A 53,234-nucleotide genomic window follows, 5' to 3' on the forward strand; every position below is an offset into this window, starting at 1 on the left:
CACGATCTTGGTCAGCACACCGGAGGTGGGCGACGGGATCTCGGTGTCGACCTTGTCGGTGGATACTTCGAGCAGCGGCTCGTCGACCTCGACCGTGTCTCCTTCCTGCTTCAGCCACCTGGTCACGGTGCCCTCGGTAACGCTCTCACCAAGCGCTGGCATCTGGACGGAGAAGGCCATGTCCGTTGACTCCTCTAACTGCTCGACGGGTCTACAACAGTTCGTCTCTCGGCCGGCGCCCACCGCGGGTCGCGGCAGATGACCGAACGCCACCGATCATTCTGTGTGGCACCGGAGATCCGTGTGGTTCATGTTCCGAGTCTCCATCCTTGCACTCGCCGTCGCGGCGCGTACCACAGGGCAGGCCGTGTCCGGCGTGCTACCCCGTCGGCGCGGGCCGCGTTCGCCGCGAGCGGACGCGGGTTCCGCCGCGCCGGCCCGCCTGCTGGCAGTATCGAAGGACCGGGTCGGTCGAATGTCCGGTTTTGGAACGAGGAGGTGGGGCGGAGATGGGTTTGCTGGATCGTTTCCGCCGGGGCGGGCCGGGCGGATCCGGCGCCGCGGAATTCCGGTATCTGGACGACTGGGTCCGGACGCACGTCGGGGTCGAAGCCTACGTGGAACCGAAAACCACCGTGACAGATGTCACGGTGGTACTTGTTGCCACGGATGGTGAATGGACCCGCCGGGTAGTGGGGGAACAGGGCGCCCGGCGGCTGTCGAGCCGGCTGGGCATCCCCGTCTACGACGTCCGGCGCACGGGCTACCCGCAGCGCATGCGCGACTACGACGCCCGCCGCCGCATCGAGCGGAAGCGGGCGCTGGAGCGCGAGCTGGGCGGCGACGTCAATCCGTGAGCGCCTTCAGGATGTCGTCGGCCTCCGCGCGGTTGCGGTAGTCGCCGTCGACGTGCGCGTACCGGATGTGCCCGTCCGTGCCGATCAGGTAGGTGGCCGGAATGGGCAGTGTGGCGTCCGTGGCCGCCAGGTCGGCCCCCGCCGTCCGGTAGATGTCGCGGACCTCTTCGGGCACCGTGAAGACCAGGCCGTAGGACCGGGCCACGCGCACGTCCGGATCGGACAGCACGTCGAATTCCAGGCCGTGCCGCTCGGCCGTGGACAGCGAGTCGTCGGGAGCGTCCGGCGAGACCGCCACCAGCCGCGCGCCCTGCGCCCGGAACTCCGGCAGCGCCTGTTGCAGGGTGTGCAGCTGCACGTTGCAGTACGGGCACCAGCCGCCGCGGTAGAACGACAGCACGACCGGTCCCTCGCGCAGGGCGTCGGCGAGTGTGAAGGTTCCGCCCCTGTGGTCCGACAGGGTGAAGCCGGGTGCGGAGGCGTCCACGCCGAGTGCGGCGTCACCCAGCGATCCGAGACTTTCGGCATGAGCCTGCGCTCGCTGGACCACGTCGGCGGGGAGCACATCGGCGAACTGTTCGGTCATGCGAATCAGGTTGTGCGCGTAGCTTTCTCTCATACCTCAGAGCGTATTTCCGCACCGCCGCCGTACCCATGATCGCCAGTCGCGAGCGCATAGCAGAACGTCTCACCCGGTCGCTCCGGGACTCCGTCGCCGGTTTCGGTGTACTAGTGGGTGCATGGATGTGCTGACCGATGTCCTGGCGGCGACGGGCGTCGGTGGCGTGGTGATGGCGCAGCTGACCGCGGCGGGGCGGTGGGGCGTGCGCCTGGATCCCGTGCCGATGGCGGCATTTCACGCCGTCGTGGCGGGCGAGTGCTGGCTGGTGCGGCCCGGCGCCGAGCCGCTGGCCCTGGCCACGGGTGATTTCGTGCTGCTGCCTACCGGCGGCGGCCACGGCCTGGCGAGCGAGCCGGACGCGCCGCTGACGCCCTATGCGAGCATCGCGCCACCGCCGGGTCGCCGGGCGATCACGCTCGACGGTCCGGGGCCGAGTACGCGCACGGTGTGTGGCGCCTACATCTACAGCAACTACGACTCGCACCCGCTGTTCACGCTGCTCCCGCCGGTGGTGCATCTGACCGCGCGGCAGTCCGCGCACCGCCCCGAACTCGCCGCCACGCTCACGCTGCTGGCCGCCGAGGTGGAGGCCGAGCGTCCCGGGACGCAGACGGTGGTGGACCGCCTGGTCGACGTCCTGTTCATCCACGCGCTCCGGGCCTGGACCGAATCACGCACCGAGGCAGCGGCATCCTGGCTGATGGCCTTGCGCGATCCGGAGATCGCCCGCGCCATGGCCCTGCTGCACGAGGACCCGTCGTATCCGTGGACGGTCGCCGAACTGGCCGACCGGGTGCGCGTCTCCCGCGCCACCCTGGCCCGCCGCTTCACCGCCCTGGTCGGCGACCCGCCCCTCACCTACCTGGCCCGCTGGCGCATGGAACTGGCCGCCCGCCGCCTGCGCGACACCGCCGATCCCGTCTCGGCCGTAGGCCACAGCGTCGGCTACGCCTCGGAATTCGCCTTCTCCCGAGCCTTCAAACGCACCCACGGCCAGCCCCCCGCCACCTACCGCACCACCCACCAGCAGGCCCCCGCCTGAGAGCAGGCCGTTCACGCACCCGCTACACACTCGCGCACCCCCTCCAGTGTGTTGGAGAGGGTGCGCGAGTACGGAAGGCGTGCGGGGTTATTCGGCGGCGATGTCGTCCAGGACGGCGAGGAGGGTGCGGACGGGGACGCCGGTGCCGCCCTTGCCGATGTAGCCGAAGGGGCCGCCGGTGTTGTAGGCAGGGCCGGCGACGTCCAGGTGGGCCCACTGCACGCCCTCGGGGACGAACTCCTTCAGGTACAGGCCCGCGGCGAGCATGCCGCCGTTGCGGTGCGGGGTGACGTTGGCGAGGTCGGCGACCTTGGAGTTGAGGTCGGCGCGCAGTTCGGCGGGAAGCGGCATGGCCCAGCCGTTCTCGCCGACCTCCTGCGAGAGCCGGGCGACGCGATCGCGGAACTCCTCGGTGCCCATGATGCCCGGCGTGCGGGTGCCCAGCGCGACGAGTTGCGCACCGGTCAGGGTGGCGACGTCGATGAGGTAGTCGGGCTCGTCCTCGCCGGCCCGCACCATCGCGTCCGCCAGCACGAGCCGGCCCTCGGCGTCGGTGTTGATCACCTCGACGGTGGTGCCGCCGTACTGGGTGAGCACGTCACCGGGCCGCTGCGCGGTATCGGAGGGCATGTTTTCGGCCATCGGGACGGTCGCGGTGACCGACACCGGCAGGCTGAGGCGGGCCGCGAGCAGCACGGTGGCGATGACCGCGGCGGCGCCGGCCATATCCGAGGTCATGTTCTCCATATTGGCGGCGGGCTTGATCGAGATGCCGCCGGTGTCGAAGGTGATGCCCTTGCCGATGAGCGCGACCTTCTTGTCACCGCCGCGATGGCTGATCCGGATCAGCCGCGGGGGCCGCGAGGAGCCCTTGCCGACGCCCAGAATGCCGCCGAACCCCTTGTCCGCCAGCGCCTTCTCGTCCAGCACCTCGACCTCCAGCCCGGCGGCCTCGGCCAGTTGCTGTGCGCGCGAGGCGAATTCGGCGGGATAGAGGTGGCTGGGCGGAGTGTTGACGAAGTCGCGGGCGGTGGCGACGGCCTCGGCGGTCGCCTGCGCGCGGAACAGCGCCTCCTCGCCGAATTCCGGCTCGGGGACCAGGAACTCGACGCGCCGCAGCGGCCCCTCCTCGGGCTTCGGAGCGGACTTGTCGGACTTGAACGGGGTGAAGGTGTAGGCGCCGAGATAGAAGCCCTCGGCCGCCGCGCCGAGATCCAGTCCGGACAGCGTCGTGACGGCGGTGCCGACCCCGGCGAGCGCGCGCCCGGCGGCACCGGCCGACTTGCGGATCTGCTCGGCGTCGACCTTCTCGGCCGCGCCCAGGCCCACCGCCAGCACGCTGGTGACGCCCAGCTCCACCGGCGCCGGGATGCGGGTCAGCTCCTCGGCCTTGCCCTTGGCTCCGACCGCCCGCAACTGCTCGAGCAGCGCCGCGCGCGTGACCGCGCCCAGCACGTCGTCGAACGCGTCGTCCGGGGCGATCACCGGGCCGTCGTCGGATGTCGTGAGTCCGATGACGAGGACATCGGTATCGGACCCGATGGTTGCGGTGCGTGCCAGTTCCGGTCCGAGCGAACGATCTGCAACAGCTGTCATGCCGACCAGGCTACTGTCCGCGGGCGGGCCGGTCTGTCGGCGGGAAGTGCCGGGCGGCGATGCCGTCGAGGAGCAGGCCCAGGGCGTTCTCCAGGAGGTCGTCGAAATCCGGTTCCAGGCCGGTGGTTTCGGGGCCGAAGTAGCGGGCGAGGGTGGGATGGGAGCCGGAGGTGGCCAGGTCCAGCGCGGTCGCCCGGAAGGATTCGATGCCGTCGGGGCCGGCGCCGACGGGGGAGCGCTCCGAACCCGGCAGCAGCGCCAGGCCCTGGACCAGGCCCGACACCGACAGGTAGACCGCCATCAGCTCGTCCCGGGTGGCGCCGGGACGGTCCAGGGCGGCGAAGGAGCGTTCCAGGCTGTCGAGCAGGGCCGGGCCGACCGGCGGACGGGTCTGCGCGAGGACCGGCAGCATCCAGGGATGACGGCGGTAGAGCCGCCACTCCGCCCGCGCCTCGTAGCCGAGCCTGGCCCGCCAGTCGCCGATATCCGAAGGCGGCGAAGGGGTTTCGCCGAGAACGAGTTCGGCCATCTCACCCAGCAGCGCCGCGCGGTCGGGGAAGTACCGGTACAGCGCGGCGGTCGCCACGGACAGCTCGGTCGCGAGCCGCCGCATCGACAGCGCCTGCAACCCCTCGCGGTCGGCCAGTTCCACGGCGGCCCGCACGATCCCCACGGCGGTCAGCCGCGCCGGGCGGGCGTGCCGGGGCGGCAGCCGGGCGGTGTCGCGGCGGGCGCGATGGGCGCGGGCCTGGCACGCGCGCGAGCAGTACCGGCGGCGTCGCCCGCGGCGGGGCTGGGCGATCGGCGCGCCGCACACCACGCACGACGTGCCGGATTTCATCACAACACCCAGTGTGACGAAATACTCGTAAAGCGGCGAGTACGCCCATAGCTTGGCTTGCACACACGGTGTTCACGGAGGAGGTCGCGAATGGGTACGCAGGTGCGGGTGTGGCGCGCGGAGGCGGCGGACGCCGAGGCCGTGGCGCGGGTGTTCGCCGAGGCGAGCGCCGACGAGGCGGTATCGGCGTGGGTCATGGACGGGCATCCCGAGGTCGCCGAGCGGTTCGCCGCCGACTACGCCCCCGAGCTGATCGGCCGGAGCCTGCGCGACGACGAGGTCTGGCTCGCCGGCGCCGGCGACGACATCTGGGCGGTCTCCCTGTGGCAGACCGTGACGAGCCTGGATCGTGTCCGCCGGGAGGCGGCGGAGGCCCGCGACCTGCTCGACGAGTTCCCGATCCCGCCCTTCCGGCGCATGACGGCGGTTACCGCGGCGATCGCCGAGCGCCACCCCGGGGAATTCCCGCACCGCTACCTCCAGGCCATCGTCACCCTCCCGCGCCACCGCGGCGCGGGCGCGGGCGCGGCCCTGGTCACCGAACGCACGAAAGCCGCTGCCGCCGAGGGCTTCCCGGCCTACCTAGAGGCCAGCACCGAACGCTCCTCCCGCCTCTACGCCCGCTGCGGCTTCCACCGCCTCGGCGACCCGATCCCCCTTCCCGACAACGGCCCTACCTTGCTGCCCATGTGGTTCCGTGGGTGACTAGTCCGGGGCGATGGTGCCGTCGTGCTCCAGGGTGGTGGCGCGGCGGGTGATGAGTCCGGGTAACGGTGCCGTCGTGCTCCAGGGTGAGACCCGCGGGCGGCAATCCGGGACGTGCCACAGGTCTCGCGGGTGACCCGTGGCCGGGGTCCTTCCGACCGATAAGCTCCCACGGGTGACCGACTCGAAGCTGCTGCAGGGACCGATCCACGACGTGCATGCCGAGCTGGGTGCGAGCTTCGCGCCGTTCGGCGGGTGGGAGATGCCTGTGTCGTATGCGGGGACGGTGGCCGAGCACACGGCGGTGCGCACGGCCGTCGGCCTGTTCGACGTCAGCCACCTCGGCAAGGCGACGGTGCGCGGGCCGGGCGCGGCGGAGTTCGTGAACTCGGCGCTGACCAACGATCTGGGCCGCATCCGGCCGGGCAAGGCGCAGTACACGCTGTGCTGCACCGAGGACGGCGGCGTGACCGACGACCTGATCGCCTACTACGTGAGCGACGAGGAGCTGTTCCTCGTGCCCAACGCCGCCAACACCGCGGCCGTCGTCGCCGCGCTGCGAGCGTCCGCCCCGGACGGCATCGACGTCACCGACGAGCACCGCGAGTACGCCGTCTTCGCCGTCCAGGGCCCCAAGTCGGCGGAGGTGCTCACGGCGCTGGGCTTGCCGACCGATATGGAGTACATGGCCTACACGGACGCCGACTGGGAGGGCCATCAGGTCCGGGTCTGCCGCACCGGCTACACCGGCGAGCACGGCTACGAACTGCTGCCGCGCTGGGCCGACGCCGCACCGCTGTTCCGCGCGCTGTTGGACCGGGTCCGCGCCAGCGGGGGCGACGTGGCCGGTCTGGGCGCCCGCGACACGCTGCGCACCGAGATGGGCTACCCGCTGCACGGCCACGAGCTGTCCCCGGAGATCTCGCCGGTGCAGGCGCGCTGCGGCTGGGCCGTCGGCTGGAAGAAGCCGGAGTTCTGGGGCAAGGCCGCGCTGGAACAGGAGAAGGCAGCCGGTGCGCGCCGAATCCTGTTGGGTCTCAAGGCACTCGATCGCGGTGTGCTGCGTCAGGGGCAGACCGTCCTGCGCGGTGAGGACACCGTGGGCGAAACCACCTCGGGCACCTTCTCGCCCACCCTCAAGATCGGCATCGCCCTCGCCCTGCTCGACACCGCCGCGGGTCTCGAACCGGGCGACGAGGTCGAGGTCGACGTCCGCGGCCGCCGCCTGCGCGCCGAGGTCGTCCGCCCCCCTTTCGTCACCCCGCACACGTCCTGACGACGCGGGCGACCTGCCCACCATCCACCGCGCTCGTTCCGCCGCGACTGAGCACTCTGCACAGCACACGGAGCCGGTGGTATCCGAGTTGCCGGACCACGCATCGCAAGCGCGGCGGCGAGTTCTAGGATCGGATTCATGACCGTTGCCGCGCAGTTCACCCGTGTTCCACATCCGTCGCCCACGCCGGCGGCGCGGCGGCAGGAGATGCTGGTGGATCCGGGTTTCGGGCGATTCTTCACCGACCATATGGTGTCGATCGACCATATCGACGGCGAGTGGGTCAATCCGCGGGTCGAGCCCTACGGCCCGCTGACGATGGACCCCTCGACCATGGTGTTCCACTACGGTCAGGCCATCTTCGAGGGCCTGAAGGCGTACCGGCACGGCGACGGCAGCATCGCCACCTTCCGCATCGACGCCAACGCCGCGCGGTTCCAGCGCTCGGCGCGCCGGATGGCCATGGCCGAACTGCCGGAGGAGCTGTTCATCGAGTCGATCCGGCAGCTGCTGGAGGTCGACGGCGACTGGGTGCCCGCGGCCGGCGGCGAGGATTCCCTGTACCTGCGCCCGTTCATGTTCGCCACCGAGGCCGGTCTCGGCGTCAAACCGGCGGAGGCCTACAAGTACCTGCTGCTGGGCTCGCCCGCGGGCGCGTACTTCCCGCGCGGCCTGAAGCCGGTGCGGGTCTGGCTGTCCACCGAATTCGTCCGCGCCGCGCCGGGCGGCACCGGCGAGGCGAAGGTCGCCGGCAACTACGCCGCCTCGCTGCTGGCCCAGAAGCAGGCCGCCGACGAGGGCTGCGACCAGGTCGTGTGGCTCGACGCCTGCGAGCACCGCTACGTCGAGGAGATGGGCACCAACAACCTGTTCTTCGTCTACGGCAACGGGTCGCAGGCGCGGCTGGTGACCCCGGAACTGTCCGGTTCGCTACTGCCCGGGATCACCCGCGACTCGCTGCTGACCCTGGCCGCCGACTCCGGATACCAGGTCGAGGAGCGCAAGATCTCGGTCGACGAATGGCGCAAGGGCGTCGAATCCGGCGAGATCACCGAGGTTTTCGGCTGCGGCACGGCGGCGGTCGTCATTCCCGTCGCCTCGGTGCGGTCGGCCGAGGGCGAATTCACCATCGGCGACGGCGAACCCGGTGAGGTCACCATGGCGCTGCGGGACACGCTGACCGGAATTCAGCGCGGCACCTTCGCCGACATTCACGGCTGGATGCGCAAACTCGCGTGACCGCGACTCACCCCGGCATCAGCATGTGCCACTGCTCCAAAGTCTGCGGGCGCATCACATAGTTGGTGTTCCGCACCTCCGACAGCGCGGCGCTGGGGGACTGCGAATACCAGTGCCCCGGATAAACGACCGGATCTCCCGGTAACCCGGCTAGATACCGGAGACTACGGAACATCGAGTCGGAATCGCCCCCCGGAAAATCGGTGCGACCGCAGCCGTCGACGAACAGCGTATCGCCGGCCACCAGCCGGTCCTCGAACAGGAAGCACTGGCTGCCCGGCGTATGTCCGGGAGTGTGCAGCAATTCGATCTCGAGTTCGCCGACCGACAGCTTGTCGCCGTGTTCGTGGCCGGTGAGTTCGCTCTGCGCGATTCCGGTCACATTCGCCAGCCACGGCAGTTCCTCGGCGTTGACGTGCACCGGGACCTGCACCCGCTCCAGCAGTTCGCGCACGCCGCGCAGCGTGAACCCCATCATGGTGCCGCCCACGTGGTCGGGGTGGTGATGGGTGGCGAGGATGCCGGACAGCGTCATCCCGTCGTTCTCGGCGATATCCGCCAGATCGCCGGCCGCGTACGCGGGATCCACGACCACACACTCGCCGCTGTCTCTATCGCCGATCAAATACGCGAAATTACGCATCTGTGTGGCGATCGGATCGCCTACGGCCCAATCCCGGCCGGCCAGCAGCTGACGGAAATACAAACGGTCGGATCCCATACGTCTACCCTATGGCTCGGTGGCGACCGGCGCGCATTCGACCGACTGTGAGTCGTCACCGTACTGCACCGCAGACGGAGCGAAACATACATGGCAAAATCGCCGGTTCGCCTATTGCAGATTGCGAAATGTGCGGCGTATGCGCCGCCGTTGCGGCGCATACGTTTTCGTCCCCGTCAGCGCAGTAGCGGCGCGATTTCGTCGGCCGCCTCCGGGCCGTACGCGCCGCGCAGCCGGTCGAGCGCCTCGTCGCGCTCCAGCGTCCACTCCTGCGGACCGTCGGTCTCCAGCACCAGCACCGCGATCAGCGAACCCAGCTGCGCGGCGCGCTCCAGGCTGAGCCCGGCGGTGTGGCCGGTGAGGAAGCCGGCGCGGAACGCGTCGCCGATACCGGTCGGATCGACCTTCGACCGCTCCGGCACGACCTCGACGGCGACCTCGGTCCCGTCGCGATCCACGATCTGCACGCCCTTCGCGCCGAGCGTGGTAACCCGGATACCGACCTTCTGCCCGATCTCGTCGAGGGTCAGGCCGGTCTTCTGGCGCAGCAGGCCCAGCTCGTACTCGTTGGTGAAAAGGTATGCGGCGCCGTCGATCAGCTCGCGCGCCTGCGCGTCGTTCAGCAGGGCGAGCTGCTGCGACGGATCGGCGGCGAACGGGATGCCCAGCTCCTGGCATTCGCGGGTGTGCCGCAGCATGGCGTCGGGGTCGTTCGCGCCGACCAGCACCAGCTCGATCTCCCGGTCGCGGGCGAGGTCGGCGATCGAGATGTCACGCGCCTCGCTCATCGCACCCGGGTAGAAGGCGGCGATCTGGGCCATATCGTCGTCGGTGGTGCAGACGAAGCGCGCGGTGTGCGCCTTGCTGGACACCAGCACCGCCGAACAGTCGACGCCGTGGCGCTCCAGCCAGTCGCGGTACTCGTCGAAGTCGGGGCCGACCGCACCCAGCAGCAGCGGGTTGCGATTCAGCAGCCCCATGGCATAGGTGATGTTGGCAGCGACACCGCCCCGGCGGATGGCGAGATCGTCGACGAGAAAGCTCACGGAGATGTGCTCGAGCTGATCCGCCAGCAATGCCTCGGAGAATCGTCCGGGGAAGTGCATGAGGTTGTCCGTCGCGATGGATGCGGACACGGCGATGGTCACGGGGGAATCCTTCGGTGTCGTGCGCTGCGCACGCCTCGTCGCTGCTCGACAGACGCGTAGCGGGCCGGCGGGGAGCGACCGGGTCCCGGGCGCACGGATGAATTACCCGTGAACGCGCGAAACCAGTCGTCCGTAACGTACACCGTCGAACGGCGAACCCACCACCCCAGCGCGCCGAAGTGTCTCAGTCGGTGTACTCACGTGCGCCGCAACCGTTCTCGCCGGACCCGGGCAGCAGTCAGCGCGGGATCCCGGTCCCGGGATCCCGCGCTGATCGCGGGGTCAGTTGAAGCTGTCGCCGCAGGCGCAGGAGCCCGTGGCGTTCGGGTTGTCGATGGTGAAACCCTGCTTCTCGATGGTGTCGACGAAGTCGATGGCGGCACCCTGCACGTACGGGGCGCTCATCCGGTCGACGGTCAGCTTGACGCCGCCGAACTCGACGACCAGATCGCCGTCGAGGCTGCGATCGTCGAAGAACAGCTGGTAGCGCAGTCCCGCGCAACCACCGGGCTGGACGGCGATCCGCAAAGCCAGATCGTCGCGGCCCTCCTGATCGAGCAGCGCCTTGGCCTTACCGGCGGCCGCGTCGGTCAGTGTCACACCGTGGGTGGTGGTCTCGTTCTGCACAGTCATGAAGTCTCCTCGGGGACCCGTGTTCAACCCGTGAACAGCGCACGGCTCGGAAGCTGTCAACGCCACTTCGCGCGTGGCTATTCCAATCTTGCCACTTGCGCGCGGTCGCGCCCCACTCCGTATACCCACTCGCACCCGAGAGGTATGCACGCTGTGCTTGTCTGTTCTCTTACGACCGTACTCTCGCGCGCCGCGGAAACGGCCGGTTAGCGGCGGGTGAACGCCGCACTATGGCGCACGACACAACAACTCGGTGAACCGGATTTCCAGGGCGGTGTGCCATCGAATAGCCTGGTCGGCGTGAAGTTCCTCCGCCGCGGCGATGCAAGCAAGACAGACGACCTCGCCGATGACACCTCGGCCGCCCAGGCGGGCGAGTCCGGCGGCGCGTCCGACACCTCGGAGCGGTCGGTCACGGCCACCGCCGGCAAGGGCCGGCCCACTCCCAAGCGACGCGATGCCGAGGGCAGGCGCCGCGGCCCGGTCGCGCCCGCGCCGATGACCTCCAAGGAGGCCCGCGCCCGTCGCAAGGCCACCCGGGGAACGCGCGAGGAACGCAAGGTCGCCTCGTCCGAGCGGCGCGCGGCCGCCGCCGACCGCCGCGCCCGCATGCTGGCCGGCGAGGACAAGTACCTGCTGCCCCGCGATCGCGGTCCGGTGCGCGCCTACGTCCGCGATCTGGTCGACGCGCGCCGCAACCTGGTCGGGCTGTTCATGCCCCTGGCGCTGGTGCTGATCCTGACCATGTTCCTGACGCCCGCCATCCAGGCCTATGTGACGCTGGCCATGCTGGTGATGATGGTGTTCATGGTCGGCGAGGGCTTCCTCATCGGCCGCACCATCAACAAGCGCGTGAGCGAGCGCTACCCCGACGACACCACCTCCTCGTGGTCGCTCGGCTGGTACGCCTTCGTCCGCGCCTCCCAGATCCGCCGCATGCGCGCCCCGAAACCGCGTGTCAACCCCGGCGAGTCGGTCTAGCCGCACCCCTCGCACGTTCTCGCACCCCGTACATCGTCATGTACGGGGTGCGGGCGTATGGAAGGGGTGCGAGAGGGCTCGTGCGCGGTTCAGTGTCCGGTCCGGCGGGCGTGCGGGCGGTGGGGGACCGGGGGCGGCGCGCCCGACTGGTCGAGCGGGCGAGCCGCGCAGAGGTAGGCCAGGCGGCACAGGTCGCCGAGTGTGCGGCGGCGCGGGCGGTCGGGTGCGGTCATCTCGTCCCCCGGTCTCGGGTGGGTCAGCCGTGTTCGCGCATGCCCGTGATCGCACGCAGTTCGAGGTCGATGCGCTGGGCGTCACGGTCGTCGATCGCGGTGGAACCGGTGGGCGGCAGCGTAATTCCGTGATGCAGGAAGACCCGGGCGGCCAGCACGATCAGGAGGGCGAACAGAGCGGTGAGCAGGATGGTGAGCATGGCAGTAATTTTTCTACCATGTACTTACTGCCACCAGTGGCAGTTTGGACATTGTTCGTAAAAATTCTGCCACGTAGACTGTCCGCATGCTGTCCAAGGTCGCCGCGGTCCTGAGCGAGAACGTCGCGATGTTCGAATTCGGCGTCGTCTGCGAGGTTTTCGGGCTGGATCGCCGCGACGACGGGCTGCCCGCCTTCGACTTCCGGGTTTGTGGCGCGGAACCCGGTAAACCGCTCGCGTCCAGTACGCCGGGCATCACCCTCACCCCGCAGTACGGTCTGGACGATCTGCTCGATGCCGATCTGGTGGCCGTCCCGGCATTCCCGGTGGCCGCGGACTACGTCTACGACGCGCGGGTGGTGCGGGCCGTGCGCGCGGCCGTCGAGGCCGGGGCCACGGTGCTCACGGTCTGCTCGGGCGCGTTCCTGGCCGGTGCGGCCGGGCTGCTCGACGGCCGCAAGTGCACAACGCACTGGCGGTATGTGGGGCGGCTCGCCGAGCAGTATCCGTCGGCGACCGTCGACCCGGACGTGCTGTTCGTCGACGAGGGCAATCTGATCACCAGTGCGGGCACCGCCGCCGGAATCGACGCCTGCCTGCATCTGGTGCGGCGCGAGATGGGCAGCGCCGTCGCCAACAAGATCGCCCGGCGGATGGTGGTGCCGCCGCAGCGCGACGGCGGCCAGCGCCAGTTCATCGAGCGGCCCGTTCCGGAGTACACCTCCGACAGCCTCAGCGACACACTGGCGTGGATGAGCGAGCACCTCGACGCCGCCCACACCGTCGAGGACCTGGCGGCGCGCTCGGCCATGTCGACGCGCACCTTCGCCCGCCGCTTCGTCGCCGAGACCGGCACCACCCCGGTGAAATGGCTCACCAACCAGCGCGTCCTGCTCGCGAAACAGCTGCTCGAGGACACCACCCTGGACCTGGAAACCATCGCGGGCCGTTCCGGTTTCGGTTCCGGCGCCCTCCTGCGCCACCACTTCCAGCGACTGGTCGGCATCGCGCCGACGGAGTACCGCCGCCGCTTCGGGACCTGACCGGCGGGTGTGCAGGTCGTCCGGGGACGGACCGTGGTTGGTACCGTTCTGGCGTGGTGAACGATGCTGCGAGCGGGCGTGCGGTGCGCACTCTGATACTCGGCGGAGCCCGGTCGGGAAAGTCGGCGTTTGCCGAGGAGCTGGCCGGACGGGCCGGGGCGGTGCGGTACGTCGCGACCGCCACGCCCGACCCGGACGATGCCGATTTCGCCGAACGCATTGCGGCGCATCGCGTCCGGCGTCCGGGCGTATGGAATGTCGTCGAGGGTGATCCGGTCGCCGTACTCGCGGAACCCGCCCCGGTGACGCTCGTCGACGATCTCGGCACCTGGCTGACCGCCCGCATCGACGCGCGCGCCGCCTGGGAACTGCCCCGCGGCACCGTCCGGCCCGATGCCGACGACCTCGTCGCCGCGGTCACCGGTTACCAGCATCGCCTGATCATCGTGAGCCCGGAGGTCGGCCTCGGCGTCCTCCCCGCCACCCGCTCCGGCCGCCTCTTCCAGGACGAGATCGGCGACCTGAACCAGCGCCTGGCCGCGGTCTGCGACGAGGTGTACCTCGTGGTCGCCGGGCTGCCGACTTGTATCAAGCCCGGCGTCGCGGCCGGGTCCGCAGGGGCGCTCGGAGCTACGGCAGCAACCGGAGACACGTCTGGGGCCGCGACAACGACTTCGGCCACGACGGCGGCCGGGGTTGCGGCCGGGGCCGTGGCAACGACCGGCGCTGCGGCGGTGACCGATGCTTCGGCACGGTCCACGGATACGGCGACACCCTCGCGGGAAAGCCTCACCGCCGCATCGGGTCTCGCGGCGGCCGGTCCTGCATCCACCGCGGAGTCGACTAGTTCCACCGACTCCACGCCGGTGGACGGCGAGTCCGCGGCCGCGACGTGGGCCTCCGCCGTCGAATTCACCGGCGGCATACCGAAATTCGGGGACCTGCGGGCGCCTGATGCCGAGGTTCGAGCGCAGGCGGAGGCGCGGCAGCTGGAGTTGACCAAACCGGCGGGTGCGCTGGGGCGGCTGGAGACGCTGGGGAACTGGGTCGCCGCGTGCCAGGGCGTCTGCCCGCCGCGGCAGTTCGAGCGGGCGCGGGTCGTCGTCTTCGCCGGGGATCACGGCGTCGCGCGGCACGGGGTCTCGGCCTATCCGAGCGAGGTGACCGCGCAGATGGTCGCCAACTTCCTGGCCGGTGGCGCGGCGGTGAACGCGCTGGCGCGGCTGGCGGACGCGAGCGTGCGCGTGGTGGACATCGCCGTCGACGGCGATACCGATCCGGCCGTCTCGGGGCACAAGGTGCGGCGCTCCAGCGGGAGTATCGACCGCGAGGACGCGCTGACCGAGGACGAGGTCGCGGCGGCCCTGCGGGCGGGCAAGGCGATCGCCGACGAGGAGATCGACGGGGGAGCGGACCTGCTGATCGCCGGCGATATGGGCATCGGGAACACCACGCCCGCAACGGTTCTCATCGCCACGCTGACCGACACCGAGCCGGTGCTGGCCGTCGGCCGCGGCACCGGCGTCGACGACGCGGGATGGATGCGCAAGGCCGCCGCCGTCCGCGACGCCATGTGGCGCGCCCGCCCGCACCGCCACGATGCCGTCGCACTGCTACGCGTCGCCGGCGGCGCGGACCTGGCGGCGGCCGCGGGCTACCTCGCCCAGGCCGCGGCCCGCCGCACCCCGGTCCTCCTGGACGGCGTGGTCGTCACCGCCGCCGCCGTCCTCGCCGACATGCTGGCCCCCGGCGCCAAGGCCTGGTGGCTCGCGGGCCACCGCTCCACCGAACCCGCCCACACCGCCGCCCTCACCCGCCTCGACCTCGAACCCCTCGTGGACCTCGACATGCGCCTCGGCGAGGGCTCAGGCGCTCTCACCGCCCTCCCCGTCCTCCGCGCCGCCGTCGCCGCCCTCACCGACATGGCGACCTTCGGCGAGGCCGGGGTAACCACCGCCGCCGAGACGGTGCCCAGCGAAGTCACCTCCTGACTCCCGGGATGCCCTCCGCCTTACGCGAGCCGACAGCTCCGCGCCCGCGCCGAAGCGTGGGCGCGTGAACGGGGTGCGGCTGGCGCTGTCGTGGTTGACGGTGTTGCCGGTGCGGGGGCCGGAGACGGTGGATCGGGCCGTGGCGGCGCGAGCTATCGCCATGGCCCCGCTGGTCGGGGTGCTGCTCGGTGCGGGCGCGGCGGGGCTGATGTGGGTATTCGGCACGGCCGGAACGAGTTTCGCGCTGGCCGGGTTTCTCACGGTAGGTGCGCTGGCGCTGGTGACGCGGGGCATGCATCTGGACGGCCTGGCCGATACCTTCGACGGCCTGGGCAGCTATGGCCCACCCGAGCGGGCCCGCGAGATCATGAAGAGTGGTGGGGCCGGACCGTTCGGCGTCGCGGCGCTCATATTCGCCATCGGCATCCAAGCCCTGGCCTTCGCGGCCCTCGCCGAACAAGGCCGCTGGTTCGCCATCGCCCTGGCCGTCACCGTCGGCCGGATAGCGGTCGTCGCGGCCTGCCGAATCGGCCGCACCGCAGCTCCCGGGGCAGGCTTCGGTGCCTTGGTCGCCGGAACTCAATCACCCGTCACCGTCGCCCTCTGGTCCATCCTGGCCCTGGCCGCAGGCTTCTTCGCGGTACCCGCCTACCTCGGCTTGGGCACGGCTGCCGTCGCCGTCGCCTTGGCCCTCGCTTGGCTCCTCGTCCGCCACTGCCTCCGCCGCTTCGACGGCCTGAACGGCGACACCCTCGGCGCGGCACTGGAACTCGCGGTCGCGATCACCGCTGTCGTGACAACCTGCCAGCCCTAGGTGGGTCACTCCGTCAGCCAGCGACGACCGCTCACGATATCAGGAGGGCCGCCCCGGTGGGCGCCTCAGCCGCGGGCCTCGATGCGGGCGCGGACCTCGGGGCGGCGCAGGGGCGGGACGGTCTTCGGCGGGACCTTGCGGTCGGGGAGGTCGGCCAGGAGGCGGGTGGTGGCGGCCGCGATATCGGCGACCGCGGCCTCTACCGCCGAGCGGTTCGAGGCGGAGACGGCGGACAGGCCGCCGACCTTGCGGACGTACTGCAACGCGGCGGCGTGGATCTCCTCGGGCGTCGCCTCGGGTTCCAGGCCGCGCAGCGCGGTGATATTTCTGCACATGACCCGAGCGTAGCGCCGAGGTCGGACACGGTGGCCCGACCTCGGACAGGCCGCTACAGGCGCACCGGGTACGTCGGCTCTTGGATCTCCGGCTTGATGCGCTCCTCGACGAAGATGCCGTGCCAGATCATGAACACCAGCAGCGTCCACAACCGGCGGCTGTGGTCGGAGGCGCCGGTCCGATGCGCCTCCAGCATCGCCTTGACCGCCGCCTTGTCCAGCAGGTGATCGGTCTGCGAATCGGCGATCTGCTGAGCCGCCCAATCGTGCAGTTCGGGACCGCGCAGCCAGTGCCGCAGCGGCACCGGGAAGCCCAGTTTGGGCCGATGCAGCACATGCGGCGGGACGATCGTCTCCAGCGCCCGGCGCAGCGCGTACTTGGTGGTCTCCTTGGTGATCTTCTGCTCGAAGGGGATCTGCTCGGCGACCCGGAACACCTCGGGATCCAGGAACGGCACCCGCAGCTCGAGCGAATTCGCCATGGTCATCTTGTCGGCCTTGACCAGGATGTCGCCGCGCAGCCACGTGAACAGGTCCAGATGCTGCATCCGCGCCACCGGATCCCAGCCGCGCGAGCGCGCGTAGATCGGCGCGGTGACGTCCTGATGGGTCCACTCCGGCCGGAAATCGCGCAGCACCGACCGCAGCTGGGCGTCGTTGAAGCTGCGCGCGTTGCCGTAGTAACGCTCCTCCAGCGTCAGCGAGCCGCGATGCAGCAGGCTCTTACCCCGCGTCCCCTCCGGAATCCGGTCCGACAGCGTGCCGGCCAGTCGCCGCACACCCTGCGGCAGATACTCGAAAGGCTTGAGCGACAACGGCTCCCGATAGATGGTGTAGCCGCCGAACAGCTCGTCCGCGCCCTCGCCGGACAGCACCACCTTGACGTGCTTGCGCGCCTCCTTGGCCACGAAGTACAGCGGCACCAGCGCGGGATCCGCCACGGGATCGTCCAGGTACCAGACGATCTCGGGAATCGCGCCCGCGAAATCCTCCGGGCTCACCGTGCGGATGTAGTGCTTGGCGCCGATGGCCTCGGCGGTCTCGGCGGCGACATCGGCCTCCGAGTACCCCTCCCGCTCGAAAGCGGAGGTGAAGGTCAGCAGGTTCGGATTGTGCCGGATCGCCAGCGCGGCAACGGCCGTCGAGTCGATGCCGCCGGACAGGAACGAGCCCACGGTGACATCGGCGCGCATGTGCTTGGCGACGGAATCCTCCATCACCTCCGCGATCTCGCGGTAGCGCCGCTCGTCGTCGCCCGCGGCGAACGGCCGCACCCGGAACGTCGGCTCGAAGTACCGCGTCACCGCCGGCGCCGCACCGGGTTTCAGCGTGGCGTAGCAGCCGGACTCCAGCCGCCGGACGTTCTTGTGCAGCGACTCCGGCTCCGGCACGTACTGCAACACCGTGTAGTGCTCGAGCGCTCGCGGATCGAGTTCGTCCGACAGGCCCAGCGCCGGAAGCAGTTCCAGCAGGCTCTTCTTCTCGCTCGCGTAGGCGGTGCCGTTCGGGCCGGTGGCCAGGAACAGCGGCTTGATGCCGAACCGGTCGCGGGCGATCACCAGGTCCTGGGTCTCGGTGTCCCAGATCGCGAACGCGAACATGCCGCGCAGCCGCGCGACCGCGTCGGCGCCCCAGTAGTGGTACGCCGCGACGATGGCCTCGCCGTCGCCCTCGGTGCGGAACTGCGCGTCGTGCTCGGTGCGCAGCTGCTCGCGCAGCTCCAGGTAGTTGTAGATCTCGCCGTTGAACGCCAGCGCGTACCGCTCCGGGCTCTCCGGCGGCCCCCAGCGCAGCGGCTGGTGCGAGTGCTCGATATCGATGATCGACAGCCGGTTGAAGCCCAGGATGATGTGCTCGTCGTGCCAGGTGCCGCGCTCGTCGGGCCCGCGATGGCGGCCGCACTGCAACGCGTCGTAGACCTGTTGCACGACGCCGTCGGTCGCCACATCAGCTGACAGAAATCCGAGCAGTCCACACACTGCGTCGAGAACCTCGTTTCCGGGATCGGGGGTGCGGGAAGGATAGCGGAACCCAGGTGTCGAGTATGCCGTACGGGGGCGGGGCGTGCTGGGGAGGATCCCGGCCAAAAGCGTGCCGGGAAAGTGGGGTCCGAATATCTAAACCGGAGGTCGTGTGCTTCTTGCCGGTGTGTCGAATGCGACCCGGGCACAACGCGGTACCCGGTTTGGTCTACGCTGCGTAGTACTCGGGAACTCCCGGGCCGGACCGTGCGTTGTGCCGGTCCGCTCACGGGCGGACCGAACGTGCTGAATAGGCGCTGTCCGGCACAGTCGGGCGGCGGCGAGTCGGAGAGACGACCAGGAAGGCGTTGAGCGTGGCGCACAAGGCGAGCGAAGCGATAGGGGCACGACCCGCCCGGTCCGGGCGGGGCCGCATCCTTCGGCGGGCCGGGCTGGCGGTGTCCATGGGGATCACCGTGCTGCTCGTCTCGGGCTGCTCGATCGACAATCCCGTGCTTCGGTTCGGCTGGCCGACGGGTGTGACCCCGCAGGCGACCCGGATGCGGGAGCTGTGGACGTGGTCGGTCATCGCCGCCCTGGCGATGGGTGTGCTGGTGTGGGGCCTGACCTTCTGGACCGTGGCCTTCCACCGCAAGAAGGCGACCTCCCCGGAGTTCCCGCGCCAGACCGGCTACAACGTGCCGCTGGAGCTGACCTACACGGTGATCCCGTTCGCGATCATCGCGGTGCTGTTCTACTTCACCGTCGTCGTGCAGAACTACGTGCACGAGAAGGTCGACAACCCGGACGTGGTGGTCGACGTGACCGCGTTCCAGTGGAACTGGAAGTTCGGCTACCAGAAGGTGGTCCAGGGCAACGGCCAGGTCTACAACGGCGTCGACCAGGAGCGTCACGCGCTCAACCAGGAGATCGTCGAGGAGTACAAGGAGCGCAAGGTCGACGGCCACCCGCAGCCGGGTCCGAACAACGGCCTGCCCGCCAACGACATCTCCTACCTGCACTACGACAAGGTCGAGACGATCGGCTCCAGCAAGGAGATCCCGGTCCTGGTGCTGCCGACCGGTAAGACGGTCGAGTTCCAGCTCGCGGCCGCCGACGTCATCCACTCCTTCTGGGTGCCGGAGTTCCTCTTCAAGCGGGACGTGATGCCCAACCCGAAGGAGAACCACTCCGACAACACCTTCCAGATCACGAAGATCGAGAAGGAGGGCGCCTTCGTCGGCCGCTGCGCCGAGATGTGCGGTACCTTCCATTCGATGATGAACTTCGAGGTCCGGGCGGTTTCCCCGGAGAAGTTCGAGCGCTACCTGCAGGCGCGGGAGAAGGGCGCGACGAACGCCGACGCGCTGGTGAGTATCGGGGAGTCGCCGGTGGCGGTGTCGACGCATCCGTTCGACACCGATCGCACCGCGCGCGAGGGCACCCAGGCCGAGAGCAAGTGAGGACGAACTGACATGAAGGTCGAAGCACGCATCTTCGAGCTGCTCACGGTGTTCTTCATCATCGTGGCTGTTGTCTACGCCTACTTCACCGGAGCGTCGCGCACGGGCGTCGAATGGGCCGGCACCACCGCGATCGTGCTGACCGCGGGCCTGACCCTGATCGTCGGCACCTACTTCCGCTTCGTCGCCCGCCGCCTGGACCTGCGCCCGGAGGACTACGAGGACGCCGAGATCGTGGACGGCGCGGGCGATCTGGGCTTCTTCTCGCCCGGCAGCTTCTGGCCCATCCTGATCGCCGGGGCCGCCTCGATCACCGCGCTGGGCTTCGCGTTCTTCCAGCTGTGGCTGATCGGCATCGGCGTGGTCTGCATCCTGATCGCCGTCGGCGGTCTGGTCTTCGAGTACCACCTCGGGCCCGAGAAGCACTAGGCATTCAGCTCAACGCAGCGCCCCGGTCGATACGGCCGGGGCGCTGTTGTTGTTCCCGGCCAAAAGCATGCCGGGAAAATGAGCTTAAGCGCGGGGAGATGTGAGCCCACTCTTCTGGCGCGCCCGCTTACCCACTGTTCCCGGCACGCTTTTGGCCGGGAACAAGCGTGCGTCAGTCGGTCGTATACCGCCGGGCGTTCTCGGAGCGGCAGATGTCGTCGATCGCCGCGTCGATGTCTCGGAGGGCCCCCGGGGTGCCGGACTTGCCCGTGTAGGTGTCGGTGGGGCGTACGCGGCAGGTGAAGGCCAGGAAACCGTGGTCCTCGCCGGAGAGGTCGTGGAGGTAGGGGGAGCGGACGCCGTAGGTCATGGCGGAGATGACGGTGAACAGGCCGTTGCGCTCGCGGTGGCCGGTGAACAGGTCGTGCAGGCGATGGAACACCGCGGGGTAGGTGGACAGCGGCGCGAACACCGACACCCGGTACGCGGGCCCGCGCTCGGCGGAGGTGATGACCGTATCCGCGAGGTACTCCGCATCGCGCAGGGTCAGCACCTTCGGCGCGAACATGAGCGCGCCGGCGGCGGCGTTGCGCACCGGCATACCGGCCGGGCCGCGCGCGGCGGACGCGATGGCGCCCAGCGACTTTCGTGCCCGGGATCCCAGCTCGCGGCGGGCCCGCAGCGACGGGGTAGCCGTGGTGGGGTGCAGGCTCGACCACTGCCCGAACCGCACGGTGCCCAGCTGCACGTGCCCGGTGCCGACCGGCCGCGAGACCCGCAGCGGCGCGGTGTCGACCCAGCGGCCCACCTGGAGGATGGCGTCACCGGGCCGCTCGATCTCGGCCACGGAATGCTCGACGAACGTATCGAAGTCGAGGAATCGGTGCGGGTCGGAGGTCAGCCAGGTGTGGTCCTTGTCGACCTCCACGGCCTCCAGCGTGAGCGCGGTGATGATGCCGGTGCGCCCGGCCCCGCCGAGGACGCGCCGGAACCGGTCGGCGTGATGGGCGCGCCCGCAGGTGCCGAATCTGCCCTCCGGATCGACGTATTCGAGCGAGACGACATTGTCGCTGAACATCCCGTAGCGATGCGAGGCGGCACTGAGACCGCCCACGGCCGCGAAACCGCCGGCGGTGATCTCGCGATGGTCGCCCACCACCGGCAGCCCCAGTCCGTGCGCGGCGAGGGTGCGGTCGATATCGGACAGCCGGGCGCCGGCCTGCACCCGCACCAGCCGCGCGTCGGCGTCGACGGCCTGGACGCGGTTCATCCGCCGCAGCGACAGCACCACCCGGCGGTCGGGCGGGGCCAGTTCGTCCTCGTAATCGGCGCCGTGGTCGCCGCCCGGTTCGCCACCTCGCACGGTCAGCGGTTGCGGTCGTGAATCGCGAACTGAGCGAACGACATCCGCGGTGTCGCGGGGCAGGTATTCCTCCGGCAGATCGGCCAGCGTCCTCATGGCCACACAGCTAACCACAGTCTTGCCGGTTCGTCTCCCCCCGGTTGCCGGCCGCGAATCCGCCTGCGGGACACGCGATCGTCAGACCGCGGTCCCGCCCGGCGTGGTGGCCGACTGCTCCAGCGATTCCCGCAGCATGTCGAGGTAATCGTCGAGATCCGGGACGATCTCCGGGTCGGCGGCGACCGAGACGGTGAAGCTGTCTCCGACACCCACGAAGGAGTGTGCCAGCGCGATGTCCGGATACACCGGCGGCAGCATCGCGGCGGACCGAAACGGCCTGTCCAGCAACGTCCATTCAACGGTCGGTTCGCACCGGATGCTCGTCAGGATGGTGTGCGCGACGGCCGGTAGCGCGGTCTCGGGGGGACGCAGCGTCCCGTACGCCGTGCGGTAGACGCGGCTGGGCAGGCGATCGACCAGGTGCAGCCGGTTGAGTTCGCGCTCGCTGGTCGCCGATCCGCGGCGCAGACGCAGGGTGGCGTCGACCGCGAGCGCGCGCCGCGCCGGATCGTCCTGGCCCGGGTGCAGGTCGACGACGTCCGCGCCCACCTGATTGACGCCCATGACCGGCACGTCGGGGACCGCGATGGTCACGAAGGCCGCGAGGTCCTCCGGGCATCCGTCGCCCCGTTTGTCCAGGTAGCGCTGTAGTGCCTGCGAGATAGCCGTCAGGCCGGTGGCCGTGACGGTGATCCCCGGCGTCCGCACGCTCGGCAGATCGATGGTGAACGTCCGCACCGCGCGCCCCGGGCCGATCCGGCGGTTGAACGGGGTCGCGGTGCGCGGCGTCAGGCTGGGGCCGCCGTCGTCGCCGGTGCGCGCGATGCGCCGGTTCTCCGCGCGCAGCCCCGACCAGAAGCGCAGCAGCCGCCACGGTGTGGACAGGACGCCTCGGATCGCGGTCGTGGCGACCGGCGGCCGCGGTGTGGCGGGACCGAGCCCGTCGATGCGCAACGGCTGTGCGGCCGGTCCGAACAGTGTCTCCGACAGTGCCGTCATGGCCGGTCCGGCCATGAGCGCGTGGCTGACGTGGATCATCACCACGACGACCGGATGCGACTCGGAATCCGAGACATCCGCGAAGACGTGCAGTTGCCAGGCGTTGATCCGGGCGTCCAGTGGATGCGCCAGAATGTCGCCCATCCGCTCGAGCAAGCCGGCCCAGTCCAGATGTTCGGCGTGGACGGTGAGGTGGCTGTCGAGCGGGCTGTCGTCGACGACCCAGAACGGATGACCGAATCCGCCCGGCACATCACGGACGCGGCGGCGTAGCGGTTGCAGCGCCTCCGCCCGTTCCTCCAGGTAGGCGACGAGATCGGCGGCCGTCGGAGGGGTACCTGCCGCGCCGTCGAACACCCACCACATCGTCCAGTCGGTGCTGCGCCCGGAGCGGGCCAGGTAATAGAAGCACGCGTCGTTGGCCGCGAGCTGTGAATCGTGCATGCCACCGCTCTCGTCGATCTCGGGTTTGCTGCACTCTATAACGCTGCCGAGTGCCTCGTCGGGGCGCTCGTAGTGGACCCTCCGGATGCCCCATCGGGGCGCTCGTAGTGGACCCTCCGGATGCCCCGCCGGGCGCTCGTAGTGGACCCTCCGGATGCCCCGCCGGGGCGCTCGTAGTGGTAGTTATGGGGGCATGAGCACGGTTCTGGTGACCGGAGGCAGTGGCGTACTCGGCAAGCACATCGTGGAGCGGCTGCGGGTGCGCGGACACGACGTGCGGGTGCTGTCGCGGCGGGAGGGCGTGGGGACGCACGTCGGGGATCTCGCGACGGGGGAGGGGGTGCGCGCGGCCGTGGAGGGCGCCGAACTGGTCGTGCACGCCGCCTCCGACACCCGGCGGCTCGGCAAGCCGGATCCCGAACAGACGCGCAATCTCGTCGCGGTGGCCGGCGGGGTGCGGCATCTGCTGTACGTGTCGATCGTGGGGATCGATCGCATCCCGTTCCCGACCTACCGCAACAAACTCGCCTGCGAGGAGATCGTCACCGAAAGTGCTGTGCCGCACACCATCCTGCGCGCCACCCAGTTCCACGACCTGCTCGGCGCGCTGCTCGGCGGCGTCGAACGCCTGCCCCTGGCCCCGCTGCCCCTGGACTTCCGCTTCCAGCCGCTGGCGACCGGGGAGGCGGCCGTCCGGATCGCGGATCTGGTCGAAGGCGAATCTCTCGGCCGCGCCCCGGATTTCGGCGGCCCGGAGGTCCTGACGCTGGCCGAGATGGCCGAGGTGTGGCGGGCCCGGCGCGGGGGACCGAAGCGCACCGTCCGAATCCCGTTGCCGGGCAAGGTCGCTCACGGGTACCGGTCGGGGTACAACACCTGCCCGGACCATGCCGAGGGGAAACAGACGTGGGCGGAGTATGTCGCGGGCGACCCAGGAGCCGCCTACCGCCTGCGCGGCTGAGCCGCCGCCTACCAGGCTGAGCACACTGGTGCGGGCGGCGAACGGCTTCGTGCCGAATCGTGTTCGGTACGAAGCCGTTCGGTGCCCGCGTTGCCGGGTTGTGCGCTGGAACTACTCGCCGGGCGCGGTGAAGGTGCCGCCCCGCACTCCCGCCGCGAAGGCATCCCACTCACCCGGGGTGAAGATCAGTGCCGGGCCGGACGGGTTCTTGGAATCCCGGACACCGACCAGGCCCTGATCGAGGAACGCGACTTCGACACAGTCCTTGGTTCCGCCGCTGCGGCTGCTCTTGAACCATCGGGCCCCGGATAGATCAACGTTCACGCTGGTACTCCCTTGCCACCTTGCGCAACAGCGTCCTGCTGCAGACCTCGTCCAACGCTACCCGCTGGATGCGTTCGTACCCCTCCGAATACCGCCGCACGACGCCCATCTTCTCCGAGTACATATCCCCGGTGTAGTTCTCGGCGTACACGATCGTGGGCTCGATCGGTTCTCCGCGGCTGTCCTCGGGGAATTCCAAGATCACGAAGGTTCCGATCAGTTCGCCCGTCGGCATGCCCGAAGCGAACGGCAGGATCCGGACGCTGACATTGGGCCGTGTTCCGATGTCGGCCAAATGCTTCAGCTGTGCTGTCATGATCGAACCGCTACCGATCACGCGGTGTAGCACCGTCTCGCCGAGTATCACCGTAAGCTGCGTCGGCTTGATCCTGCGCGTGATCAGGTGCTGCCGTCGCATCTTCATCTCTATACGCCGTTCGCACTCTTCGTCTGTGTCACCCGGGCTTGCGAGCCGAGCCAGAACCCGTGCGTAACTTGCCGTTTGAAGCAGTCCCGGAACAAGATCCGGCTGATAGGTCGTCAACCTCTCGGCCGCCGACTCCAACCCCATGAACACACTGAAGTTCGCCGGTATGAGATCACCGAACTCGTGCCACCACGATTTCTCCGCCGCCTGCTTGGCCAGGCCGCGCAGCGCCTCCGCATGGTCCGGATCGATCCGATAGATATCGATCATCGCGTCCAGGTCGCGATCCCGGATCTTCTGATTCTGTCCCTTCTCGTATCGCTGTAGCGTGCTCTTGCTCCAATCCAGGAGCCGGGAAGCACTGTCCAGCGTCAGTCCGATCGCCTCGCGCGCTTCGCGAAGCATCCGTCCGAGCTGACGGCGTGTAATGCTGCTGTCCCCCATGGATTCGTCCCTTCGGATTGTCGAGCGTTCCGGATTCGGGAAGACTTCGGCTCGAATTTCAGCACTCGTGCTGGGCTTTTCACCGGATCTGAACGGTTTCCCGTTTCGTCTTCCCCGATCGCTGCTGATTGGTGTGTTCTATTCCCACCACGCACGAGTCACGCCCTCGGCACATATTCCCCCGCCCAACGACGGAAATCTGCCGGGACGACCCGCCCCCAAACGCCACCATCGACCGAAGGCTCGGAACGATGCTCAATGTACAAGTAGTACAGACGAATTCGTCGGGACCAGACTACATGTTCGACAGGTTTTCGACAGCGAACGACTCGACATACAGCGACCCATTGCGAGACACGGAGGGCCGCCAAAATTAAAGCAAGCGTCCATATCGCCCGCAAAGGCGGTAGCGCCCACCGCGCGAGCGTCATTGCAGCACAGAAATACTCGACAAGGGAGAGACGATGACCGGGCTACTGGAGGAATTGCGCCGCATCGGGTGGTGCGAGCACGCGGCCCTCGGCGTCGCGGTGGCGACACTCTTCGTACGGAACCACCAGGAGACGATGTCGGGTGCGTAGAAGGATATGAGGCGATCGATGTCCTTGGACCGCTGTGCGTCGGTACGGCTCTCCAGGAACTCCCTGATCCGCGTCTCGTTCGGCGTCATGGCTTCTCCGTGAGTCGTACACCTGGAACAAGCCGTCGCTGGGAGTCCTGGAGACAATTCGTCCGGGCGTTATCCGTGGTCGTCCGGCGAACCGGATGCGTCGTCGTCCCGCAACTCCGCAAGGGTCAGTACGTGGTCGCCGATTCCCCAGCCGCCGTCGGTGACCTCCTCGACCAGCACCATCGTTCCGCCGCGGGCGCGCTCGCCGTAGATTTCCACGTACAGTTCGGTGGTGCGATGGATGATCGTCGCCTTCTGTTCCGGGCTGAGGGTGCCGGAGGGGACTTTGAAATTCGCGAACGGCATCTGTCAGACCATCCCGCCGTTGGCGCGCAGCACTTGCCCGTTGACCCAGTGGCCGGGCGGGCCGGCGAGGAAAGCGACGACCTCCGCGATTTCGGCCGGCGTGCCGAGCCGTTCGAGTGGCGACTGCGCGGCCAGCCGGGCGATCAGTTCCTCGTCCTTGCCGTCCAAGAACATGTCGGTGGCGGTCGGCCCGGGGGCGACGGCATTGACGGTCACATCCCGTCCGCGCAGTTCGCGGGCCAGGATCAGCGGCAGTGCCTCGACTGCGCCTTTGCTCGCCGCGTAGGCCCCGTAGGTCGGAAACGCGGTGCCGAGGACCGAGGTGGAGAACAGAATCAATGCGCCACCGGCCCGCAGCCGCCGCGCCGCCTGCTGCGCCACCACGAACGTGCCGCGGATATTGGTGCGATGCAATTCGTCGAGGTCCGTCAGATCGAGGTCGGCGACGGTCGACAGTGACATCCTGCCTGCCGAGTTGATCACCGCGTCGACGCCGCCGAAACGGGCCTCCGCCTCGTCGAACAGCCGGGCAACGGCCTCCTCGTCGGCGACGTCGGCCTGCGCGGCCAGCGCCTGGCCACCTGCGGCCTCGATACTCTCGACGGCTTGTTCGGCCAGGTCTTTGCGGCCTGTGTAACCGACCACTACCGCGTACCCGTCGGCGGCGAGACGGTCCACGACCGCCCTCCCGATCCCGCGCGATCCTCCGGTGACGACCGCGACCCGCGGCGCGGCGGTGCCTGCAGTATTCATGTGGTGCTCCCTTCTCGATGTCACCACACTCGGCCCGCCGTCGATGGTTAGCCAGTGGCCGTTCACCCAGGGGACGCCACCCCCTGGCTAGGGCACGGTGCGACGCGGAGACTGGAACGGTGGATCTCGTCGAACTCGGAGCCTTCCTGAAATCGCGGCGCGACCGGATCCGGCCGCAAGAGGTCGGACTGCCCTCCGGCCCGCGCCGGCGCGTGCCCGGACTGCGCCGCGACGAAGTGGCAACCCTGGCAGGGGCGTCGGTCGACTACTACATCGAGTTGGAGCGCGGCCGCGGCGCGCAGCCCTCCGAGCAGATGGTCGCCGCGCTCGCCCGTGCGCTACGGCTTCCGATCGACGAGCGAAACCACCTCTATCACTTGGCCGGACGTCCTGTACCGCCGCCCGGCAGCGGTGCCGCGCACGTCCATCCGGGGATGCTGGACCTGCTCGACCGGGTCACCGGAACCCCGGCACGCGTGATCACGGACCTGCACGTCGTGCTGGTGCAGAACGCCCTCGCCGCCGCGCTTCTGGGCCCTATGCCGGAAACCACCGGAGTGCGGGCGAGTTTCGTGTACCGGTGGTTCACCGACCCGGCCTCCCGCGCGATCTATCCGCCGCAGGACCACGCGCGACATGCTCAGAACTTCGTCGCCGACCTGCGCGCGGCCGCGGCCCGGCGAGGCGGTCACGACACCGAGGTCGACGCCATGGTCACCGACCTGCTGCGGCGCAGCCCGGAATTCGCCGAACTCTGGGAACGGCGCGACGTGAAGGTACGTCGTCTCGACACCAAACGCATCGTCCACCCCGCCCTCGGTGTTCTGGATGTCAACTGCCTCAACCTGCTCAGCGAGGACGGCCGCCAACGCCTGCTGTGGTTCACGCCTGTCCCCGGCACCGAGACCGTCGAGAAACTCGAATTGCTCTCCGTCCTCGGCACCCAGGATCTGACCACCGGCTCACACCTGCCGGACCGCTGACACGCTCACGACCCCGGGCGATACGAGGCCGGGAACGACGAGAACTGTTGTGCGCGTGTGGTTCACGCCTGGCGGTGGACCTGGCTGAACCGGTGTGCACGACCTGGTCAGCAGCGGGTGGCGCTCATGGCCGCCCGGGCGCGGCGCGAGTAGGGATCGCGAGCCCGGGGGTGACGGGGGTCGGGGGAGCGCGGCGTAGCCAGGTCGGTGGGCATGGCGGGTGGCATGATCGTGTCCCACCAGGGGCGCGGGCGGCGGGACCGGTGCACCACCTGTATGCCGACGGGATCGGTTGCGGCCGTGGTTATCCGGTGCGTGGCCGCGCCGGGGACAGCGTGGTCGGGGGCGTTGCGGGGCGGGCGGGTCGATGTCATGACGGTTGTGTGGGGGTCGTAGTGATCGTGCGGGTCGTGTTCGTTCAGGCGGCCTGCTGGCGGCATCGGGGCCGATATCGCCGTTTCCGGCCGGTCTGCCCACGGGCCTGGCAAGGCCGGGGTGGGGTCGAGGTGCTCGTGCGGAGGTAGGGCACCACGCGGGTGGCGTCGGGGCCGCGAGGGGTGTCGGTGGCGGTGAACACCACCGGCTGCCCGGCGACGAGGGTCCTGTACCCGGGAACCTCGATCACTCGGTGCTCGACGAACACCGCGGGCCCGATGTCGGGTGTCAGGAACCCGAAGCCCTTCTCGGCGTCGAACCAGGCGACCCGGCCGTGTTGCCAGCGCGGCAGTTCGGCGCCGTGGGTGTGCGGGTCGCATCGAGTCGTCTCCGCGTGGCGGGCGGCGGGGTCAGTCGGTGTGGTCGTAGTCGTAGTCGTCATCGCAGTCCAGTGGGGTGATCCAGGCTTGGTCGATACGGTCGGTGAGTGCGGCGGGATCGATTGCGGGGCGCGCGGTTTCGGCCGGTGGCGCCAGGGTGGCCGGGTCCAGTCCGGCGTCGCGGTCGCTGTCACGGACGAGAATGCTCTGTTCGGCGCGGTCGACATCGCTGCCGGCCGGGACGAAGGTCGAGGTGCTGGTCACAGCTGTCTCCTCCTCGGATGGTCATCGTGGGCGTCGATGCGTCGCAAGGGGGCCGGGTGAGCCCGGACGTGCGCGGACCGGGCTCACCCGTCGACGGAAGGACTCTGACAGAACTTCTGCGGTGTCGTGTTCCCGCGCGGGGCGGCGGACCGGGCCCGCCCGCTGAGTGCCACTCGCGGTGGCTGTGCACGCGCCGGACCGAGGGGTGTCCCGATGCGCTGGTGCCGAGTTGCGGGCGCCGGACCCGGGTCGCCGACCACTGGTCGCGAGAACTGTTGTGTAGGAGAACGTTTCGTGTGATTTGCGTTTGTCGTCAGTGTTTCTGACAGGCATCACCTCACTCCCACTTGTCGTCGAGCGCATCGAGCCGGGCGGGCGTGCCCAGGACGGGCGGGCCGCGCCCCCGAGCCTGCACCGGGCCGGGCCGACGTCCGTGACGCAGTGCCGGCCGCCGGCGCCACGGCCGGTGCGGTCGTGGCCTGTGTCCGCGAGCCGGTGCGGAAATCCACCGGTCGCGGGCCTGGCACAGGATCTCGTCGACCTCGGCGAACAGCTCCGCGAGATCGGGATCCAGCGCCAGCAGCCGGGCATCGAGCCCCGACAGGGTCTCGGCAGCCTCGCTCGAAGCGGGGCCGGTCGCGCATATCGTCGTGCACACCATCACAGGACCTCCCGTGACGTGAGCTCGGGTCAGGCGTTGATCGCCTGCTTGTCGTGGCGGAGGATCTCGATCTTGCGGGGTTTGGCCTTCTCCGCCACCGGGATCACCAAGCGCAGCACCCCGTCGCGGTAGTCCGCGCGGATGGCGTCGGTGTCGAGGTTCTCGCCCAGGAACAGCTGGCGGGAGAACACCCCGCGGGTGCGTTCCGCGGCGATCATCGACCGGTCCGGATCCAGGTCCGGGCGTGTGGCCTTCACGGTGATCACGTTGCGTTCGATGTCCAGGTCCAGGGATTCGGGGTCGATGCCGGGCAGGTCGAGTTCGACGAAGAACTCGTCTCCCTCGCGCCAGGCGTCCATCGGCATCACCGCCGGGCGGGCCGACGTGCCGAACACCTGCTGGGTCAGGCGATCCAGATCCCGGAACGGATCGGTGCGCATCAGCATGGTCGCCACCTCCACTCAACTCCATTCTCGATCGAAGTGTACTCAGATAACCTCTGTCATATGGCTTAGATTTGTTTTAGCACTCTACCGAGAAGAGTGCAAGCATCGTGCTGAGGTAATCTGAAGGCATCGAGAAAGAGGAGAAGGGATGCCGGATCGACACGACCGCCTGCCCGGTCCCGGTGGCGATCACCGGCCCGGTCCCCGGCAGGCGGTGTACGGGATCTCGGTGGCCGCCGAGCTGGCCGGGATGGGCACACACTCGCTGCGCTTGTACGAGCAGCACGGCCTGGTCACCCCCGCCCGCAGCGCGGGAGGTACCCGCCGCTACAGCGACGACGACCTGGCGCGGCTGGCACGCATCGCCGACCTGACCGGCCAGGGGATCAACCTCGCCGCGATCGCACGGATCCTCGACCTCGAGGACACCAACACCGCCCTGCGCGACAGCAACGCCGCCTTGGCCGCCGAACGCGACCGGCTCCGCGGGCACCACGATTCGTCATGACCCCGGCATCAGTGGAAGAGTTCCTCGACCAGTCCCTGATACAAGGTCAGCCCGACCAGCATCAGCGCCGACACGGGCAGGCGCAGCCACTCGGAGCTGGCCGCGGCGACGAACCCGAGAGCGATCGCGGTGATGGGCGCCGACCACACCGGCGGCATGTTCGCCAGGTGGGTCAGCATCTGGTTGACGGCAGCTGCCAGCAGCCCCGCCCCCGCGGCGGGAAGCAGCAGATTCCGGGGCGGGTACATGCGTGCCCCGCACCTGCCGTGGCGGCGGATGTTGTCTAGGTGGTCGGTGCGAGGTGGCGGCGGAACCATTCGGTGAGGCCCGCGTCGACCTCTCGGGCCTTCGGGGACTGGGGTGCGGGGTCGATGCCCGGCTCGTCGGCGAGGGGGTGTGCCAGGCCGGGGATGGACAGCAGGTCGGCTCGGTTGCCCAGTGCGTTCGCCAGCTGTAGGGCGTCGGCGCGGAGTGCGGGGTGGTCGTCTTCGCCGCTGACGATCAGCAGTGGTGCGCGCTCGGCGATGGTCTCGGCCCGGGGGATGAAATCCAGTGCGTCGGCGATCTTTTCGGACTCGGCGTCGTAGGGGTAGTCGCCGAACAGGTCGACGACCGACCGCATCCGGATGGCGGCGTTCACGAGGGCGCCGGCGAAGATCGGGACCTCGCTGTCGGCGAGAATCCGCAGCGCGACCGCGCCGCCGAGGGAGCCGCCGAGCACGCCGATCGGGCCGTTGTCGACCGGCAACCGGTCGCGCAGCGATGCCAGTGCTGCCGGGAATTCCTCGACCGCCTGCTGGACGAACGGATGGAGATACAGCATCAGCGGGTCCTTGGTGGCCAGCTCCACGATGGCGTCGGTGCTGCCGTCGACCATGCGCGCCCCGCACAGGGGCATACCGAGATGCACTCGCCACGCCGGTAGATCGTTCATCGGCAACGCGGCGGCGAAGGCGGCATCCGACCTCGGGGCGTCCAGCATGTGCCAGGTGATGATCAGTGCGGTGGCGCTGTCGCGGGACGGCGGTAGTGCGGTGAACGGCACGCCGGCGGCGGTGCCCGTGATCGGTGCATGCATGCCATCACAGTAGAGGTCGCGCGGAAATGGGCTACGCCACAAACGAAACCAGCGCGGCCTGGGCAGGCACTCCCTAGTCGTCGGGGGAGGCGCGGCGGTTGCGTTTGGTGACGCCGCGCCGCTTCTTCGCGGCGATGCGACGTTCCTGTGCTCCGCGCGACGGCTTGGTGGCGCGGCGAACAGGTGGCGGGGCGGCAGCGGCGTCACGCAGTACCGAGGCCAGGCGTTCGCGGGCGGCCGCGCGGTTCTGCCGCTGTGCGCGGTGCTCCGACGCGGCGATCGTGAGCACCCCGTCGACCAGGCGGGTGGCCAGGCGCTCGAGCATCCGGGTCCGCAGCCGCTCCGGCACGGAGGGCGAGTTGGCAAGGTCGAAGGACAGCTCCACCCGGCTGTCGGTGGTGTTGACGTGCTGCCCTCCCGGCCCGGACGACCGCGAGAACCGCTCGCGCAACTCGGACGCGGGTATCACCAGCACCCCAGTCACGGTCAGGTCCTCCGCCATGATCCGACGCCGCTCTTTCCGATCCGCGAGTCGACCGGACCACGTCGGGTCCAGTCGCGACTGAATGATGACCTTGTCGTTCACGATAGTGCCTGAGACAGTCGGAACCCCATTGTCGTAGGCCGGAAGCGTAGAATTGTCGGCGCACGTGGGTTCTATTGATGAGCTACCTGTGAGGGGCGTGTTGAGCACGTCCCGTCCGCTGATGCGTCGCGGTCCCGGCCGGGATCCCCTTCCTTGGCCGGGGCCCCGACGTCTGTGGACGGTAACCGGCTTACCGATCGAGTACCGATGAACGGTAGGCCTGTCCGGGAAATACTCGTGCCGGTTGTTCCGGTGGAGAAAGGTCGGGCAGGCCATGGTGGAATCGTCTCGGCCGTCGTACGGCCGACGCCGAGTTTTGCGGGCAGCCGGGGTCGCTGGGTTCGCCGCCGTCGCGGGCTGTTCGACAAGACAGGAGCCGGCAGTGCGGACACGGTGGCGCACGGACGGATTGCGCGAGTTCGACGCCGTCGCGGAACGTGCCGTCGGCCCGGACCAGGTGCCGGGACTCGTCGCAGTGGCCGCCTGTGGCGACGAGGTCCACGTGCGGACCGCGGGCGTGCTGGCGATCGACGGCCCTGCGGTACAACGGGATTCGATATTCCGCATCGCCTCCATGGCCAAACCGATCACTGCCGCGGCCACACTCGTCGCGGCCGACAGCGGGCTGTTCGGTATCGACGATCCGGTCGACCGGTTGCTGCCCGAACTGCGCGACCGTCGCGTCCTGCGACGCATGGACGGCCCGCTCGACGACACCGTGCCCGCGGTCAGGCCCATCACGATCCGTGACCTGCTGACCTTCACATGCGGGTTCGGCGCTCCGGGGGACACTCTCTCGGCCGCATGGCCGATCGTGGCGGCCGAGAACGCCGCACACCTGGCAACCCTCGGCCCGCCCGCCCCGCAGGAACAGCCCGACCCCGACACCTGGATCGCCGCCCTGGGCCGCCTGCCGCTGCTGGCACAGCCGGGCGAGCGGTGGCTCTACAGCACGGGCGCGTCGATCCTGGGCGTCCTGCTCGCCCGGGCGGCCGGCGAACCCTTCGGCGAGGTGTTGCGGCATCGGGTCTTCGAGCCGCTCGGCATGCGCGACACCGCGATGTGGGCACGCGACACCGGTCGCCTGGCCACCGGCTACCGCGCCGCCGCCGCGGGTCTCGCCGTCGCCGACACCCCCGACGGCGCCTGGTCCACGGCACCGGCATTCGGCGACGGCGCCTCCGGTCTCGTCTCGACGGCCGACGACATGCTGGCGTTCTCCCGGATGCTGCTGCGCGGCGGCGCGCCGATTCTGTCGGCCGCGTCGGTGCACGCCATGACCACGGGGCAGCTGACGCCCGAGCAGCGGGCGAAGGGCGGTCTCGTCCCCGACTTCTTCGCGCACGGCTCCTGGGGATTCGGCCTGTCGGTGTCCGATTCCGGGGCCTACGGCTGGGACGGCGGCTGGGGCACCTCCTGGCTCGCCGACCCCGGACGGGACCTCACCGTCATCGTCCTGACCCAGCGGATGTTCGACTCGGCCCGAACCCCGCAGCTGCACAAGGATTTCCAGGCCGCCGCCTACGCGGCACTCGCCTGAGTGGTACTCGCGGCTGGAGGTGTGCGGACGGATCAGGGTCGGCGAGGTGGTTCAGTCGGCTGTGCCGAATAGTTGGTCCGCCATCTGAAGTGAGGCGTCGATGGTGTCGAAACCTCGTGGGAGCATGACGGTTTCGTAGGCGGCGATCGCGTCGATCAAGGGCTTCTCGCCGCGGGTGAGGAGTTCGTCGGCGAGGGTCGCGGCGTCCTGGAGGGCGGTGTTCGCGCCGACGCCGCCGGTCGGGGGCATGGTGTGGATGGCGTCGCCGAGGAGAGTGACCGGGCCGGGGGTCCAGGCGGGGATGCGCCGACCCGCTCGTAGGGCGATGGGGAAGAACGTGCCGGGGTCGGCGTGGGTGAAGATCTCGCGCAGATCCGGATGCCAGTCGGCGGTGGCGGCGACCGTGTGTTTCCACAGGTCCTCGGGGGACCGCGTGAACAGTTCGTCGTCGGGCAGGCCCAGCCGTTCCGGGCGCGCGAGCAGGGTGACCATCGTGTAGTCGGTCGCGCCCTCGGGCCGGGAGCGGAAGCGCACGGGCGCGAATCCCGCGCCGTATCCGGTGTCGTCGGAGATCCAGTTGAACCCGCGCCGAATGGCCGCGGGATACAGCGCCTCGGTCTCGGGCGTCAGCGCCATCCGGCCGTAGATGCAGCGAATCCCCAGATCCCGCACCGTGGCGTGCGGAAGCAACTGTCGCCGCACCGCCGAGCCGACGCCGTCGGCCCCGACCAGAAGATCGCCCTCGTCCTCGCCGCCCTCGGCGAAATGCACTCGTACCCGGCCGGATTCGGTGACCTGGTACCCGGCCAGCGTCCGCCCGAACCGGACGACGTCGTCGAGACCGGCGAGCAACCCCCGGCGGAAGGTGTTGCGGTCCACACAGGTGATCTCGTCGTCGGTGAGATCGGGGAAGTGCTGGGACATCACCTGCTCCAGCCGATGCGTGTACATCCCCAGCACGTCGTCGTTGACCCCGCTGGTCTCGCGCACCAGGTCGAACACCTCCGGCGGCAGACAGGCACGCAGGGCGGCATTGCCGTTCGCGTCGATGTGCAGGCGATAGCCCTGGTTGCGGGTCCGGGGCGTGGGGTCCTGCTCGTAGACGGCCACGTCCAGCCCGCCGTGGCGCAGCGCCTGCGCGAGCGCCAGCCCGCCGATGCCCGCGCCCGCGATGAGAATCCTTGGTGTATGCGACATTTCGATGTCCTTCACAGTCCGGCGAGCCTGCTGCCCGCCTCGGCACAGTCCAATGATCAATCGGATGCACAACTCTGTCAAGTAAGTGTTTGATTAACTCATATGGACAGTTGAAACTGCCAGGTGAATGTATGATCCTGGGCGTGCCGGATTCGAAACCTCGCAGGTCGCCCAAGCCGCAGGAGCGGCAGCGCGATCCGGAGCGCACGCGCGCACTGATCCTGGACGCGGCCGTGGCGGAGTTCGGCGCGCACGGGTACGCCGGTGCGCGGATCAGCGCGATCGCCGCCCGGGCCGGGGTCAACGTGCAGCTGATCTCGTACTACTTCGACGGCAAAGAGGGCCTGTACCAGGCCGTTTCACGGCAATGGCAGGAGCGGAACAAGGAGTTGTCGCCGCCGGGCACACCCCTGCCCGAACAACTGCGCCGCTACGCGATGGAGGCGGTGCACAATCCGGATGGCGCTCGCTTGCTCGCCTGGAGCGGATTGCAGTACACGGGGCCCGACAGCGATCCCGACCACGCGCCGCGCAGTCGGATGCTGAGTGAGAGCGTCGCCGAACTACGCGCCGTGCAGGAGGCGGGCGGGCTCCCGGCCGAACTGGACCCGGCCTGCCTGCTGGTCATGCTGATGGGGGCGGTCATGACGCCCACCACGCTGCCGAACGTCGTGGAGGGCGTCTGCGGCGCGGATCCCCGCTCGCCCGAGTTCCTCGAGTATTTCGCCGACCAGGTGGCCGTGCTGGCCAGGTCCCTGGGGCTCGACTCGGCCTGAGCCGGTGCGGATCAGGGCAGTGCGGGTAGCGCACCCTCGATAGGCTCGGCCGGCTCGGCTTTCGCGGCCACCGTTCGAGCCCGATCCCGGTACGGGGCGGCGATCGTCGCCCGCTCCCGCCACAGCTGCCACAGCGCGATCGCGAAGATGGTCGTGCCGATCACGTTCGCGACGAAATGCCACCAGACGCGGTAGGTCCACAACCCGGGCCCGGGATCGAGCTGACCGAAGAAGGTGGACAGCCCGATCGCCTTGGCGCCCAGCGCCACCGACACCGTCAGCGCGATGTGCTCGAGGCCGTGGATGCCCTGCATCACCACGCCCATGCGACCCCAGTGGCGCGCCCGGCTCTGCACCGCGTGATGGGTGACCAGCGCGACGCCGGCCAGTCCGGCGAGGAAGTGGAAGTTGCCGACCAGATGCAGGATCTCCATGCCGAGCGAGGGCTTGGTGTGGTCGACCTGACCGAATCCGTTCGCCAGGCCGGTGCCCCACGGGGTCATCCAGGACGGGGAGTTGGGATGCCCGACCCAATAGCCGACCTGCAGGACATGCTCCTGGAAGTGCCCGAGCTGGGCGAGCACACCGAGTCCGATGACGGCCAGGCCCGTCCGGAAAACCCAGGGTCGCAGGGGTTTGCGCAGGCCGACGGCCAGTACCGCGACCCCCGCCCACATCACCACCATCCACACGACCATCGCGATCGCTCCGGCGATCTCCCACCCGCCGGCTTCGGCTGCGTGCTTCATGTTCAACCGCCCTTCGGCCGCCACCACCCGCGGCGGTGGCGGACAGTGCTCGACCTGGCCGTCGAAGCTAGTGGCTTGCCGCCCGTCGCGTTCCGGCTTCGGAGGCTCTTGAGAAATGTCACAATCCGCCCAAAACGCCACGCTGACAACGTCCTGTCGACTAAGTCCGAAAACCGCGCTGGGCACCCGGCGGAGCGCCTGGAAGGATTCCGGGCATGAGTGTCAGCGGGGACGATGTCCGTGCCTTTGCCCTGTCGTTGCCGGCGACGGCGGAGCAATTCACCTGGGGTATGCCGACTTTCCGGGTCGCGGGCAAGCTGTACCTCACGCTGCCCGAGAACGAGACCTCGATGGCGGTGCGCTGCCCGATCGCCGACCGCGACGAGCTGGTGCTCGCCGAACCGGACAAGTTCTGGATCGCCTCCCACGAGGCCGGGAACGCGTGGGTCCGGGTGCGCCTGGCCGCCCTCGACAACCGCGACGAACTCGAGGTCATCGTCACCGACTCGTGGCGTCAGGCCGCGCCGCGGCAGTTGCTCGACGACGCGGGCTGATTCCGTACTCCGGATGTCAAGCGCTTTTCCAGCGCGTTTCCTGGAGTTACTCCACGTCGACCAGACCGCGGAATCGTCGTAGCGTCGATGTCGTGACCGTTCCAGAACACTTGCCCGCCACCGCGGGCGAGCTGCGCGCCGCGGGTTACGCGCCGCGCGGCGTCAAAACCGAGATTCGCGAGAACCTGCTGGCGCTGCTGGGGTCCGGTGAGAATCCGTGGCCGGGCATCGTCGGCTTCGACCGCACCGTCCTGCCGCAGCTCGAGCGCGCGCTGCTGGCTGGGCACGACGTCGTGTTGCTGGGTGAACGCGGCCAGGGCAAGACCCGGTTGCTGCGCACACTCGCCGGCCTGCTCGACGAATGGACCCCTGTGATCGCGGGCGCCGAGCTGGGCGAACATCCGCTCGAGCCGATCAGCCCGGCCGGGCGGCGGCTGGCCGCCGAACTCGGCGACGACCTGCCCGTCGCGTGGCGGCACCGGTCGGAGCGCTACGCCGAGAAGCTCGCCACCCCCGACACCTCCGTCGGCGACCTGATCGGCGACGTCGACCCGGTCAAGGTCGCGGAGGGCCGCAGCCTCGGCGACCCGGAGACCATCCACTTCGGCCTGGTGCCGCGCTCGCACCGCGGCATCGTCGCGATCAACGAGCTGCCCGATCTGGCCGAGCGCATCCAGGTCGCGCTGCTGAACGTGATGGAGGAGCGCGACATCCAGGTCCGCGGCTACACCCTGCGGCTGCCGCTGGACGTGCTGCTCGTCGCCACCGCGAACCCCGAGGACTACACCAACCGCGGCCGGATCATCACCCCGCTCAAGGACCGGTTCGGCGCGGAGATCCGCACCCACTACCCGCTCGACGTCGCGGCCGAGGTGAATCTGGTCCGCCAGGAGGCCGATCTCGTGGCGGAGGTGGGCGATCCGCTGATCGAGGTGCTCGCCCGGTTCGTGCGGCAGCTGCGCGAGTCGTCGGCGATCGACCAGCGGTCCGGAGTGTCCGCCCGGTTCGCGGTCGCCGCGGCCGAGACGGTGGCGGCGGCCGCGCTGCGCCGGTCCGCGATCACGGGGGAGCGGCCCGCGGTGGCCCGCCCGGTCGACCTCGACTCGGTGCCCGCGGTACTGCGCGGCAAGATCGAATTCGAATCCGGCGAGGAGGGCCGCGAGCAGGAGCACCTGACCCACCTGCTGCGGCGCGCGTTCGCCGAGACGGCGCGAGAACGCCTGGGCGGGTTGAACCTTCGCCCGCTGGCCGAGGCGGTCGGCGACGGCCACCTGGTCACGACCGGCGAGCGGGTGCCCGGCCAGGAGGTGCTCTCGGCGCTGCCGGAACTGCCGATCCTGCACGAGGTCGCCGCGCGGCTCGGCGTCGAGGCCGCGGAGTCGCCGACCCGCATCGCCGCCGCCGTCGAATTCGCGCTGGAATCGCTGTATCTGGCCCGCCAGATCGCCAAGGACTCCGACGACGGTATGACGGTGTACGGGCAATGACCATTCCGGATCGCTACTCCTACGGTCCCTATCACGAGGGGCCCGATCCGCTGGCGCCGCCGCTGGACCTGCGGGAGGCGCTCGACCAGATCGGGCGCGACGTCATGGAGGGTGGTTCGCCGCGGTCCGCGTTCGAGGAACTGCTGCGCCGCGGCATGCGCGACACCAGCGGCCTCGACGAGCTGACCCGCCGGCTGTGGCAGCGCCGCTCCGAGATCTCCCGGCGGCACCGGCTGGACGGCTCACTGCAACAGATCCGCGAGTTGCTGGACGAGGCCCTGGCCGCGGAGCGCCGCGCGCTGTTCCCGGACCCCTCCGACGACGCCCGATTCGCCGAGGCACAGCTGGACGCGCTGCCGTCGAGTACGGCCGCGGCGGTGGGCGAACTCTCCCAGTACCAGTGGCGTTCGGAGACCGGCCGCCGGAACTACGAGAAGATCCGCGACCTGCTCGGCCGGGATCTGCTGGAATCGCGCTTCCAGGGCATGAAGGACGCCCTCCAGAGCACCACGCCCGAAGACGTCGAGCGCATCCGGCGGATGATGTCGGACCTGAACGACCTGCTCGCGGCGCACGCGCGGGGCGACGACACCGAGCGGCAGTTCGCCGAGTTCATGGCCGAGCACGGCGAGTTCTTCCCCGAGAATCCGCGCAGCACCGAGGAATTGATCGATGCGCTCGCGGCTCGGTCCGCGGCCGCCCAGCGCATGATGAATTCGATGTCGGCCGAGCAGCGCGCGGAACTGTCGGAGCTGATGGGCCAGGCGTTCGGGGATCCGCGCATCGGCGAGCAGATCGCCGCGCTCGACGCCAACCTGCGGGCATTGCGCCCGGGGGAGGACTGGGAGTCGGCGCAGCGGTTCCGTGGCCAGGACCCGCTGGGCCTGGGCGAGGGCGCGCAGGCGCTCCAGGATCTGGCCGAATTGGACGCTCTCGCAGAACAACTCGGCCAGTCCTATCCGGGCGCGCGGCTCGAGGACATCGACCTCGAGGCACTGGAACGCCACCTCGGCGAGGACGCCCGCGTGGACGCCGCGCGCCTGGCCGAGCTGGAACGCGAACTGCGCAGGCAGGGGTTGTTCGAGCGGTCGCCCGACGGTTCGCTGCGGCTGACGCCCCGGGCGCTGCGGCGGCTGGGCGAGACGGCGCTGCGAGATGTCATCGGGCAGTTGCGATCCCGGCGCGGCGAACGCGATACCGCGCACGCGGGTGCGGCGGGCGAGCCGATCGGGTCCACGCGGCCGTGGCAGTTCGGCGACACCGAGCCGTGGGATGTGCCGCGCACGGTGCGCAACGCCGTGCTGCGGTCGGCCTCCACCGGCAATCGGGCTGTGGCGCTGGATGTTTCGGATGTCGAGATCATGGAGACCGAGCAGCGCGCCCGCGCGGCGGTGGCGCTGTGCGTCGACACGTCCTGGTCGATGGTGCAGGACGGCCGCTGGGTGCCGATGAAGCGCACCGCCCTCGCCCTGCACCACCTGATCGCCACCCGATTCCGTTCCGACGCACTGGATCTGATCACCTTCGGCCGCTACGCCACCACCGTCGACATCGGCGAGCTGACCGCGCTGGAACCCGTCTGGGAGCAGGGCACCAACCTGCACCACGCGCTGCTGCTGGCCGGGCGGCATCTGCGACGGCATCCGGACGCGGTGCCGGTCGTCCTCGTCGTCACCGACGGCGAGCCCACCGCCCACCTCGAGCCGGACGGCGAGGCGTACTTCGACTGGCCGCCTGTGCCGCCCACCCTGGCCGCGACGATGTCCCAGGTCGACGCCCTGGCCAAGCTGGGCGCGTCGGTCACGGTGTTCATGCTGGGAGAGGATCCGCGGCTGGCGGCGTTCGTCGATCTGGTGGCCCGGCGCAGTGGCGGGCGGGTGATCGCGCCCGACCTCGACGGGCTCGGCGCCGCCGTGGTGCGCGACTACCTGCGCGGCCGGCGCGGCTGAGTATTTCCGTGCCGCCGCGGGCGGACTCTGTGACAACCCTGTGACACGCTGATGTCCGATCCCTGTTGTATGTGCCGTTATCTAGCGGTACATTGAATCGTGGTAAGGGGTTGACCGTTGGTCGGCAGTACCGATCCGGACACCCGTACGGAAAGTTATTGCAGGTTAGGAAGATTCGATGTCTGACACACAGAGCCCCGCGCATGCCCGGCAGCGTCTGCTCCGCGCCGTCGCCGTGATCGCCATCGCGGCCGCGCCGCTGGCCTTCGCCGCCCCCGCCTTCGCCGCGCCCGCGCCCGCGCCCGGCATCCCGCTGGTCGCCGAGGATCCCGCCGCGCCCGCGGACGCCAACGCCCAGGAGGTCCACCGCGGTGGCCGCCACGGCGGCTGGGGTCACGGTGGCTGGGGCCACGGCGGTTGGGGCCACGGCTGGCGCGGCCACGGCGGCTGGGGTGGCTGGGGCGGCGGCTACAACCCCGGCTGGAGCTACCCGGGCTACTACTCCCCGTGGATCGGCGGAGGCAGCGGCAGCGCTTTCTGAGTTTCCCCGAGGCCCACGTCGGCGCACTGACGCCGCCCCACGATCGCGAATGGCCGCATCCACGATTCCGCCGCGATCGGCCTCATTTTTCCGGCGTGCCTGTGGCCGGAAACCATCTCGCCAGGAATGCATCACCGGCTACCCATCGTTGCCTGGACCGGAGGTGCAGGCATGAAGGTACGTTTCGGCGTGGGGCTGGGGTCGGAGACCGATCCCGCGGAATTCGCCGCCATCGTGGATCGGCTCGAGTCGGGCGGCGTGGATTCGCTGTGGTTGTCCGAACTCGTCTACACGAAATCTGTCGATCCGGTCGTCGGGATGGCGTTCGCGCTGTCCCGGACGACCCGGCTCAAGGTCGGGACATCGGTGGCGATCCTGCCCGGCCGCCATCCCGTTCTCGTCGCCAAGCAGCTGTCGTCACTCGCGGCCCTGGCGCCCAAGCGCGTGCTGCCCGTCTTCGGGCTGCAACCCGCGCGACGGGACGAGCGTGAGCTGTTCCCAGCTCCGGAGGGTAAGCGCGGCAAGGTATTCGACGAATCGCTGGAACTCCTGCGGTCGGCCCTCCGGGACGACGAGATCGCCTTCGAGGGCGAGTACTTCACCGTCGGTCCCGTCACCTCGGGGCTGCGGCAGGACCGGCCGCTCGACATCTGGCTCGGCGGTTCGGCGCCCGCGGCGTTCCGGCGCATCGGCCGCTTCGGTGACGGCTGGCTGGGCAGCTTCCTGACACCCGCGGAGGCGGGGGAGGGCCGGAAGGCCATCATCGCGGCGGCCGACGAGGCGGGCCGCGAGATCGAGGCCGACCACTTCGGCATCAGCCTGGTCCTCGCCGAAGACGGCATACCCGACGCGCTGGCGGATTCGGTGCTGCGCCGCAGGCCCGGCGCCGATCTCGGCGATCTGGTCGCGGGCAGCTGGAAGGACCTGCACCGCCTGATCGACGGCTACCTCGAGGCGGGCCTCACCAAGTTCGTCGTCGGCTCGGTCGGCGGCCGGCCCACCGAGCACTTTCTCGACCGGTTCACCGAAGAGCTACTACCCCGGCAGAACTGACGTTCCGGAGGTAAGGCGTGCTCGGCGGTGACGCATCCGGTGCCGCCGGGCCGGATCATGGTGGCGCGGAAACGCATGGTGGAGCCCGCTCGGGAACAACCGCTGCCACCCGCCGGTTGCTCGCCAGGGGGACGACGGTTGGGAGTGAGGATGCTGGCGATCGGATTCGACGCACCGGGCGGACCGGAGGTGCTGCGGGCGCTGGAGGTGCCGCAGCCGCATGCCGGGCCGGGCGAGGTGCGCATCAGGGTCGAGGCCGCGACGGTCAACCCGTCGGATGTGGTGACCCGCTCGGGCGCGGCGCACGATCGATACCGTGGCGTCGAGCCGCCGTACGTGCCCGGCTGGGACGCGGCCGGCGTGATCGACGAAGCCGCCCCGGACTCCGGCTGGCGGGTCGGTGACCGGGTCGTCGCCGTCACCAAGCCCGTCCTCGAGGGCGGCGGCGCGTACGCGGAATGGATTGTCGTGTCCGGTGATTCGGTCGCCCCGATCCCCGACGGCGCCGATCCGGTAGCGGCCGCGACCCTTCCCATGAACGGCCTGACCGCCCGGATCGCCCTCGACGCCCTCGGCCCCGACACCGGCCGCACCATCGCCGTGACCGGTGCCGCGGGCGCGGTCGGCGGCTACGTCATCCAATTGGCCAAGCACGCCGGCTTCACCGTAATCGCCGACGCCGCACCCGCAGACCGCCAATTGGTCACCGAGCTCGGCGCCGATATCGTCGTCCCCCGCGGATCCGATGTGGCCCAGCACATTCGCGAGCACGCCCCGGACGGCGTAGACGCCGTGATCGACGGCGCGCTCCTGGGCGAAACCGTTCTGCCCGCCATCCGCGACAACGGCTCCTACGTAGCCCTGCGCCCACCCGCACTGACCGGCGGCGTGCAATCCGAGCGCGGCATCGCCATCGACTACGTCATGGTCACCGACCACGTCCGCGACTCCGCGGCCCTGAAAGAGCTGAGCCACCTTGCGGGACAAGGCATCCTGAGCCTGCGCGTGGCCCGCACCTTCCCGGCTGCCGAAGCCGCCGACGCCCACCGCCTGCTGGAGGCCGGCGGTGTTCGAGGTCGGCTGGTACTCCGCTTCTGAAGGTATCCATCGTGTTCCGCACGGTCGCGCCATAAGTTCGCTGATCCGGCGAATCCGGCTCGGAGAGTCTGCGATACCACCTGTGCGCCGCCCATCATTCCGGTCTTCTGAAAGACGGCCGTCAACCCTTGCGGGTGAGGCCGGCCTGTTCGTCATCGATAGGAACCAGGGCCCAGCCGTCCGGTAACTGGCACAACGACTTTGCCGCGATCCGGGTCTCGACGGCGCTCATCCGTTCGATCGGCTGTCGATCGAACATCACTCCGCCGGCGAAGTGGACTTTGTCGAACGCTACGTATTCCCCGAATGTCGCGCTGCCGAAGTCGGCTTGCCCGTGAAAGACCGTCCGCCGGAACATCGTCATGCCGACGAAGACGGCGTCGCGATAGGAGACGGCCGAATCGCAGGTGACGTGCTCGAACGACATATTCCTTTCGAATCGCGTGCCGTGGAAGGTGGCGTCACCGGTCAGGCGGCTGCGATCGAAGGTCGCGGTCCGCTGAAAGATGGCCGCGCGGAAGGACGTTCGTTTGCCGCCGAACGTGGCATGGTCGAACCGCGCGTGGTGTTCGAACGTCGCTTCGGCGAAGTACGCGTTCTGGTGCCACTGCGCGCCGCCGAAGTCCACCGAATGGCGCCACCGCGTGCGCTGCAATGAGACGTCGCCGCGGAATACGGCCGCACGGAACCGCGTCTCGCCGTGAAAGCCGCTGTCGTCGAACGATGTCGCCCCCGCGAAGGTCGCTCCGGTGAAGTCGACGTCGTCGAAGACGCACCGCGAGGCATCGAACCCGTCGAGATACGCGCCGATGAGGTCGATGCGCATGTGCTCCCAGTGGTCCGGTCCCGGTCGCAGGTGCCGGGTCAGCATGCGCTGGGCGCCCAGTCGCACGTGCTGCTCGTCCGGGACCTCCTCGCGGGCGGGCATCCGCAGATACGCGCAGACGACATCGACGATCGTCTGCCGGTACTGCTCGTTGTTCTGCGCCAAGCGTTCCAGCGCGTAGAGACCACCGAGCCGCACCGGCGCCTTGTCGGAGCCGAGATGCTCGACCGCCTTGCCGAACAACTCCGTGACCCGCCGCTCGATCGCGTCGTACTCGCTACTCGCCGCCGCCCGATCCCGCGCGGCCTGGTCCGAGGCCACGCTCGCCTCGGCATGGGCCTGCACCCGCTCCTGATGCGCGCGAGTGACGGCATCGTTGTACTCCCGATGCCGCTGCGTGCGTTCGTTCAGCCACTGCCGCCGCGCCAACAGCACGAGCCCGACCGCGCCGCCCGTCCCCGCGACAGCCGTGAGCCCGGTGCGGATCGCATCGATCCGCACCGTCGCACCGGCCGAGCCGCCGCTACCCGCGATCCCCAGCAGCCACCACGTCACGACGACCCCTGAGACAACCGCAATACCGAAGCCCACCAGCACAAGCCACCACGGCATCACCCGAAACGACTGTGCCCCGGCATCATCGGCGGCCGCCCTGCTCTCCATGGGCTAGATCATGACGGCCCGCACCCCACCTGTCACCCACATGCCGCCGCGGGCCAGGACCGGCAGTGCCAGGATTCGCCCTCCCGTTCGATGAGGAACGGGACGGCGTGCGGGAGCGGATTTCCCCATACTCGAGCGCCGAGGCCGCACAGCTGTGCCAGTGTCACGGTGAGGCTGGCGACGTGGCCGACGAGGGCAACGGTTTCGCCGGGGTGGGCCCGTGCGATCCGGCGGTTCCCTCCGACTCGCCGATCCCGACCTCTGCCAGCTCGTCCAGGGCCACGGTGTCGTAGTCGCGGCCAGTCAGCAGAGCGGCGGCGGTTTGTCGTGCGCGGAGGGCGGTGCTGCAGTAGACGTTGGTGATCGGCTCGTGAGCGAGGGATCGAGCGGCGTCGGCGGCTTGGCGGAATCCACGAGATGTCAACGGTGACAGCGGCACAGCGCCCGCGATACCCGCGGTGACGTTTTCCGATTCGGCGTGGCGAAGGCACCATATCCGTACGTGACCGGTCATGGAATCATGCTGCCCGGTGGGCGGGTTCTGTTGCCGCACAAGGGGTGTGGTCAGGTGAGGGATTGGGTGGCGGCTCGGAGGGCCGCCAGGGCGGCCAGGGTGTGGGGGGCGAGGGTGGTTTCGGGGGGTGCGGAGAGCCAGGCTTCGTAGCCGCGTTTGAAGGCCAGGACGCCCAGTTCGGCGGCCAGGTGGGCGGTGGGGTCGGGGACGCCTCGGGCAGCGAGGGCCTCGGTCATGGCCGCGGCCAGGCCGACGCTCTTGAGGGCGTCGCGTTCCTGGAGTTCGACGTTGGCGGCGATGGCGGCGGTCAGGCGGGGGCCTAATTCGCGGTTCATCGGGCCCATCGCGGTCGAGGCGCGTTCGAGGCCGGCGGCGACGGCCTCGAGGGGGGTCGCGTTCTCGGGCGCCTCGGCGATGCCGTCGGTGAGCAGTTGACTCAGCGTCTGCTGCCCGGCCACGAGGAGTTCGCGCTTGTCGGGGAAGTAGCGGAAGAAGGTGCTCTTCGTGACTCCGGCGCGCTCGGCGATCTGCGCGACCGTCGTGGCGTCGTACCCCTGCTCGGTGAACAGATCTACGGCGGCCAGGACCAGCCGCTCTCGTGCTCCAGGTTCCCACCGTGCCATGTGTCGATGATAAGTGATGGGACCATTGTCTCGTCACTCTGCTATGGTGATGAGACAACAGTCCCATCACAGCGAGGGAGAGAGATATGCATGTGTTCGTCACCGGCGGTTCCGGCCTGATCGGGTCGGCGGTCGTCGCCGAACTGCTCGGCAACGGCCACACCGTCCGAGCACTCGCTCGTTCCGACGCTTCCGCGAAGGCCCTCGATGCCGTTGGCGCCCAACCGCTGCGCGGCGATCTCGCCGATCTGCCCACGCTGCGCACCGGCGCCGCCGCGGCCGACGGCGTGATCCACCTGGCCTTCAGCAACGACTTCAGCAGCCCGGAGGCCCTGGCGGCGGGAGTCGCCGAGGAGGGCGCGGCCATGGCGGCCATGGGAGACGAACTCGCGGGCAGCGATCGCCCGTTCGTGACGGTCTCGGGCACGCCGGGCGTTCCGGGCCGCGCCTCCACCGAGGCCGATCCGCTGCCGACCGACGGACCTGTCGGCGGTCGCAGTCGCTCGGTCATGGCGGTGCTCGAGCTGGCCGCACGCGGCGTGCGGAGTGCGGCCGTTCGCCTGCCGCGCACGGTGCACAACGAGGGACAGGGCGGATTCGCCGGCATCCTGACCGGCGCGGCCCGGCGCAGCGGGGTGTCCGGCTACCCGGGCGACGGCACCCAGCGCTGGCCGGCTGTGCACGCGCTCGACGCGGCCGTCCTCTTCCGGCTGGCGCTGGAGCAGGCCCCGGCTGGAACCGCGTGGCATGCCGTGGCCGACGAGGGCGACGCCGTGCGCGATATCGCGGCCGTCATCGGCCGGCGCCTGGGGTTGCCGGTGGAATCCGTGCCGCCGGAGAACTTCGGCGCGCTCGGCCCGATCTTCGCGACCGATCAGCCCGCGTCGAGCGCCCACACGCGGGAGGCGCTGGGCTGGCAGCCGCGGCATCCGAGCCTGCTGGAGGACCTGGAGAACATCCAGCCCTGAATCGGTACGGCGCAGGGCGTTTTTCCCGGGATCGCGTGGGCATCCGCCGCATATGTTTTCCGAAGCACCCGACCCGACTCAGGTTACGGAGGCCGATCTGCGTCAGCTGCTTCAAACCGGCTGCCCCGGAACTCGGCTCGTCTTGCGGGAGGGGCGTATTCGCCTCGCTCCCGCCACCGGGGACGACGCGGACGGGAAGTCGCTGATCACCCGCGGGGAACTGGCCTCGCGGGTCGGCGACCGTCTCGAATCGTCCACGCTGATGGCCGAGGCGGAACTGCTGAACCAGACGTTCGGTTTTCACTGAGCGCTCAGAACACGAAGCCGCGCAAGGCCAGGAAGCGCATACCGCCGACCGCCGCCGTGACGGCGATCATGGCGCCCGCCTGGGCGAGGCCGCCGAGACCGGGAGCCCAGAAGCCGAGGACGGCCAGCGCCGCGGTGCTGATCAACACGCCGAGCAGGGCCAGCCCGCCGCCCTCCCACTGAGCGGTGAACCAGCCGACGCGCCCGGCCGCCCGGAACGTCAGCTGCCGGTGGAGTTCGTTCGCGATCACCGTGCTGACGATCGACCCGGCGATATTGGCGACCAGCGGGCCGATTCCGCTCATCGCCAGGAACAGCAGGACATACGCGATATTGCTGGCGCCGCCGACCAGAGCGAAGCGGATCAGCTGGGCGAAGGCGTGATCGCTGCGCAGGTATCGCGTCGGGCGGGGCTCGGCGCGCAGCATCGGGGCCAGGTCGATATCCCCGAGGATCGTGGCCCGCAGTCCGGGAGTGGCGAATGCTGTGCTGTTCACACCGATACTGTCGCGAGCCGGGCTGTCGCCGCTCTGACACCGGACTGACACCCCAGCTGACACCGGGCGCCGGGCTTGCCCGACGTCAGGCGGACGTGACCTCGAGAACCAGTTTGCCCGTGGTGGAGCCGGATTCGATGCGGTGGTGCGCCTCGACGGCGCGGGTCAGCGGGAGGGTCTCGACCTGGATCCGGAGATCTCCGGAGGTGGCCGCGCCGATCGCGCGGCGGAGGGCGGCGCCGGCCTGGGCGGGATAGGCGGCGGCGAAGGCGGCCAGATTGAACCCGGAGACCGTCTTGCTGGTGAACCAGAGTTCGTTCGCCGAGATCCCGATATCGTCCGCACCGGAGGCATTGCCCATCACCACGAGCCGGCCGAGCGGGGCGAGCCGGTCCAGGCCGGCGCGGCGGGCGGGGCCGCCGACCATGTCGACCACGATGTCGAACTCACCCGCTTCGGCGAGCCGATCGCGCAGGATCACCTCGTCGTAGCCGAACGACCTTGCGGTCTCGATCTTTTCGGGGCTGCCGACGGTACCGACCACGCGGCCCGCGCCCAGCAGCCGGGCCACCTGACCGAGCTGGCTGCCGACGCCACCCGCGGCGGCGTGCACGAGCACGCTCTCGCCGGGTTCGATGCGGGCGACGCGGTCGAGGACCAGGAACGCGGTGGTGCTGTTGGACGGCAGGGCGGCGGCGGTGGCCAGGCTCAGCGACCGCTCGTCGAGCGGGATCACCAGATCGGCGGAGGTGACCACGACCTCGGCGTAGCCGCCGCTGTCGACGATGGTCAGCGCGGCCACCGGCTGGCCCACGCGCAGATCCTCCACGCCCGCTCCGACGGCGCGGATGTGGCCGGAGACCTCGATGCCGGGCACGAACGGCAGGGGAACGTCGACGACGCCCTGCCGGTAGAGGACCTCGGCGAAGTTGGCGCCCGCGTAGGCCACATCGATGGCGACCTGGCCCGGTCCGGGCTCGGGGAGGGTGACGGTGGCCGCGCGCAGGACTTCCGCGGGGCCGAATTCGGGGATGGTGATCGCTCGCATCCGGGTGGCATTGCTCATGACACCGATCCTGCGGGCGCGGCGTGGCGATAGGCAGTGCCGGTTCATGGGGGGTGTGGCGCCACCAGGCTACGAATGCAGCAGGCGCTCCAGCCGGTTCTCGGTCTCGGTGCCCGGGACCGGGTTGTGCAGGATGAGGTGGTGGCCCGGATGGTCGGGCAGGGGGAGCAGGGTCGCCTCGAACACCATGACCCCGACCTCGGGGTGGTCGACGGCTTTGATCGCGGTCGCGTGCTCGGCCGCGTCGTGGCGGGCCCACAGCCGCGCGAATTCCGGGCTGACCTGTGCCAGATCGTCGGCGATGCGGTCGAATTCCGGATCGTCGGGATAGCGGGCGGCGTCGCCGCGGAATACGGCTGCCGTCGCCGCCGCGATCTCGTCCCACTGCTGGTGCAGCACCCGGAACCGCGCGTTGGTGAAGAAGGAGATCAGGCAGTTGTGGTCGGTGTCGCCGTAGCCGAATACCGCCCGCGCGGCGTCGTTGACGGCGGTGAAGTTCCAGTGCCGGTCCCGGATGTAGCCCGGTCGCGGCGCCCAGGTGTCGAGCAGCCGCAGCATCTGCGGTGAGGCGGGCACCGACGGAATCGCTGTCCGCTGCGGCGGATTCAGCCCCGCCAGGCGATACAGGTGGGCACGCTCGGCCTCGTCGAGTCGCAAGGCGCGGGCGACCGCGTCAAGCACATCCTCGGAGACCTTGATATCGCGGCCTTGTTCGAGCCACGTGTACCAGGAGACTCCCACCCCCGCCAGCACCGCGACCTCCTCCCGCCGCAGGCCCGGCGTGCGCCGGCGGCCCGCGTCGGGCAGTCCCACCTCGGCGGGCGTCAGGCGTTCCCGGCGGCTGCGCAGGTACTCCCGCAATTCTTCGCGCCGCCGGTCCCGCGAGACGCCGGCGCGGACTTCGGAATTCTGGGAGGTGGTGGTCACGGGTCCACGATAGATCGATGCTGGTCGAGGGCGAGAGCGCCTATGTCCTGTCCGGGACAGACTCTGCGCTCGGGCAGCAGTCGTCTCCGCAGCAGGCGGCGGTAGGTTCTTGCCGCGCGGAGGGTTTGACGGCCTTGACGATCGCGGAATGCATGCCGTCGGCGACCTCGTGGGTCGGGGTGATATCGATGTCGGTGAATCCGGCCGCGGTGAGGTGGGCGCGATATTCGGTGAACGACAGTGCTCCGGCGATGCAGCCGACATAGCTGCCGCGTTGCGCGCGGTCGGCCGGGGTCAGGGTGTCGTCGGCGACCACGTCGGTGATGCCGATCCGACCGCCGGGTGTCAGGACGCGGGCCATCTCGGCGAAGACGGCAGGTTTGTCGACGGACAGATTGATCACGCAGTTGGAGATGACCACGTCGATCGTGTTGGCGGGCAACGGGATCGACTCGATCGTTCCTTTCAGGAACTCCACGTTCGCCACCCCGGCCTTGGCGACGTTCTCGGCGGCGAGGGCGAGCATCTCGTCGGTCATGTCGACCCCGAACGCCTTTCCGGTGTCCCCGACGCGGCGCGCGGACAGGATGACGTCGATCCCGCCGCCGGAGCCGAGGTCCAGGACCCGCTCACCGGCCCGCAGGTCCGCGACGGCGGTCGGGTTGCCGCAGCCCAGTGACGCCGCCACCGCCTGAATCGGCAGCTCGCCGCGGTCGGCCGCGCCGTACAGGCTCGCGCCGAAGGTCGGATCGATATCCGTCGGACCGGTTGTGCAGCAGGCGGATCCGCAACAGTCCTCGGCCACGCCGCCGGCCGTCACTGTCTGTGCCGCCGCCGCGTACCGGGCTCGCACCGTCTCCCGCAGGTCGTGCTGCTGGTGGGACATGACCTCACACTCCTTCCGAACCCCGGCGGATAAGTACCTGACCGGGCTGTATCGACGAATATCGATACACAGCTTGCGCCGCTGGATAGGCAACTGTCAATATAGATGGGTGTCGAAACAGGAATCCGTGGTGATCGCGTCCACCGACTGCTGCGCGACCACCTTGTCCGCGCCGCTGGATGCCGAGGCGGCGGCCGGACTGGCGGGCATGTTCAAGGCGCTCGCCGACCCGGTCCGGCTGCGGGTCCTGTCCCTGATCGCGGCCCGCGGCGGCGGAGAGGTGTGTGTCTGCGAGCTGACCCCGGCCTTCGACCTGTCGCAGCCCACGATCTCCCATCACCTGAAGGTGCTGCGAGAGGCCGGGCTGATCGACAGCCAGCGCCGCGGCACCTGGGTCTACTACCGGGTGATCCCCGAAGCGCTGCAACGACTCTCGTCGGTACTGACGCTCGACGTGCCAGCGGGGGCATCGTGATCCTGGAACATGCGCTGCGGGTACTCGACGCGTCACCGCGCCGATATGGGTGAATGTGCTTCTCGTAGAAGCACATTCACCCATATCGTTCGCTCAGCGGTGTATCAGTTCACTTGCCGCAGGTGGAGGATTCCGTTCACCGCCCACGCGACGTCGCGTAATCCGGATGTGGCGCCGGTGCGGAGCACGACGAGGGCGCAGAGCGCCAGGTAGCAGATGAAACAACTCGAGCCGAGCAGTGCGATGGTGTACACGTTCATTCCCTGTGTTCGCGAATCGTGCGCCGGAAACAGCGCGTGTCAGTCTTTTCCGAGTGACAGCCCGACTCGGAGTTTCCCGAGCGCAGTCGGTAACGGGGCGATTCTGCTGCGAGCATCACGCCTGAACATGCGATTCACGGCACTACATCCAATGCGAAGACCCCCCGCGGGCTGCATCACACAAGAAGCAGTGAACGTCCTGCCTCAACTCAGATCATTTGCCCTCCAAGGGTTCCTGCGCCATTGCCCGCCATCATCCCTCAGAGTTACTGCCCTCGCAAGGAGTGCCACTCCCTTGCTTCGGCTCTGCCGCGCAGTCCCACTGCGAGCATGAAGAGTTCGGAGTACACGTCGCCTCACCACTCGGCGTTGTCGAACACACTGTCACACTGAGTGATTCACACCATGTCACACGCTGTCGTCGCGCGCGAGACGCCAATTCTCCGGGCGGGCGGTGTGGGATGCGGCGAAGGGGAGGAGTAGGGCGGCGGTGTGGGAGGGGTTTTCGATGATCGGGGAATGTCCACTGCCGGGGAGCATTTCGATGCGTGCGCCGGGGACGGCGCGGTACCGGGCGGCCGATGTGGGGCGGACGCGCTGGTCCTTCTCGCCGAAGAGCACCAGTAGTGGGGTGTCGAGGGTGGCGAGGCGGTCGGGGAGGGGTTGGTGGGCGAGGTAGTCGGTGGCTGCTCGGGTTGCTTTCAGGAACGAGTGGATGGTCATGCCGCGTAGTTCGTCCAGGAATTGGCGGGGGATCTCGAAGCCTTCGGCGAATCCGGCGGCGATGGCCGGGCGGAGTTGGTCGTCGGTCAGGTTGTCCCATTGGGACGGGTCGATGGTGATGCTCTGGGGGATGGCCGCGTCCACGGACGGGGCGGTATCGATCAGTACGAGTGCCGATACGAGGGCGGGGTTCCGGGCGGCGAGTGCGGTGGCGACCATGCCGCCGCTGGAATGGCCTGCGATCACGGTGTTGTCGATGTCGAGCCGGTCCAAGACGTTGCCGACCCGGCGGGCCTGGTCCTCGACGGCGTAGCTGCCGTCCGCCGGTTCGGCCGATCGGCCGCATCCGAGCAGGTCGATCCGGACAACGCGGTGGGACTCCGTCAGCAGCGGGACCAGCGCGTCCCACGAGCGCGCGGAGGCCGCGGAACCGTGGATCAGCAGGAGCGCGGGTGCGTCGCGCGGGCCGTCCTGCCGCACGTACATATCGCCGTCGTCCAGCGGGAAGGTCGATTCCTCGATGGTCATGTCGCTCAGTGTGGCCGCCGGTGCGGACGGCCGTCTTGGACGAATGTTCCGTCAGGCGGGGGGTGCGGGCATGGTTACCGCGATCTCGCCGCCGAGGTGGTAGTCCTCGGCGAGGTGCAGGTTGTCGCCGCTCCAGAAGCGGCCCGGGTCATACCAATTCGCGGGTCTGTCGGGGAGTAGGCCCATCGCCTGGTAGGTCAACGCGACGATTTCCGCGCAGTAGGCGCTCTCCAGATTCGCGCGGTCGGGTTCGCGGTCCGCGGCGGCCGGTGTGCGTTCCGGGCTCGCGTTCCGGCGTTTCCACCATCGCTTCGGGGCCGGGACACGGCCCAGGAACCAGCGTCCGGCCAAGGCGCTGGTGGACGGGAAGGGGGTGCCGTCGAGCCTGGCCACGACGCGGAGTGCGGCGTCCTCCATCTCGCGGGTGACGGGGCGGTCGAGCTGGCGGATCCATGCCTGCTGGCCGTAGACCTCGTTCCATCGGGTGGCCGCGGCGCGCAGGTCGTGGAGCTGGGCGCCGCGATGATGGGTGCCCGACCACACATCCGGCAGGGAGCGGCCCAGTTCGGCGTGCCACATCAGCGCCGGGAGATCGTCGACGACCACCGCCATACCGACATGGTTGACCGGACTGTTGGTCAGTCCCCGGATCGCGCGGTCGGCGCCGGAGTGACCGCGGAACAGCCACAGATCTCCTGTCCGCGTGAGTTCTACCGCGTCGTCGAAGCCGATACTCGAGGGCGATTCGCGTGGCACACGTCTAGCCTAGGTGCATGCGCTGGTGGAAAATGCTGGGTTTGGCGGGCGCCGCCGGTGTCGCGGCGACC

62 protein-coding genes and 1 pseudogene (1 of these 63 running past the window's edge) are annotated in these 53,234 nt (G+C 69.5%); 26 read left to right on the forward strand and 37 right to left on the reverse strand.

The features are described from left to right. Positions 1-180: biotin/lipoyl-containing protein (locus tag ON41_RS11375; protein WP_040747612.1), on the reverse strand; the 180-nt coding region annotated here is incomplete at its 3' end. A gap of 329 nt (positions 181-509) precedes the next feature. On the opposite strand from ON41_RS11375, the gene ON41_RS11380 reads away from it, so the two are divergent. Then, positions 510-857 carry a hypothetical protein gene (locus tag ON41_RS11380; protein WP_040747538.1) on the forward strand — a complete coding sequence of 116 codons (348 nt, stop codon included), beginning with the start codon at positions 510-512 and terminating at the stop codon, positions 855-857. Here ON41_RS11380 and ON41_RS11385 read toward each other — a convergent pair. Beyond that, positions 847-1,476, reverse strand: coding sequence for a peroxiredoxin-like family protein (locus ON41_RS11385; protein WP_083905278.1), 630 nt, complete (start codon positions 1,474-1,476; stop codon positions 847-849). The genes ON41_RS11380 and ON41_RS11385 overlap by 11 nt on opposite strands. 121 nt (positions 1,477-1,597) lie before the next feature. Here ON41_RS11385 and ON41_RS11390 point away from each other — a divergent pair, with 121 nt between their 5' ends. Next, a complete protein-coding gene (locus ON41_RS11390; RefSeq protein ID WP_040747539.1) occupies positions 1,598-2,521 on the forward strand; it encodes an AraC family transcriptional regulator in 924 nt (307 codons plus the stop codon). An 87-nt stretch (positions 2,522-2,608) separates the two neighbouring features. On the opposite strand, the gene ON41_RS11395 is transcribed toward ON41_RS11390, so the two are convergent. After that, on the reverse strand, positions 2,609-4,117 hold the full coding sequence (locus tag ON41_RS11395) for a leucyl aminopeptidase (protein ID WP_040747540.1): 1,509 nt from the start codon (positions 4,115-4,117) through the stop codon (positions 2,609-2,611). 10 nt (positions 4,118-4,127) lie between these two features. Then, positions 4,128-4,958, reverse strand: a complete 831-nt coding sequence (locus ON41_RS11400; RefSeq protein ID WP_040747541.1) for a TetR/AcrR family transcriptional regulator — start codon at positions 4,956-4,958, stop codon at positions 4,128-4,130. Positions 4,959-5,048: 90 nt separating this feature from the next. On the opposite strand from ON41_RS11400, the gene ON41_RS11405 reads away from it, so the two are divergent. The 3 genes from ON41_RS11405 to ON41_RS11415 all read left to right on the forward strand — a co-directional run bounded on the left by ON41_RS11405 (position 5,049) and on the right by ON41_RS11415 (position 8,178). Beyond that, the gene (locus tag ON41_RS11405) at positions 5,049-5,663 is read left to right on the forward strand and encodes a GNAT family N-acetyltransferase (protein ID WP_040747542.1); all 615 of its coding nucleotides are present in this window, start codon (positions 5,049-5,051) and stop codon (positions 5,661-5,663) included. Positions 5,664-5,838: 175 nt separating this feature from the next. Next, positions 5,839-6,939, forward strand: a complete 1,101-nt coding sequence (gene gcvT, locus ON41_RS11410) for a glycine cleavage system aminomethyltransferase GcvT (RefSeq protein ID WP_040747543.1) — start codon at positions 5,839-5,841, stop codon at positions 6,937-6,939. 138 nt (positions 6,940-7,077) lie between these two features. Further along, on the forward strand, positions 7,078-8,178 hold the full coding sequence (locus ON41_RS11415; protein ID WP_040747544.1) for a branched-chain amino acid aminotransferase: 1,101 nt from the start codon (positions 7,078-7,080) through the stop codon (positions 8,176-8,178). 7 nt (positions 8,179-8,185) lie between these two features. On the opposite strand, the gene ON41_RS11420 is transcribed toward ON41_RS11415, so the two are convergent. From ON41_RS11420 to ON41_RS11430, 3 genes are all read right to left on the reverse strand, one after another. Further along, complete coding sequence (locus tag ON41_RS11420) at positions 8,186-8,899, reverse strand: MBL fold metallo-hydrolase (protein WP_040747545.1); 714 nt, start codon at positions 8,897-8,899, stop codon at positions 8,186-8,188. Positions 8,900-9,075: 176 nt separating this feature from the next. Then, positions 9,076-10,047 carry a carbohydrate kinase family protein gene (locus ON41_RS11425; protein WP_040747546.1) on the reverse strand — a complete coding sequence of 324 codons (972 nt, stop codon included), beginning with the start codon at positions 10,045-10,047 and terminating at the stop codon, positions 9,076-9,078. A gap of 282 nt (positions 10,048-10,329) precedes the next feature. Beyond that, positions 10,330-10,680, reverse strand: coding sequence for an iron-sulfur cluster assembly accessory protein (locus ON41_RS11430; protein WP_040747547.1), 351 nt, complete (start codon positions 10,678-10,680; stop codon positions 10,330-10,332). 300 nt (positions 10,681-10,980) lie between these two features. On the opposite strand from ON41_RS11430, the gene ON41_RS11435 reads away from it, so the two are divergent. Then, a complete protein-coding gene (locus ON41_RS11435; protein WP_040747548.1) occupies positions 10,981-11,661 on the forward strand; it encodes a DUF3043 domain-containing protein in 681 nt (226 codons plus the stop codon). Positions 11,662-11,750: 89 nt separating this feature from the next. Here ON41_RS11435 and ON41_RS41480 read toward each other — a convergent pair whose 3' ends face one another. Continuing rightward, a complete protein-coding gene (locus tag ON41_RS41480) occupies positions 11,751-11,894 on the reverse strand; it encodes a hypothetical protein (protein ID WP_157185430.1) in 144 nt (47 codons plus the stop codon). A gap of 23 nt (positions 11,895-11,917) precedes the next feature. After that, complete coding sequence (locus ON41_RS41485) at positions 11,918-12,094, reverse strand: hypothetical protein (protein ID WP_157185431.1); 177 nt, start codon at positions 12,092-12,094, stop codon at positions 11,918-11,920. 86 nt (positions 12,095-12,180) lie between these two features. On the opposite strand from ON41_RS41485, the gene ON41_RS11440 reads away from it, so the two are divergent. The 3 genes from ON41_RS11440 to ON41_RS11450 all read left to right on the forward strand — a co-directional run bounded on the left by ON41_RS11440 (position 12,181) and on the right by ON41_RS11450 (position 15,942). Then, on the forward strand, positions 12,181-13,137 hold the full coding sequence (locus tag ON41_RS11440; protein WP_040747549.1) for a helix-turn-helix domain-containing protein: 957 nt from the start codon (positions 12,181-12,183) through the stop codon (positions 13,135-13,137). Between the two features lie 53 nt (positions 13,138-13,190). Continuing rightward, positions 13,191-15,128, forward strand: a complete 1,938-nt coding sequence (cobT, locus tag ON41_RS11445) for a nicotinate-nucleotide--dimethylbenzimidazole phosphoribosyltransferase (RefSeq protein ID WP_083905279.1) — start codon at positions 13,191-13,193, stop codon at positions 15,126-15,128. 64 nt (positions 15,129-15,192) lie between these two features. After that, the gene (locus ON41_RS11450) at positions 15,193-15,942 is read left to right on the forward strand and encodes an adenosylcobinamide-GDP ribazoletransferase (protein ID WP_040747551.1); all 750 of its coding nucleotides are present in this window, start codon (positions 15,193-15,195) and stop codon (positions 15,940-15,942) included. A gap of 65 nt (positions 15,943-16,007) precedes the next feature. Here the strand turns inward: ON41_RS11450 and ON41_RS11455 are convergent, their stop codons facing one another. Both ON41_RS11455 and asnB read right to left on the reverse strand, forming a co-directional pair. Beyond that, positions 16,008-16,277 carry a DUF2277 domain-containing protein gene (locus ON41_RS11455; protein ID WP_040747552.1) on the reverse strand — a complete coding sequence of 90 codons (270 nt, stop codon included), beginning with the start codon at positions 16,275-16,277 and terminating at the stop codon, positions 16,008-16,010. Positions 16,278-16,330: 53 nt separating this feature from the next. Next, entirely contained in the window at positions 16,331-18,256 is a 1,926-nt protein-coding gene (gene asnB, locus ON41_RS11460) for an asparagine synthase (glutamine-hydrolyzing) (protein WP_040747553.1), read from the reverse strand. A gap of 446 nt (positions 18,257-18,702) precedes the next feature. Here asnB and ctaC point away from each other — a divergent pair, with 446 nt between their 5' ends. Continuing rightward, positions 18,703-19,701 carry an aa3-type cytochrome oxidase subunit II gene (gene ctaC / locus ON41_RS11465; protein ID WP_083905280.1) on the forward strand — a complete coding sequence of 333 codons (999 nt, stop codon included), beginning with the start codon at positions 18,703-18,705 and terminating at the stop codon, positions 19,699-19,701. A 12-nt stretch (positions 19,702-19,713) separates the two neighbouring features. Next, on the forward strand, positions 19,714-20,130 hold the full coding sequence (locus ON41_RS11470; protein ID WP_040747554.1) for a cytochrome c oxidase subunit 4: 417 nt from the start codon (positions 19,714-19,716) through the stop codon (positions 20,128-20,130). Between the two features lie 172 nt (positions 20,131-20,302). On the opposite strand, the gene ON41_RS11475 is transcribed toward ON41_RS11470, so the two are convergent. Continuing rightward, the gene (locus ON41_RS11475) at positions 20,303-21,589 is read right to left on the reverse strand and encodes an FAD-binding oxidoreductase (RefSeq protein ID WP_040747555.1); all 1,287 of its coding nucleotides are present in this window, start codon (positions 21,587-21,589) and stop codon (positions 20,303-20,305) included. A gap of 81 nt (positions 21,590-21,670) precedes the next feature. Next, entirely contained in the window at positions 21,671-23,035 is a 1,365-nt protein-coding gene (locus ON41_RS11480) for a wax ester/triacylglycerol synthase domain-containing protein (protein ID WP_040747556.1), read from the reverse strand. 193 nt (positions 23,036-23,228) lie between these two features. Here ON41_RS11480 and ON41_RS11485 point away from each other — a divergent pair, with 193 nt between their 5' ends. Then, the gene (locus ON41_RS11485) at positions 23,229-23,996 is read left to right on the forward strand and encodes an SDR family oxidoreductase (RefSeq protein WP_040747557.1); all 768 of its coding nucleotides are present in this window, start codon (positions 23,229-23,231) and stop codon (positions 23,994-23,996) included. A 111-nt stretch (positions 23,997-24,107) separates the two neighbouring features. Here ON41_RS11485 and ON41_RS11490 read toward each other — a convergent pair whose 3' ends face one another. The 4 genes from ON41_RS11490 to ON41_RS11510 form a co-directional block, all read right to left on the reverse strand. Continuing rightward, positions 24,108-24,320 carry a DUF397 domain-containing protein gene (locus ON41_RS11490; RefSeq protein WP_040747558.1) on the reverse strand — a complete coding sequence of 71 codons (213 nt, stop codon included), beginning with the start codon at positions 24,318-24,320 and terminating at the stop codon, positions 24,108-24,110. Continuing rightward, positions 24,310-25,191: a helix-turn-helix domain-containing protein gene (locus ON41_RS11495; protein ID WP_040747559.1), complete on the reverse strand. Its 882-nt coding sequence runs from the start codon at positions 25,189-25,191 to the stop codon at positions 24,310-24,312. Before ON41_RS11495 ends, ON41_RS11490 begins: the two co-directional genes overlap by 11 nt. 739 nt (positions 25,192-25,930) lie before the next feature. Further along, positions 25,931-26,167, reverse strand: coding sequence for a tautomerase family protein (locus tag ON41_RS11505; protein WP_040747561.1), 237 nt, complete (start codon positions 26,165-26,167; stop codon positions 25,931-25,933). 3 nt (positions 26,168-26,170) lie between these two features. Then, positions 26,171-26,920 carry an SDR family oxidoreductase gene (locus ON41_RS11510; RefSeq protein WP_040747562.1) on the reverse strand — a complete coding sequence of 250 codons (750 nt, stop codon included), beginning with the start codon at positions 26,918-26,920 and terminating at the stop codon, positions 26,171-26,173. A 119-nt stretch (positions 26,921-27,039) separates the two neighbouring features. On the opposite strand from ON41_RS11510, the gene ON41_RS11515 reads away from it, so the two are divergent. Then, positions 27,040-27,903, forward strand: coding sequence for a helix-turn-helix transcriptional regulator (locus ON41_RS11515; protein WP_040747563.1), 864 nt, complete (start codon positions 27,040-27,042; stop codon positions 27,901-27,903). A 107-nt stretch (positions 27,904-28,010) separates the two neighbouring features. Here the strand turns inward: ON41_RS11515 and ON41_RS41490 are convergent, their stop codons facing one another. The 5 genes and pseudogenes from ON41_RS41490 to ON41_RS11540 form a co-directional block, all read right to left on the reverse strand. Then, positions 28,011-28,277 carry a hypothetical protein gene (locus tag ON41_RS41490; RefSeq protein ID WP_157185432.1) on the reverse strand — a complete coding sequence of 89 codons (267 nt, stop codon included), beginning with the start codon at positions 28,275-28,277 and terminating at the stop codon, positions 28,011-28,013. A gap of 155 nt (positions 28,278-28,432) precedes the next feature. After that, positions 28,433-28,630: pseudogene (locus ON41_RS43590) on the reverse strand (cold-shock protein); the annotation flags it as partial. A gap of 58 nt (positions 28,631-28,688) precedes the next feature. Further along, a complete protein-coding gene (locus ON41_RS11530; RefSeq protein ID WP_040747565.1) occupies positions 28,689-28,922 on the reverse strand; it encodes an Rv3202a family protein in 234 nt (77 codons plus the stop codon). Between the two features lie 337 nt (positions 28,923-29,259). Beyond that, on the reverse strand, positions 29,260-29,583 hold the full coding sequence (locus ON41_RS11535; RefSeq protein ID WP_040747566.1) for a hypothetical protein: 324 nt from the start codon (positions 29,581-29,583) through the stop codon (positions 29,260-29,262). A 29-nt stretch (positions 29,584-29,612) separates the two neighbouring features. Beyond that, the gene (locus ON41_RS11540) at positions 29,613-30,029 is read right to left on the reverse strand and encodes an Hsp20/alpha crystallin family protein (protein ID WP_083905286.1); all 417 of its coding nucleotides are present in this window, start codon (positions 30,027-30,029) and stop codon (positions 29,613-29,615) included. A 148-nt stretch (positions 30,030-30,177) separates the two neighbouring features. Here ON41_RS11540 and ON41_RS11545 point away from each other — a divergent pair, with 148 nt between their 5' ends. Continuing rightward, positions 30,178-30,537 (forward strand): MerR family transcriptional regulator, encoded by a 360-nt coding sequence (locus ON41_RS11545; protein WP_051161250.1) that lies wholly within the window; start codon positions 30,178-30,180, stop codon positions 30,535-30,537. An 8-nt stretch (positions 30,538-30,545) separates the two neighbouring features. On the opposite strand, the gene ON41_RS11550 is transcribed toward ON41_RS11545, so the two are convergent. The 3 genes from ON41_RS11550 to arfB form a co-directional block, all read right to left on the reverse strand. Next, on the reverse strand, positions 30,546-30,785 hold the full coding sequence (locus tag ON41_RS11550) for a hypothetical protein (RefSeq protein ID WP_040747568.1): 240 nt from the start codon (positions 30,783-30,785) through the stop codon (positions 30,546-30,548). Positions 30,786-30,820: 35 nt separating this feature from the next. Further along, positions 30,821-31,615 carry an alpha/beta hydrolase family protein gene (locus ON41_RS11555; RefSeq protein WP_040747569.1) on the reverse strand — a complete coding sequence of 265 codons (795 nt, stop codon included), beginning with the start codon at positions 31,613-31,615 and terminating at the stop codon, positions 30,821-30,823. A 73-nt stretch (positions 31,616-31,688) separates the two neighbouring features. Next, positions 31,689-32,117 carry an alternative ribosome rescue aminoacyl-tRNA hydrolase ArfB gene (arfB, locus tag ON41_RS43740; RefSeq protein ID WP_040747617.1) on the reverse strand — a complete coding sequence of 143 codons (429 nt, stop codon included), beginning with the start codon at positions 32,115-32,117 and terminating at the stop codon, positions 31,689-31,691. Between the two features lie 466 nt (positions 32,118-32,583). Here arfB and ON41_RS11565 point away from each other — a divergent pair, with 466 nt between their 5' ends. Next, positions 32,584-33,741 carry a serine hydrolase domain-containing protein gene (locus ON41_RS11565; RefSeq protein WP_218003427.1) on the forward strand — a complete coding sequence of 386 codons (1,158 nt, stop codon included), beginning with the start codon at positions 32,584-32,586 and terminating at the stop codon, positions 33,739-33,741. Positions 33,742-33,792: 51 nt separating this feature from the next. Here the strand turns inward: ON41_RS11565 and ON41_RS11570 are convergent, their stop codons facing one another. Beyond that, positions 33,793-34,938: an FAD-dependent oxidoreductase gene (locus ON41_RS11570; protein ID WP_051161251.1), complete on the reverse strand. Its 1,146-nt coding sequence runs from the start codon at positions 34,936-34,938 to the stop codon at positions 33,793-33,795. 143 nt (positions 34,939-35,081) lie between these two features. Between ON41_RS11570 and ON41_RS11575 the strand changes: the two genes are divergently transcribed. Beyond that, positions 35,082-35,714 (forward strand): TetR/AcrR family transcriptional regulator, encoded by a 633-nt coding sequence (locus tag ON41_RS11575; RefSeq protein ID WP_085995660.1) that lies wholly within the window; start codon positions 35,082-35,084, stop codon positions 35,712-35,714. Between the two features lie 11 nt (positions 35,715-35,725). On the opposite strand, the gene ON41_RS11580 is transcribed toward ON41_RS11575, so the two are convergent. Continuing rightward, positions 35,726-36,463: a DUF6008 family protein gene (locus tag ON41_RS11580; RefSeq protein ID WP_051161258.1), complete on the reverse strand. Its 738-nt coding sequence runs from the start codon at positions 36,461-36,463 to the stop codon at positions 35,726-35,728. Positions 36,464-36,678: 215 nt separating this feature from the next. Here ON41_RS11580 and ON41_RS11585 point away from each other — a divergent pair, with 215 nt between their 5' ends. The 6 genes from ON41_RS11585 to ON41_RS11610 all read left to right on the forward strand — a co-directional run bounded on the left by ON41_RS11585 (position 36,679) and on the right by ON41_RS11610 (position 43,145). Further along, positions 36,679-37,017: an MmcQ/YjbR family DNA-binding protein gene (locus ON41_RS11585; RefSeq protein WP_040747571.1), complete on the forward strand. Its 339-nt coding sequence runs from the start codon at positions 36,679-36,681 to the stop codon at positions 37,015-37,017. Positions 37,018-37,109: 92 nt separating this feature from the next. Beyond that, the gene (locus ON41_RS11590) at positions 37,110-38,504 is read left to right on the forward strand and encodes a sigma 54-interacting transcriptional regulator (protein WP_040747572.1); all 1,395 of its coding nucleotides are present in this window, start codon (positions 37,110-37,112) and stop codon (positions 38,502-38,504) included. Continuing rightward, positions 38,501-40,453 (forward strand): VWA domain-containing protein, encoded by a 1,953-nt coding sequence (locus ON41_RS11595; protein ID WP_040747573.1) that lies wholly within the window; start codon positions 38,501-38,503, stop codon positions 40,451-40,453. Before ON41_RS11590 ends, ON41_RS11595 begins: the two co-directional genes overlap by 4 nt. A gap of 178 nt (positions 40,454-40,631) precedes the next feature. After that, positions 40,632-40,994 (forward strand): hypothetical protein, encoded by a 363-nt coding sequence (locus ON41_RS43400; protein WP_040747574.1) that lies wholly within the window; start codon positions 40,632-40,634, stop codon positions 40,992-40,994. A gap of 171 nt (positions 40,995-41,165) precedes the next feature. Beyond that, positions 41,166-42,047 carry a TIGR03854 family LLM class F420-dependent oxidoreductase gene (locus tag ON41_RS11605; protein WP_040747575.1) on the forward strand — a complete coding sequence of 294 codons (882 nt, stop codon included), beginning with the start codon at positions 41,166-41,168 and terminating at the stop codon, positions 42,045-42,047. Positions 42,048-42,197: 150 nt separating this feature from the next. Further along, positions 42,198-43,145: an NADP-dependent oxidoreductase gene (locus ON41_RS11610; protein WP_040747576.1), complete on the forward strand. Its 948-nt coding sequence runs from the start codon at positions 42,198-42,200 to the stop codon at positions 43,143-43,145. Between the two features lie 121 nt (positions 43,146-43,266). Here ON41_RS11610 and ON41_RS38920 read toward each other — a convergent pair whose 3' ends face one another. The 3 genes from ON41_RS38920 to ON41_RS11625 all read right to left on the reverse strand — a co-directional run bounded on the left by ON41_RS38920 (position 43,267) and on the right by ON41_RS11625 (position 45,771). Continuing rightward, positions 43,267-44,634, reverse strand: coding sequence for a pentapeptide repeat-containing protein (locus ON41_RS38920; protein WP_083905283.1), 1,368 nt, complete (start codon positions 44,632-44,634; stop codon positions 43,267-43,269). A 163-nt stretch (positions 44,635-44,797) separates the two neighbouring features. Beyond that, the gene (locus tag ON41_RS40140; RefSeq protein WP_373281336.1) at positions 44,798-45,148 is read right to left on the reverse strand and encodes a histidine phosphatase family protein; all 351 of its coding nucleotides are present in this window, start codon (positions 45,146-45,148) and stop codon (positions 44,798-44,800) included. Between the two features lie 50 nt (positions 45,149-45,198). After that, positions 45,199-45,771 carry a TetR/AcrR family transcriptional regulator gene (locus ON41_RS11625; protein ID WP_040747578.1) on the reverse strand — a complete coding sequence of 191 codons (573 nt, stop codon included), beginning with the start codon at positions 45,769-45,771 and terminating at the stop codon, positions 45,199-45,201. Between the two features lie 86 nt (positions 45,772-45,857). Here ON41_RS11625 and ON41_RS11630 point away from each other — a divergent pair, with 86 nt between their 5' ends. Together ON41_RS11630 and ON41_RS41495 are read left to right on the forward strand one after the other, a co-directional pair. Further along, positions 45,858-46,739 (forward strand): SDR family oxidoreductase, encoded by an 882-nt coding sequence (locus ON41_RS11630; RefSeq protein ID WP_040747579.1) that lies wholly within the window; start codon positions 45,858-45,860, stop codon positions 46,737-46,739. A gap of 52 nt (positions 46,740-46,791) precedes the next feature. Continuing rightward, entirely contained in the window at positions 46,792-47,046 is a 255-nt protein-coding gene (locus tag ON41_RS41495) for a hypothetical protein (protein ID WP_157185433.1), read from the forward strand. A gap of 4 nt (positions 47,047-47,050) precedes the next feature. Here ON41_RS41495 and ON41_RS11635 read toward each other — a convergent pair whose 3' ends face one another. The 4 genes from ON41_RS11635 to arsM all read right to left on the reverse strand — a co-directional run bounded on the left by ON41_RS11635 (position 47,051) and on the right by arsM (position 50,421). Continuing rightward, a complete protein-coding gene (locus ON41_RS11635; RefSeq protein ID WP_051161260.1) occupies positions 47,051-47,473 on the reverse strand; it encodes a GtrA family protein in 423 nt (140 codons plus the stop codon). 154 nt (positions 47,474-47,627) lie between these two features. Further along, the gene (locus tag ON41_RS11640; protein ID WP_040747580.1) at positions 47,628-48,608 is read right to left on the reverse strand and encodes a quinone oxidoreductase family protein; all 981 of its coding nucleotides are present in this window, start codon (positions 48,606-48,608) and stop codon (positions 47,628-47,630) included. Between the two features lie 69 nt (positions 48,609-48,677). Further along, a complete protein-coding gene (locus ON41_RS11645) occupies positions 48,678-49,535 on the reverse strand; it encodes a helix-turn-helix transcriptional regulator (RefSeq protein ID WP_051161253.1) in 858 nt (285 codons plus the stop codon). Positions 49,536-49,575: 40 nt separating this feature from the next. Then, on the reverse strand, positions 49,576-50,421 hold the full coding sequence (arsM, locus tag ON41_RS11650) for an arsenite methyltransferase (RefSeq protein ID WP_040747581.1): 846 nt from the start codon (positions 50,419-50,421) through the stop codon (positions 49,576-49,578). 130 nt (positions 50,422-50,551) lie between these two features. On the opposite strand from arsM, the gene ON41_RS11655 reads away from it, so the two are divergent. Then, positions 50,552-50,896: a metalloregulator ArsR/SmtB family transcription factor gene (locus ON41_RS11655; protein ID WP_373281338.1), complete on the forward strand. Its 345-nt coding sequence runs from the start codon at positions 50,552-50,554 to the stop codon at positions 50,894-50,896. Between the two features lie 104 nt (positions 50,897-51,000). Here the strand turns inward: ON41_RS11655 and ON41_RS41500 are convergent, their stop codons facing one another. From ON41_RS41500 to ON41_RS11665, 3 genes are all read right to left on the reverse strand, one after another. Next, positions 51,001-51,150, reverse strand: coding sequence for a hypothetical protein (locus ON41_RS41500; protein ID WP_157185434.1), 150 nt, complete (start codon positions 51,148-51,150; stop codon positions 51,001-51,003). 414 nt (positions 51,151-51,564) lie between these two features. Next, positions 51,565-52,407 (reverse strand): alpha/beta fold hydrolase, encoded by an 843-nt coding sequence (locus ON41_RS11660; RefSeq protein WP_040747583.1) that lies wholly within the window; start codon positions 52,405-52,407, stop codon positions 51,565-51,567. 51 nt (positions 52,408-52,458) lie between these two features. Then, positions 52,459-53,163 carry a hypothetical protein gene (locus ON41_RS11665; RefSeq protein ID WP_040747584.1) on the reverse strand — a complete coding sequence of 235 codons (705 nt, stop codon included), beginning with the start codon at positions 53,161-53,163 and terminating at the stop codon, positions 52,459-52,461. Between the two features lie 17 nt (positions 53,164-53,180). On the opposite strand from ON41_RS11665, the gene ON41_RS42245 reads away from it, so the two are divergent. Continuing rightward, positions 53,181-53,234 carry the 5' portion of a hypothetical protein gene (locus ON41_RS42245; RefSeq protein ID WP_169336478.1) on the forward strand. The gene runs 108 nt beyond the window's last position, so only the first 54 of its 162 coding nucleotides appear in the window; its start codon is at positions 53,181-53,183; the stop codon falls past the right edge of the window.

The sequence above is a fragment of the Nocardia transvalensis NBRC 15921 genome (assembly GCF_000308875.1).
Lineage (GTDB): Bacteria > Actinomycetota > Actinomycetes > Mycobacteriales > Mycobacteriaceae > Nocardia > Nocardia transvalensis.

Excerpts from the sequence above, each read along its gene's own strand:
- ON41_RS11380 (WP_040747538.1), top strand. The coding sequence starts at position 510 with ATGGGTTTGCTGGATCGTTTCCGCCGGGGCGGGCCGGGCGGATCCGGC.
- ON41_RS11385 (WP_083905278.1), bottom strand. The coding sequence starts at position 1,476 with ATGAGAGAAAGCTACGCGCACAACCTGATTCGCATGACCGAACAGTTC.
- ON41_RS11390 (WP_040747539.1), top strand. The coding sequence starts at position 1,598 with ATGGATGTGCTGACCGATGTCCTGGCGGCGACGGGCGTCGGTGGCGTG.
- ON41_RS11395 (WP_040747540.1), bottom strand. The coding sequence starts at position 4,117 with ATGACAGCTGTTGCAGATCGTTCGCTCGGACCGGAACTGGCACGCACC.
- ON41_RS11400 (WP_040747541.1), bottom strand. The coding sequence starts at position 4,958 with ATGAAATCCGGCACGTCGTGCGTGGTGTGCGGCGCGCCGATCGCCCAG.
- ON41_RS11405 (WP_040747542.1), top strand. The coding sequence starts at position 5,049 with ATGGGTACGCAGGTGCGGGTGTGGCGCGCGGAGGCGGCGGACGCCGAG.
- ON41_RS11415 (WP_040747544.1), top strand. The coding sequence starts at position 7,078 with ATGACCGTTGCCGCGCAGTTCACCCGTGTTCCACATCCGTCGCCCACG.
- ON41_RS11420 (WP_040747545.1), bottom strand. The coding sequence starts at position 8,899 with ATGGGATCCGACCGTTTGTATTTCCGTCAGCTGCTGGCCGGCCGGGAT.
- ON41_RS11430 (WP_040747547.1), bottom strand. The coding sequence starts at position 10,680 with ATGACTGTGCAGAACGAGACCACCACCCACGGTGTGACACTGACCGAC.
- ON41_RS41480 (WP_157185430.1), bottom strand. The coding sequence starts at position 11,894 with ATGACCGCACCCGACCGCCCGCGCCGCCGCACACTCGGCGACCTGTGC.
- ON41_RS41485 (WP_157185431.1), bottom strand. The coding sequence starts at position 12,094 with ATGCTCACCATCCTGCTCACCGCTCTGTTCGCCCTCCTGATCGTGCTG.
- ON41_RS11440 (WP_040747549.1), top strand. The coding sequence starts at position 12,181 with ATGCTGTCCAAGGTCGCCGCGGTCCTGAGCGAGAACGTCGCGATGTTC.
- ON41_RS11455 (WP_040747552.1), bottom strand. The coding sequence starts at position 16,277 with ATGTGCAGAAATATCACCGCGCTGCGCGGCCTGGAACCCGAGGCGACG.
- ctaC (WP_083905280.1), top strand. The coding sequence starts at position 18,703 with ATGGGGATCACCGTGCTGCTCGTCTCGGGCTGCTCGATCGACAATCCC.
- ON41_RS11470 (WP_040747554.1), top strand. The coding sequence starts at position 19,714 with ATGAAGGTCGAAGCACGCATCTTCGAGCTGCTCACGGTGTTCTTCATC.
- ON41_RS11475 (WP_040747555.1), bottom strand. The coding sequence starts at position 21,589 with ATGAGGACGCTGGCCGATCTGCCGGAGGAATACCTGCCCCGCGACACC.
- ON41_RS11480 (WP_040747556.1), bottom strand. The coding sequence starts at position 23,035 with ATGCACGATTCACAGCTCGCGGCCAACGACGCGTGCTTCTATTACCTG.
- ON41_RS11485 (WP_040747557.1), top strand. The coding sequence starts at position 23,229 with ATGAGCACGGTTCTGGTGACCGGAGGCAGTGGCGTACTCGGCAAGCAC.
- ON41_RS11495 (WP_040747559.1), bottom strand. The coding sequence starts at position 25,191 with ATGGGGGACAGCAGCATTACACGCCGTCAGCTCGGACGGATGCTTCGC.
- ON41_RS11505 (WP_040747561.1), bottom strand. The coding sequence starts at position 26,167 with ATGCCGTTCGCGAATTTCAAAGTCCCCTCCGGCACCCTCAGCCCGGAA.
- ON41_RS11510 (WP_040747562.1), bottom strand. The coding sequence starts at position 26,920 with ATGAATACTGCAGGCACCGCCGCGCCGCGGGTCGCGGTCGTCACCGGA.
- ON41_RS41490 (WP_157185432.1), bottom strand. The coding sequence starts at position 28,277 with ATGACATCGACCCGCCCGCCCCGCAACGCCCCCGACCACGCTGTCCCC.
- ON41_RS11535 (WP_040747566.1), bottom strand. The coding sequence starts at position 29,583 with ATGGTGTGCACGACGATATGCGCGACCGGCCCCGCTTCGAGCGAGGCT.
- ON41_RS11540 (WP_083905286.1), bottom strand. The coding sequence starts at position 30,029 with ATGCTGATGCGCACCGATCCGTTCCGGGATCTGGATCGCCTGACCCAG.
- ON41_RS11545 (WP_051161250.1), top strand. The coding sequence starts at position 30,178 with ATGCCGGATCGACACGACCGCCTGCCCGGTCCCGGTGGCGATCACCGG.
- ON41_RS11550 (WP_040747568.1), bottom strand. The coding sequence starts at position 30,785 with ATGTACCCGCCCCGGAATCTGCTGCTTCCCGCCGCGGGGGCGGGGCTG.
- ON41_RS11555 (WP_040747569.1), bottom strand. The coding sequence starts at position 31,615 with ATGCATGCACCGATCACGGGCACCGCCGCCGGCGTGCCGTTCACCGCA.
- arfB (WP_040747617.1), bottom strand. The coding sequence starts at position 32,117 with ATGGCGGAGGACCTGACCGTGACTGGGGTGCTGGTGATACCCGCGTCC.
- ON41_RS11570 (WP_051161251.1), bottom strand. The coding sequence starts at position 34,938 with ATGTCGCATACACCAAGGATTCTCATCGCGGGCGCGGGCATCGGCGGG.
- ON41_RS11580 (WP_051161258.1), bottom strand. The coding sequence starts at position 36,463 with ATGAAGCACGCAGCCGAAGCCGGCGGGTGGGAGATCGCCGGAGCGATC.
- ON41_RS11585 (WP_040747571.1), top strand. The coding sequence starts at position 36,679 with ATGAGTGTCAGCGGGGACGATGTCCGTGCCTTTGCCCTGTCGTTGCCG.
- ON41_RS11595 (WP_040747573.1), top strand. The coding sequence starts at position 38,501 with ATGACCATTCCGGATCGCTACTCCTACGGTCCCTATCACGAGGGGCCC.
- ON41_RS43400 (WP_040747574.1), top strand. The coding sequence starts at position 40,632 with ATGTCTGACACACAGAGCCCCGCGCATGCCCGGCAGCGTCTGCTCCGC.
- ON41_RS11605 (WP_040747575.1), top strand. The coding sequence starts at position 41,166 with ATGAAGGTACGTTTCGGCGTGGGGCTGGGGTCGGAGACCGATCCCGCG.
- ON41_RS11610 (WP_040747576.1), top strand. The coding sequence starts at position 42,198 with ATGCTGGCGATCGGATTCGACGCACCGGGCGGACCGGAGGTGCTGCGG.
- ON41_RS38920 (WP_083905283.1), bottom strand. The coding sequence starts at position 44,634 with ATGGAGAGCAGGGCGGCCGCCGATGATGCCGGGGCACAGTCGTTTCGG.
- ON41_RS40140 (WP_373281336.1), bottom strand. The coding sequence starts at position 45,148 with ATGACCGGTCACGTACGGATATGGTGCCTTCGCCACGCCGAATCGGAA.
- ON41_RS11625 (WP_040747578.1), bottom strand. The coding sequence starts at position 45,771 with ATGGCACGGTGGGAACCTGGAGCACGAGAGCGGCTGGTCCTGGCCGCC.
- ON41_RS11630 (WP_040747579.1), top strand. The coding sequence starts at position 45,858 with ATGCATGTGTTCGTCACCGGCGGTTCCGGCCTGATCGGGTCGGCGGTC.
- ON41_RS41495 (WP_157185433.1), top strand. The coding sequence starts at position 46,792 with ATGTTTTCCGAAGCACCCGACCCGACTCAGGTTACGGAGGCCGATCTG.
- ON41_RS11635 (WP_051161260.1), bottom strand. The coding sequence starts at position 47,473 with ATGCTGCGCGCCGAGCCCCGCCCGACGCGATACCTGCGCAGCGATCAC.
- ON41_RS11640 (WP_040747580.1), bottom strand. The coding sequence starts at position 48,608 with ATGAGCAATGCCACCCGGATGCGAGCGATCACCATCCCCGAATTCGGC.
- arsM (WP_040747581.1), bottom strand. The coding sequence starts at position 50,421 with ATGTCCCACCAGCAGCACGACCTGCGGGAGACGGTGCGAGCCCGGTAC.
- ON41_RS11660 (WP_040747583.1), bottom strand. The coding sequence starts at position 52,407 with ATGACCATCGAGGAATCGACCTTCCCGCTGGACGACGGCGATATGTAC.